Origin of the sequence: Janthinobacterium sp. BJB304 (assembly GCF_002735765.1) — a bacterium.
Taxonomy (GTDB): Bacteria; Pseudomonadota; Gammaproteobacteria; order Burkholderiales; family Burkholderiaceae_D; genus Janthinobacterium.
This window is the reverse complement of record NZ_PDZN01000014.1, coordinates 112,869-170,539: the sequence shown is the minus strand read 5'-3', so window position 1 is coordinate 170,539 and position 57,671 is coordinate 112,869. Positions and strand designations below refer to the sequence as shown.

The window sequence follows — 57,671 nt, the reverse complement described above, 5'->3', positions numbered from 1 at the left end:
GGTTGATGTTGGCGTAAAAATCGCGCGCGAACGAGGCGATGTCGTTGGCGCCCATGGCGCGCAGGTGCAGGTAGCCGATGCGCCCCTGCGAGACGGCCGCCACCTGCTCGGCGCGGCTCAATTCCCAGTCGCCATAACGCAGCGCCGTCTGTTTCGCCATGTTGACGGGCGTGACGATGACGGCCCGCGGCGCGCCCTTGCCATGACCGCGTTTGACCTGCAGCAGCACCTGCTTGTCGGCCTGATTCAGCAGCAGGTCGCTGATGTCGCGCGCGCCCAGGACGTCCTTGCCGTTGACGGCCATGATCACGTCGCCCTCCTTCACATCCACCTCGGGCCGCGACAGCGGAGCGCGCGCCGAGGGCAGTTCCGCCTCGCTGCGGTAGACATGCTCGACCCGGTAGCCCTCGCTGGTCCGCGCCAGCACGGCGCCCAGGCCCGCCGGCGCGCCTTCCTGCTCCGTGCGGCGCAATTCGCCGGGGCGTATCTGCGAATGCAGGGCGCCCACTTCGGCCACCATCATGCCCAGCACGTCATTGAGCTCGGCCCGGTCCGTGACGCGCTCGACCAGCGGCGCATATTTATCGCGCGCCGCCTTCCAGTCCACGCCGCGCATCTTCGCGTCGTACAGGAAATCGCGGTGCAGACGCCACGCGTCGTTGAACATCTGCTTCCATTCCAGGCGCGGGTTCGACACAAACGTCCAGTCGTCGACTTTTACTTTCGCCTTCGACAGGTCGGACGGCAGCTTGGCGCCCGCCTCGATCACCAGCATTTCGCCCGGTCCGGTGGCCGCTGCGCTGGTTGCTGTCCTGTAATACAAATGCTTTTTATCCTGTGCCAGGTCGAATTCGCGCACATTGGCCACCAGCAGTTCCGGCTTGGAGCCGGCATTGCCTATGGCCAGGGTTTTCAGGCTGAACTTGTTCTCGCCGCTGTCGCGCTCGAGGAAATACAGGCGCTTGTCATCGATGGCCAGCGCACTGTAATTGCCGGCCGCCAGCGGCACTTCATACAGGCGCTCGGCCAGCCCCTTGAAGACGACGTCCGGCAGGGCGGCCGGCGTTTTCTTCACGGCCGACTTGCCACCCGCCTTTTCCAATGCCTTTTCCGCCGCCGATTCGGCCGCCTTTTCATCATCCGTCTCGGCCGGTTTCACTCCCGGGCGGCTCAGCTCATCGTCGGGCTGGAACGGAAAACGGTTGCCCGGCTGCAGCGCCAGCGCATACACGCCGATGCGCTTGTCGAACACGGGGCCCATGTTGCGATCGCCCCAGGGCGAGCCATTGGCCAGCTGAAAATTGCGCGCCGACATGAAATACAGCCAGCGCCCGTCCGGCGAAAACACGGGCGAGCCGGAGGTATAGCGGTCGCTGGTGACGAACTGCAGCTGCTTCGATGCCAGGTTGTACAAGCCGATCTGCTCGCGCTGCTCGTTGCTGGCCACGCGCACGATGGCCAGGTTGCGGCTGTCGGGCGACCATTGCACTTCGTCGTGCTTGTCCACGCCCGCCTTGCCCGCATCGTCGATCAGCTGATTGCCCCTGGTCGCCAGGTCCAGCAGCCAGAAACGGCCCTTCTTGTCCGTGTGCGCCAGCCAACGCCCGTCCGGCGACGGATACAGCTTCCAGCGGTGATTATCTCCCTGCGTCGTCAGCTGCTCGCCCTTGCCCGAGCCGTCGGCCGCGTACTTCCAGATTTCGTTTTCTCCGCTCGTGTCGACGATGGCGAACACGGATTTCTCGTCGCTGGAAAAGACGGCATCGCGCGCCCGCGCCCCGTCGGGAATGGCGATGTCGACTCTGCGCAGGCGGCCCGTGCCGGCGATGCTGACCTTGCCGCGCGCCGTCAGGATGATGCGCTCGTCCTTGCCCGACAGCTGCACATTGCTCAAGGTGTCGAGCGGCGAGCGGATCTGGCGCGCGCGCTGCTGGTCGAAATCGGAGACAAGGCTGATCGGCAATGGCGATGAATCCGTCCCTGCGACCAGGTCCAGTACCTGCAGGTCTGCGCCCAATTGATACACAATCTTGCCGTCGCCCAGCTGCGCGTTGCGCACGTCCCACTGCGTGTGGCTGGTCAACGCGCGGCGGTCGGAGCCGTCGGGCAGCATGCTCCACAGGTTGTCGCTGCCGCCCTCGTCGCTGATGTAATACACGCGGCCCTGCCACCACATGGGGCGCTTGTTGTTGCCTGCCAACACAGCGGGCTCCGCGTGCATGCGTACGGCCTCGCCCTTGCCGTCGAGCTCATAGCGCCACAAGGTGGCATGCGCGCCGCCCCGGTAGTTGCGCACATTGTCATTCGTCATGGCCAGGCCGAAACGCGTGAAGAACAGGGTCTTGCCGGCGTCGTCGAGCACGGCGTCGTTGGCGTCGGCCACGGGAAACACGCGCCGCGTCTGTTTCACGGGATCGATGGCGGCGACGATGCGGCGCGAAGCGGGACCGTCCGTATTTTGCGTGCTGACCAGCACTTCGCCCTGCGCCGTCCAGCCCAGCACCAGCACGCCGCCATTGTCAAAGGAAATACGGCGCGGCAAGCCACCGGCCAGCGGCATCACATACGCTTCCTGCGCCCCCTCATAGGCGGCGGAAAACGCCAGCCACTGGCCGTCGCGAGAAATCGCCGCGTTCGTTTCATAGCCGGGATGCGTGGTCAGACGCTGGGCCGCGCCACCGCGCAGATTGCTTTTCCACAAATCGCCTTCGGCCGTGAAGACGACGGTATCGCCGCGCACGGCGGGAAAGCGGAAATAACTGCCGGCGGGCGCGGCAGCGGCGGCGTTGCCCAGCAAGCCGGCGGACAACAGGAGCAAGGAGAGATTGCGGGAAATTTTCATGTGGCATCCAGATAGCGGTCAGGTGGCATGGACATCATGTCGATACCGGACAGCAATTCTGGCATAACCGCGACCAAAGAAAACCTTCTTTATTGCCCACAAAAACGTAAAAAAACCCGCGCCACTTGCGTAGGGCGGGTTTTTTGACAAGAGCAGAAATGCGCTGAACGCCGAACAAAACCGTAGCGAGCGGCAGCGAGTTGCGGCCGAGAAGCGGAACTGTGCAAAGCACGGGGCCGCCGAGGCAGTGAGCATCGGAGGCCGCAAATCGCGACGCGCAGTAGGTTTGGTTCGGTGTTTTATTCCACTTCCACCGTTTCCGGTGCTGCCGTCGGTGCCGCGTCTGGCGGTTCCGGGAATTCCAGCAAGACCTGCTCCTTGTCGTCGAGGTCGACGGTGACCCGTCCGCCCGTGACCAGGCGGCCGAACAGCAGTTCGTCGGCCAGCGCCTTGCGGATCATGTCCTGGATCAAACGCGCCATCGGCCGCGCGCCCATCAGCGGATCGAAGCCCTTCTTGCCGAGGAAAGCACGCAGCTTCTCGGTAAATACGGCTTCGACCTTTTTCTCGTGCAACTGTTCTTCCAGTTGCATGAGGAACTTGTCGACCACGCGCAGGATGATGTCCTGGTCCAGCGCGCGGAAGCTGATGGTCGCGTCGATGCGGTTGCGGAACTCCGGCGTGAACATGCGCTTGATGTCGGCCATTTCGTCGCCCGCCTGCTTCGAATTCGTGAAGCCGATCGACGTCTTTTGCAAGCTTTCCGCGCCCGCATTCGTCGTCATGATGATGATCACGTTGCGGAAATCGGCTTTGCGGCCATTGTTGTCCGTCAAGGTGCCGTGATCCATGACTTGCAGCAGGATATTGAAAATGTCCGGATGGGCTTTTTCAATTTCATCGAGCAGCAAGACCGCATGCGGCTTCTTGGTGATCGCTTCCGTCAGCAAGCCGCCCTGGTCGAAACCAACGTAGCCCGGCGGCGCGCCGATCAGGCGGCTGACGGCGTGGCGTTCCATGTATTCCGACATGTCGAAACGGATCAGCTCGATGCCGAGGATGAAGGCCAATTGCTTGGCCACCTCGGTCTTGCCGACGCCGGTCGGACCGGAGAACAGGAAGGAGCCGATCGGCTTGTCCGTCTTGCCCAGGCCGGCACGGGCCATCTTGATGGCCGAGGCCAGCGCGTCGATGGCCGGATCTTGCCCGAACACGACATTGCGCAAGTCGCGGTCGATCGTCTGCAGCTTGCTGCGGTCGTCCTGGTTGACCGTTTGCGGCGGAATACGGGCGATCTTGGCGATGATGTCCTCGATCTCGGCCTTGCCGATGGTTTTCTTTTGCTTCGACTTCGGCAGGATGCGCTGCGCCGCGCCCGCTTCATCGATGACGTCGATCGCCTTGTCGGGCAGATGGCGGTCGTTGATGAAGCGCGCCGCCAGTTCGGCCGCCGTCGACAGGGCCGAGGCCGAGTATTTGACGCCATGGTGCTCTTCGAAGCGCGACTTGAGGCCGCGCAAGATCTGCACGGTTTGCTCGACGGTCGGCTCGTTGACGTCCACTTTCTGGAAGCGGCGGGAGAGCGCATGGTCTTTCTCGAACACGCCGCGGAATTCCGTGTACGTGGTCGCGCCGATGCATTTCAGCTGACCATTCGCCAGTGCCGGTTTCAGCAGGTTGGACGCGTCCAGCGTGCCGCCCGAGGCCGAGCCCGCACCGATGATGGTGTGGATCTCGTCGATGAACAGGATGCCGTTCGGATTGTCCTTCAACTGTTTCAGCACGGCTTTCAGGCGCTGCTCGAAGTCGCCGCGGTATTTGGTACCGGCCAGCAAGGCGCCCATGTCCAGCGAATACACGACGGCATTCTGCAGGATTTCCGGCACATCGCTTTGCGTGATGCGGTAAGCGAGGCCTTCGGCGATGGCCGTCTTGCCCACGCCCGCCTCGCCGACCAGCAGCGGATTGTTCTTGCGGCGGCGGCACAGGATCTGGATCACGCGGTCGACTTCTTCCTCGCGCCCGATCAGCGGGTCGATCTTGCCTTCGGCAGCGGCCTTGTTCAGGTTTTGCGTGAACTGGTCGAGCGGGCTTTCCTTCGGCTGGCCGTCGACGGGCGCTTCTTCCACGCCTTCGGAGGCTTTCGCGCTTTCCGTCGACTGGTCCTTGCGCACGCCGTGCGAAATGAAATTGACCACGTCCAGGCGCGTCACGCCCTGCTGGTGCAGGTAGTAGACCGCATGCGAATCCTTTTCGCCGAAGATGGCCACCAGCACATTGGCGCCCGTGACTTCCTTCTTGCCATTCGAGGCGGACTGCACGTGCATGATGGCGCGCTGAATCACGCGCTGGAAACCAAGCGTCGGCTGGGTGTCGACTTCGCCCGTGCCAGGCACGGTCGGCGTGTTATCGCCGATGAAATTGGTGAGGGTCTTGCGCAGGTCTTCTATATTGACCGCGCAGGCACGCAATACCTCGGCAGCGGAGGGATTGTCCAGCAGTGCCAGCAGTAAATGCTCAACCGTGATGAATTCGTGCCGTGCCTGCCGAGCTTCGACAAACGCCATGTGCAAACTTACTTCTAATTCCTGCGCAATCATACTTCCTCCATCACGCACTGCAGGGGGTGCCCCGCCTTGCGCGCATGCGTTAAAACGAACTCCACTTTGGTACACGCTATATCTTTAGAGAACACGCCGCACACTCCTTTGCCGTAGCGATGAACACTGAGCATGATTTGCGTCGCCGTTTCACGGTCCTTGTTGAAATACTCCTGAATGATGGCCACCACAAATTCCATCGGGGTGTAGTCGTCATTGAGCAAGGCTACCTGATAGAGCGGCGGCGGCTTCAGCACTTGCCGCTCCAGCAGGGTTTCTGAGTCGTGCTTGGTTGCCATACGCTTATTCTAATGCTTTCACAGTGGTTGTCATGCGCAATATCTACGCCTTTCCAATTGTTTTCAATCTTACGCGTTTTCTTAATAGTGCGCAGATGGCGACCTTGCTGTCAAAATCAAGAGTTGCTTTTTTGGTTGCCGTGAAGAATTTGGCAATATCGATGGAAAAGCGCTTGACTTCATTATTTATTCCGCCAACAATGCTGTATCGACTGTTGCAGTAATGTACAGCTTGATAAGAAGTGAGACGTCGAGGAGGGGGCAAGAAGCTTCTTGCTTTTATGGCTCGTGTGATTTGTTTTAATTTTGAAAGTTCTTTTTATGGCAACAGGTACAGTTAAGTGGTTCAATGATTCCAAAGGTTTTGGCTTCATCACTCCAGATGATGGCGGCGAAGATTTGTTTGCTCATTTCTCCGCAATCAACATGAACGGTTTCAAGACCCTCAAAGAAGGTCAAAAAGTTCAATTCGAAGTCACGCAAGGCCCTAAAGGCAAGCAAGCTTCCAACATCCAAGCAGCCTAAGCATCGCCGGCCCTCAGATGTGAAAAACCCCGTCTCCTGACGGGGTTTTTTTTCGCCCGCAGGGTGCGCAGCACCCCGCCCCCTGCTTATTACATGTGCTCGATCATCACGTCGCCGAAGCCGGAACACGACACTTGCGTCGCGCCTTCCATCAGGCGGGCGAAATCGTAGGTGACGCGCTTCGAGGCGATCGACTTTTGCATCGAAGAAATAATCAGGTCGGCCGCTTCCAGCCAGCCCATGTGGCGCAGCATCATTTCCGCCGACAGGATCAGGGAACCGGGGTTCACGTAATCCTTGCCCGCGTACTTCGGCGCCGTGCCGTGCGTCGCCTCGAACATGGCAACGGAATCGGACAGGTTGGCGCCTGGCGCGATGCCGATGCCGCCCACTTGCGCCGCCAGCGCGTCGGAAATGTAATCGCCGTTCAGATTCAGGGTCGCGATGACGCTGTATTCGGCTGGACGCAGCAAAATCTGTTGCAGGAACGCGTCAGCGATCGAATCCTTGACGATGATGTCGCGGCCCGTCTTCGGATTCTTGAACTTGCACCATGGGCCGCCATCGATCAGCTCGGCGCCGAATTCCTTTTGCGCCAGCGCATACGCCCAGTCGCGGAAACCGCCTTCCGTGTATTTCATGATGTTACCTTTGTGCACGATCGTCACGGAAGGCTTGTCATTGTCGATCGCGTACTGGATGGCCTTGCGCACGAGGCGCTCCGTGCCTTCGATGGACACGGGCTTGATGCCCAGGCCCGACGTGGCCGGGAAGCGGATTTTCGTCACGCCCATTTCATTGACGAGGAAATCCATCAGTTTCTTCGCTTCGGGCGAGCCCTGCTGGTATTCGATGCCGGCGTAGATATCTTCCGAGTTTTCGCGGAAAATCACCATGTCCGTCTTTTCCGGCTCTTTCACGGGCGATGGCACGCCCGTGAAGTAGCGCACGGGACGCAGGCAGACGTACAGGTCGAGCTGCTGGCGCAGGGCCACGTTCAGCGAGCGGATGCCGCCGCCGACGGGCGTCGTCAGCGGCCCCTTGATGGAGACCACGTAATCTTTCAGCACTTCCAGTGTTTCTTCCGGCAGCCACACATCGGGGCCGTACACATTCGTCGATTTCTCGCCCGCGTAGATTTCCATCCAGCTGATCTTGCGCGCGCCGCCGTAGGCCTTGGCCACGGCAGCGTCGATCACCTTGATCATGACCGGGCTGATATCGATGCCCGTGCCATCGCCTTCAATGAAGGGAACGATGGGATTATCTGGTACATTCAGCGAAAAATCAGCGTTGACGGTGATTTTTTGGCCGTCAGCAGGTACAGTGATATGTTGATACATCGTGATCTCCGAAGTGGGACACACCGCTGGCGGGTAACACTGGCCGGCGACGCGCTCTGCGGTTGCAGAGTTTACAAAAACAAGTCCGAACAGGGCGGCAATAACGCACTTTAGCAGGGAAAGAACAGCCGGGCCATCCGCAGCGCCAAAGAACCTCGTTGCCATATCGCCCATGTCTTCTATAAGACATAAGACTAACGTTTCACATTATGCACCAGTATCTTACAGGGCGCCACGCTTTTGCGGCGCCGACCAGCAGCCACCCTCGTTTGCATCAATTTATCCAGCATGCCACTCATTCTCTTCAATAAACCATTCCAGGTCCTGTGCCAGTTTTCGCCGCAGGAAGGCCGTACCACCCTGGCCGACCACCTCACCATTCCCGGCATCTACCCGGCCGGCCGGCTCGACGCCGACAGCGAAGGCTTGCTGCTGCTGACGGACGACGGCCGCCTGCAGCACGAGATCAGCCACCCGGACCGCAAGGAAGCGAAAACCTACCTGGTGCAGGTCGATGGCGTGCCCGACGCGGCCAGCCTGGCGCGCCTGCAGGCGCCGCTGGACTTGGGCGACTTCATCACCAAGCCGTGCAAGGCCGTGCGCATCGCCGAGCCCGACTGGCTGTGGCCGCGCAACCCGCCCATCCGCGCGCGCGCCGACAAGCCCACCTCTTGGCTGGCGATCACTTTAAAAGAAGGAAAAAACCGGCAAGTGCGGCGCATGACGGCGGCCGTCGGCCTGCCCACCCTGCGCCTGGTACGCAGCGCCATCGGCCCATTTTCTCTGGCCAGCCACCCGCTGATGCCCGGCGAATGGTGCGAAGTGCCGGCCGAGAACATTGGGAAAACGTGAACGGGACAAGAAAAAAGGTTTTCCTTGCTGAAATTTTTCCAATAAGCACTATTTATTTTTAGATAATGCATTAAAATCATCTTACCTTCACATGACGGAAAGGAAAGATGATGACAAAAGTAATATTCACGCTGGCCGCCTCCCTGCTTGCCGGCGCCGCACTGGCCCAGTCGGGCGCCCAGGTGCACGCTTCCGCCGCGACCGATGCCGTCAAGCCGCCACCCGCATCGGCAGCCAGCCAGGCTTCGGCCGCCACCGATGCCAGCAAGCCCGTGCCGCCGGCGTCGGCTTCCGTCAACGCCTCCGCCGCGACGGACGCGTCGCGCCTGATTCCCCAGGCGCGCAAGACGAAGCAGCCGGCCGCTGAAACAGGCAAGCCGGTGAAATAAAGGTCATTCCCGGGGTGACGGCAGCGACTATGTTGCTGTCACCCCACGCTTTTGGCGCGACCAGACCGCATGCTTGACCAGGCGGCCGCCAGCATGGCTTAATCGCCGCTTCGCAGCCACCCATCCCGTCCCATGAAAAATCCCCTTCTCCGTCTCTGCCTGCCCATCGCCCTGTTGTCTTGCGCCAGCATGGTCCAGGCGCAAACAAAAAGCGTGCAGCTGTCGGCCGGCATGCATTTGATCCAGGCGGAAGTGGCGGCGACAGAAGAGCAACGCGAACAGGGGTTGATGTACCGTGAAAAAATGCCGGCGAATGCGGGCATGCTGTTTGTCTTTGGCAATCCCTCGACGCAATGCATGTGGATGAAAAACACGCCGCTGCCCCTGTCGGTGGCCTTTATCGATGCCAGCGGCAAGATCGTCAACATCGAAGACATGCAGCCGCATACACTCGACAGCCATTGCTCCACGAAGACCGTGCCCGTGCGCTATGCGCTGGAAATGCACCTGGGCTGGTTCAAGCAAAAGAACATCAAGCCGGGCATGAGCATCGGCAACTTGCCAGCGCTGCGTTAGCCCGTGGCGGCCGGCAGCAAGGCGCTGCCGGAAAACGACTACCGCGGATGGCCGAAAAAGCATGCGCCACGCGAAAAAACCCGCCAGAATGAATCTGCGGGTTTTTGCTTTTCAACCAGTGCCAGCGTACCGGCACAGGCAAGGCCACCGTGGTGGCTTGCCTGCTGGCGAATATTAAGCGGACAGTGCTTTCAAAGCAGCTGCCAGACGGCTCTTATGGCGAGCTGCCTTGTTTTTGTGGATGATCTTCTTGTCAGCGATACGGTCGATGGTCGACACGGATGCTTGGAAGATTGCAGCAGCAGCTGCCTTGTCGCCGCCCTGGATCGCTTTGCGAGCAGCTTTGATAGCCGTGCGCAAGGTCGAACGTTGGGACGAATTGTGTGCGTTTTGCTTAACTGCTTGACGAGCGCGTTTGCGCGCTTGTGCGGTATTTGCCATGGAATTTCCTAAAACAGGGTCAAAGTGCGTTTGCAAACATTAGTGTTTGCCAACCGGTGCGTTCTGTGCGTCTGCCGAACCATGTGTGCCAAACCAGTGCCTGTCAAACATTAGTGTCTGCGTAACAGAATTCTGTACAGCCTTCGATTATAGCGATATTTTCAAGCGGGGGCAAATCAAAAAACCGTGTATCACGCCAAAAACACCTGAAAATGGGGCTGGCAAGGGCAAATGCGCAGCGAATCGGCAGCGTTTGTTACCATATTTTAAGCGTTTAACGGTACCGCGCCCGGCTATAATCTGCCCCCATGAACTTGCTTAAAACCCTCGCCGCCATTTCCAGCATGACCATGCTGTCCCGTGTAACCGGATTATTGCGCGAAAGCCTGTTCGCGCGCGCCTTTGGCGCCGGCGCCTACACGGACGCTTTCATTGTTGCCTTCCGCATCCCCAACCTGTTGCGCCGATTGTTTGCCGAGGGGGCGTTCTCGCAAGCCTTCGTGCCGATCTTGTCTGAATACAAGAACCAGCACGGCCAGGAAGCGAGCAAGCAATTGGCCGACCATGTGGCCACGACCCTCGTCTGGGCCACCCTGCTCGTGTCCGCCATCGGCATCGTCGGCGCACCGTGGTTCGTCTACGTGATCGCCACGGGCCTGTCCAAGGACCCGGGCGCCTTCGACGCGGCCGTGTGGATGACGCGGCTGATGTTCCCTTATATTACCTGCATGTCGTTCGTGGCCCTGGCCGGCGGCATCTTGAATACCTGGCGCGAATTCAAGATTCCCGCGTTCACGCCAGTGCTGCTGAACCTGTCCTTCATCGCCGCCTCGCTGTTCCTCGCGCCATACTTGAAACAGCCGATCTACGCCATGGCCATCGCCGTGTTCGCCGGCGGCCTGCTGCAGGTGGCCATCCAGATTCCCGCGCTGATCAAGATCGGCATGCTGCCGCGGCTGTCGATCAATCCCGCCATCGGCCTGTCCGACGGCGGCGTGCGCCGCGTGCTGAAAAAGATGGGACCGGCCGTGTTCGCCGTCTCGGCCGCCCAGATCAGCCTGATGATCAACACGAGCATCGCCTCGCGCCTGGCCGAAGGCAGCATTTCCTGGCTGTCGTATGCGGACCGCCTGATGGAGTTCCCGACCGCCATGCTGGGCGTGGCCCTGGGCACCATCTTGCTGCCCAGCCTGTCGAAAGCGAACGTGGATGGCGACAAGACGGAATACTCCGCCTTGCTGGACTGGGGCTTGCGTTTGACTTTCCTGCTGGCCCTGCCGGCCGCCGTCGGCATGGCGACCCTGGCCACGCCGCTGATCGCGACATTGTTTCACTACGGCAAGTTCACGGCCGAATCCGTGACCATGTCGACGCAGCCGCTGGTGGCCTACAGCCTGGGCCTGATCGGCATCATCCTGGTGAAAACCCTGGCGCCCGCCTTCTATGCGCGCCAGGACATCCGCACACCCGTGAAAATCGCCATCGGCGTGCTGATCGCCACGCAGCTGATGAATCTGCTGTTCGTGCCCTATATCGCCGTGGCCGGCCTGGCCCTGTCGATCGGCCTGGGCGCCTGCCTGAATGCCAGTTTCCTGTACTGGGGCTTGCGCAAGCGCGGCATCTACCAGCCGAAACCGGGCTGGGCCAAATTCTTCGCGCGCCTGCTGCCGGCACTCGTCGTGATGGGCGGCGTGGCGTATGCTGGCGCCATGCGCATCGACTGGATCGCCATGCAAGCCCATCCGCTGCTGCGGGCCGGTGCGCTGGCCCTGGTGGTGGCCGTGTGCGGCGTGGCGTACTTTGCCACCTTGTTCCTCGTTGGCTTCCGCTTCCGCGACTTCAAGCGCCACGCGTGACAAGCTGCGCAGGACGTTGTTGCCGGCGTCTCGCCGTACTAGCGTACTGTCTTCGACTTGGCGCCTAGTCCTGCGCAGCTTGCCCAGATTGCGCAGGACGTTGATGCTGGCGTCTCGCGTACTCGCGTACTGTCTTCGACTTGGCGCCTGGTCCTGCGCAGCTTGTCCAGATTGCGCAGGATGTTGTTGCCGGCGTCTCGCGCACTCGCGGTACTGTCTCCGACTTGGCGCCTGGTCCTGCGCAGCTTGTCCAGATTGCGCAGGATGTTGTTGCCGGCGTCTCGCGCACTCGCGGTACTGTCTCCGACTTGGCGCCTGGTCCTGCGCGGCTTGTCCAGATTGCGCAGGATGTTGATGCCGGCGTCTCGCCGTACTCGCGTACTGTCTTCGACTTGGCACCTGGGCCTGCGCAGCTTGTCCCGATTGCGCAGGATGTTGTTGCAGGCGTACTGCCTTGCACAAATGATCCAGACGAAAAAAAACCCGCCGGAGCGGGTTTTTTTCATTGCAGCGAAAGCTTAAGCAGCTTTCTTGGCGCGGCGGCGTGCCACGGCGCCAACCAATGCCAGGCCGCCCAGCAGCATGCCATAGGTTTCTGGTTCTGGTACTGGCAGGGCCGAAACCGTGCCTACGTACTGCACATTTTTCACCAGGGTCAGACCCGTGACTTGCACCGTGTAGGTGCCTGCAGCCAATTCGCCTGCCCAGCTCAGATTCTGGATACCGCTAGCCGTGCTCTTGGCCAGATCGCCATAGCCGACCAGGGTAGCTGCGAAATCCTTGATCGCGCCGTTAGCAACGGAAAACGTTTGCAGTGCACCGAACGAGGTCGACGATGGAGCCAGCAACTGGAAGGTCCACGAATCATTGATCTGCGAATTGATCGCGAACTTGGTCGTGAAAGCCGACAGGGTATCGGAACCGGTTGGGTCCAGAATGCCCAGGTCGTAGGTTGCTGCCGACGCGCTGAACGATGCTGCTGCCATGATGCCTGCAGCGATAAATTTCAATTTCATAGCTTATCCCTTAAAAAGTAATTTATGGCTGCAATGCGCAGGCCACCAATAGTTTATTAGTACCGGAAGTACTGAACAGAATGGTAACATAATTGCATTGAATTACTTATAAATTTTTTATCTAAGTTTCACCACTGATAACTATTTTCAAAATGAACTATTTGCCGGCATCTATGAATTTCCAAGGAAAAATAGTTACCGACACATACATTTATTTTTCGCATGTTTTAAGGTAAAAACATCTATTCGGCAGTGTTTTCAGGGGAATTTTGCGGCTCAAGCTGTTCATTTGGCTCTGGTGGCGTTTGTTCTTGCGGTGGGGTAACAGGGCGAAAAAACAACGGTGACGCGGGCAAGGCGGGCGCGATGCCGTCCTCATCACTCGCTGGCACAGCTGCCGGTCCCGCAGACGGCACGGATGACACCCGTGCATCGACCATGAAGCGCCATTCCGAGAAATGTGCCTTGCCTTCGAAGCCGGCAAACCGGGCCTCGAAGTTGCCAACCTTTAATGGCGCAGCCTGGGACAGGCTGTACACGCCGATGATGCCGTTGCTGCCCGGCTGATACAGCAAGCCCCACTCGGCGCGACCCGTGACGGGGTCGACAAACAACTTGCGCAGGTGCCGGCGCAGCTGGGGCGTACGGGGATCGCGCAGCAAGGCGGCCAGGGTCGGCGGCTGTTGCGGCTGGCCCGGCGGCGTGGCCGCCGCATAACTGTACAGGGCGTCTGAAAACTGCGCGCCGATATCGAGCAATTCCTGCTCGGCCGCCTGGCGCTGCAGCAAGGAGCCCATCTTCAGCCCGGCCGCCCCTACCAGGCCCAGAATAGCCACCAGAATGATCAGGCCCAGGTAGGTAAAACCGCGCTGGCGGCGCGCAGAACGGTACATGGCCGCTACCAGTCGGCGAACGGCGTGCCGCTGCGGTCCTTGCCGGGCGCGCCGCTTTTCACGTCATACACCTGGCCCGGCGTGTCGTCCGGTGGCGGCACGATCAGCCAGCTGCTGTCGCTCTCCGTGATGGGATCGATGGGCATGGCGCGCAGGTATTTCTTGTCCACCAGTTGCTCCAGCGAATCGGGGTAGCGCCCCGTATCGCCGTGGAACTGGTCGATGGTGGTGCGCAGGTTGCGCAAGTTATCCGCCAGCACGGTTTCCTTCGCCTTGTCGAGACTGGGAAAGTAGCGCGGCACGGCCAGGGTCAGCAGCAGCGCCACGATGCCGAGCACCACCAGCAATTCGATCAGGGTAAAGCCGCGCCTGCGGCGTGGGGTGTTTTCAGCGGGCATGGTTCACCATAGACGGTAAGGCACGTTGTTCAAGCCCGTCTTGCCGGACGTGCAATACACATCGTAGACATCGTCGCCCTCGCGCGGCTCGGCCGCTTCGCTGGCGTAGCTGCGCTTGCCCCACGTTTGCGCGTCGCTCAGACCAGCGTCGCCGTTGAACGGGTCGCGCGGCACGCGGCGCAGGAAAAACAGTTTGCTGCGCTTCGGGTTGCGCTGGTCCGGCACGCCTTCGACCAGCAGTTCCAGGCTTTTCGGATAACCGCTGGCGTCGGGAGCGCGCAGGATGCGGCCTTCGTCGCCAGCCCGTTTATAGGCGTCGAGCCCCTGGCGGATGTCGCGCAGCGCGCGCCGCAATTCCTGCTCCTGGCGCCGCTGCACCGTCACCTGCGTGACGGGGATCACCAGGGTGGCCAGCACGCCCAGGATGGCCAGGGTCACCAGCAGTTCGATCAGGGTGAAGCCGCCCTGCGCACGCGTCACGCTCATTTGGCGGGCGGCGGCACCACCGGCACCGGCTGGCTCGACGACAGGGGCAAGGGTGCCGCCTGCAGCGGTACGGGCTGGCCCGACGATATCGGCAAAGGCGACGCGGCCGGCTCGGGCGACGGCGCCACTTCCGGCGCCGCCACGCTCTGCGGCAAGGTCGATGGCACCTGGCCCGGCGTCATCATCGGCTGCGCCGGCGCCGGCTGCATGCCGACGGCCGACGGGCCGGAACGCACGATGACCGTGCCCGGCATCTGCGTGGGCGCGTTGGCCGCCATGTCGGGACGGCGGCGGAAGCTGCCTTCCGTGCCGGCCGAGAATTCCGATTCCTTCGCTTCCGGACGCTGCACGGTGCGCACCAGGTGCGGCGTGATCGACAGCACGATTTCCGTCTTCTGGCTGTCGTCCTTGCTGCTGCCGAACAGCCGTCCCAGCACGGGTATGTCGCCCAGGCCCGGCACCTTGTTGCCCGAGCTGCGCTCTTCATTGTTGATCAGGCCAGCCAGCACCTGGTTTTCGCCATCCTTCAGTTGCAGCATGGTCGAGGCCTGGCGCGTGCCGATCTGGTACAGGGTCGAGCCGCTGCGGGTGGTGGTGGCCGCCCCCAGGTTGCTCACTTCGAGCGAGATGCGGATGCCTACCTCATTGTTCAAATAGATGGTCGGCTCGGCGTTCACCGTCAGGCCCACGTCCAGGTAGCTGATCGACTCGGAAGCGAAGCCGCCCGTGCCCGGCGAAATCGTAGTGGTCACCACGGGCACCCTGTCGCCGATGACGAACTTCGCCTTTTCCCGGTTGCGCACGCGGATGCGCGGATTGGCCAGGATATTCGCGTCGCCATCCGTCTTCTTGGCATTCGCCGTCACGGACAGGTCACTCACGCCGATGGTGCGCTGGTTCAGGTTATTCAGGTCGTTGATGGTCAGCCCCACGCCGCCCGAGGTGGAAAGTGGCGTCAGGGTCAGGCTCGATGGCCAGGCCACGCCCAGTTCCATCAGGCGGCTGCGCTTGACTTCGAGGATTTCCAGTTCCAGCACCACTTCCGCCTCGGGCACGTCCTGCAGCGCGATCAGGCGCTCGGCCAGGCGGATCGCCTCGGGCGTGTCGCGCACGATGACGAGGTTGAGCTTTTCATCGGCCACCACGTCGCGCGTCTTCAAAATCGTCTTGAGCGTGTTGGCCACCTGCTTGGCATCCGCGTTCGCCAGGAAGAAGGTTTTCACCAGCACTTCCTGGTACTCCTTCAATTTTGCCGCCACGTTCGGGTAGATCAAAATCGTGTTCGCATCCATCACCTGCTGCTCCAGCTGGTTCGTCACCAGCAGGAAGTAGACGGCCGATTCCACCGTGCTGTTTTTCAGGAAGATCGAGGTTTTCGCGTCCGCCTTGACGTCCTTGTCGAAGACGAAATTGAGGCCTGAGCGGCGCGCGATCAGCTCGAACACCTGTTTTAACGGCGCGTCGCGGAACTCGATCGTGATCGGCTGCTTGTACGATTTGGCCAGGCCCGATTCGGCCACGGGCGGCGCCGTTTTTTCATCGACCTCGCGCAGCAGCGCGCGCGCGCCGGCGTGATTCGGCTGCTCCGTGAGGATGGCGTTCAGGCGCTGGCGCGCGGGGTCGTAGCGCTTGGCGTCGAGATCCTTCTGCGCTTCGGCCAGCAGCTTGCCCTGGCGCTGCTCGCGTTCGAGCGCGCGCAAGCCGCTGCTGGCGCGTTCGTTCTGCGCATCGATTTCCAGCACGCTCATGAAGGAGGTGCGCGCCAGGTCGCCTTGTCCCGCCTGCGCCTGGCGCTCGGCCTGCTGCAAGCGGCTGCTGGTCGCCCGTTCGCGCGCCTGCAGATACGCGCTGCGGTATTGCGCGTTGCCGGGGTCCTGCTGCAGCGCCTCCTGCAGTTTTTGCAGGCCGGCCGGGATCTGATCTTGCGCAATCAGCTCGCGCCCGTCGCGGTAAGCTTGCTGCCCCGCGCAGCCGGACAGCAGCACCAGCAACGCCAGCAAAGGCGCCGGTGAAAAGGAACGAGACATCACTCGAGTACTCCAATGTTGAGCTGCTGAACCTGGTTCAACGGCAGATAGGTGAGCGTCATGACGGGCGGCGCGATCGTCACGACCTTGTAGGCGCCATCGATGACGGTATTGGCGCGCACGATATACGTCTTGTCGGCGCGCGACAAAAACACTTCCCAGGCGCCGTCGGCGGCCGCCTTGCCCAGGTAGACGAAGGGCAGCGGCGGCGCCGTCGGCGGCGGTGGCGGCGGCGCAGCCGTCACCGCCATTTTCGGCGGCGGCGGATTCCAGTTCTGGCTCTGGAAGACAGCGCCGGCGCCGCCAAAGGTGTCGCCATCCTCGCCCGCCACTTCGCTGCGCGGCAGCAGGGCCAGGATGGCCGGCTGCGCTGCCTCCGCTTTGCCGGCCGGCTTACGCGCGGGCGCGACGGCCCGCTCCACCGCCTCGGCCACGTCGGCCACGGGCTGGCGCTCGCCGAACAGCAGCAAGGCGCCCGCGCCCAGCACGCCGGCCAGCATGAGCCAATGGCGCGGGGTCATGGTGTTTCTCCCGCAACGCCAGGCGTATCGCTCAGATAGAAGGTCAGGCGCAGGCGCGCCTCGAGTTGCGTATCGGCGATCTGCTCGCGGCGAAAACTCAGTTCGTCGAGCGAGGCAAAGGGGACGGCGCGCAGCGCCTGCAGCGCGAACTGCCACACGGCCGCGTAACTGCCCTTCAGCGGCAAGGTCACCTGCCAGGTGGCGACACGGCTGGCCTTGTCGTAACCGCTCTTGTATTCGCCCTGCGTCAGCAGCAAGCCGTTTTTCGCGGCCAGGTCGAACAGCTGCTTGACCTGCTGCTCCGCGTGGCGCTGCTGCCCCAGGGCGGCATAAAAACGGGCCAGGTTCTCGCTGGCCGTCGCCGGCGGCGCCAGGGCCGCCACGGCCAGCGCTGGCTGCGGCAAGGGCCGCGCTTCCAGCCGCGCCGCCACGGCGCGCTGCTGCCAGGCCCATGCCCAGGCGGCAATCCCCAGTGCGAGCAGAAGCACGGCCAGGCAGGCGGGCACGCCCAGGCGACGCAGCAGCAGTTGCGCGCGCAGGCGCAAGATATTGATATCGATGGCCATCATGGCGTACCCCACTGCGCTTGAAGCTGGAAGCGCAAGGGTTTGTTCGGATCGAGCGCGTTGATTTCATGGCGCAGCAGCTGCACGCGGGAGCCGAACAGCTCCTGCTGCTTCAATTGCGCGATGTAGGCCACCATGGCGTCGCTGCCGGTGGTTTCGGCCGTGATCTTCAGCACGCGCTTGCGCGCGTCCGGCTCCAGCGCCAGCAGCGCGATGGCGGGCGGCGTGGCGCTGGCCAGCGCATCCTGCAGGTCGCGCCACGGCAGGTTCAATTGCAGGATGGCCGCATTCACGGCCGCCGCCTGCGCCGGTGCGATGGCCATTTGCGGCGCAGGCGCCGGGCCCAGCGTGGCGGCCAGCACGCGTTGCTGCGCGCGCTGCAACTGCCCCTCGCGCAGCTGCTGGCGCTGCAGCGCAGCGCTGCCGCTGTACGCCGCCGTGACGACCAGCACCATGCCCAGCGCCCCCGTGCCCCATGCCCAGACGGGCACGCGGTGCAGGCTGCGGCGCCAATTCGGCGGCGCGAAATCGATATCGAGACGCGTCATGCCACGCCTCCGCTGCAGGCCAGCCGACCGGCCGGCGACAAGGCGCCTTCCCCGTCCGGCGTGGAAAAAACCTGGCAGTGGAACTCTTTTGTCGGTGTCAGCCATGCGGGCGGCGGCGCGCCGCACAGCTGCAGCAGCGCCGGCGCGGTCACGCCTTGCAGCAGCGCCTCGCGCGCCAGCGTCTGCACCAGCCAGTCCCTGCCGGCACCAGCCGGCACGGGCAGCGCACGCACGGCGCACAGGCGGCCATCGTGCCGCACGCCCAGGGTCAAGGCGTTTTCCTGCAACTGGCCGAACCAGGCGCCCGGTTTCAATGCGCCGTGCCAGCGGTTCCAGTGGCGCGCGAATTGCGGCGTAATAAAAATCAGAGCCAGCTTGCGGTCGGCCGCCACGCGCGTCAGCTGCGCCAGCAACGCACGGGGCACGGCGCAGAAAAACGGCACGCGCGCATCCCAGGCACTGCTGCTGTGCCACAGGCCGGGCGCATCGCCATACAGCGACTGGAAGCGCAGCGCGGCGGCCGCCTCGATGTCGGCCAGACGCGCGGCGCCCTGCGGCAGGTCCACCTGCCACAGGCGCGCCAAAGCGTCGTCGAGCACCACGGACAGGGGCCAGCCCGCGTATTGGTCCGTCGGCAGCAGCCGCTCCAGCAACTGCGCCAGCGCCTGGCCCAGGGCGGAAAAATCGCCATGCAGGCCATGAGTGACGTCCGACACATACGCGGTTTCGCCCAACGGCGTCCAGGCGGGCGCGCGCCAGCGGCTGCCGCGCCACAAGCTCAAGCCATCCGCCGCCACGCCCAGGCGCAATGCCTGTCCAAATCTTCCAAATCTCAACTTCGCAAAACCGCTACGCATGCAGGGTGACCCTCTTGATTTCCGTGATGGTGGTGGCGCCCCGCTTGACCAGTTCCAGCGCCGCCAGGCGCAAGCTGCGCGTGCCGTTCGCATACGCGGCCGCCTTGATCTGGCGGATCGGTTTTTTATCGACGATCAGTTCGCGGATTTCATCGGTCAGCACGAGAATCTCGGCGATCGAGCGGCGTCCCTTGTAGCCCGTTCCGCGGCAGTCGCCGCAGCCCTTGCCCTGCTTGAATTCATAGCCTGCCACGTCGGCGCGCGCCAGGCCCACGCTGGCCAGCTCCGCGTCGTCGGGCGTGTACTCCGCCGCGCAATGGGGGCAGTTGGTGCGGATCAGGCGCTGTGCCCAGATGCCGTTCAAGGCCGAGACGAAGGCATACGGATCGATGCCCATGTGCGTAAAGCGGCCAAACACGTCGAACACATTATTCGCATGCACGGTGGTGAGCACCAGATGGCCCGTGAGGGCCGATTGCACGGCGATTTCCGCCGTCTCGCGGTCGCGGATCTCGCCCACCATGATTTTATCGGGGTCGTGGCGCAGGATCGAGCGCAAGCCCTTGGCGAAAGTCAGCCCCTTCTTTTCATTCACGGGGATTTGCAGGATGCCGGGCAGCTGGTATTCGACGGGGTCCTCGATGGTGATGATCTTTTCGCGCCCGTTATGGATTTCCGTCAGCGCCGCATACAGGGTCGTCGTCTTGCCCGAGCCCGTGGGACCGGTGACGAGCAGCATGCCATAGGCTTCCTGGGCCAGCGCGCGCAGGGCTTCGAGCGAGGGCGCGTCAAAGCCCAGCGCTTCCAGGGTCAGCGCGCCGTAGGCCTCGATCATGGCGCGCTTGTCGAGGATGCGGATGACGGCGTCCTCGCCATGGATGCTGGGCATGATGGAGACGCGCAAATCGATTTCGCGCCGGCCCGCCTCGACGCGGAAGCTGCCATCCTGCGGCACGCGGCGCTCGGCGATATCGAGTTCGGCCAGCACTTTCAGGCGCGAGATGATGTGCTCGGCCACTTCGATGCCGTTGACGGACGTGGCGTGATCAAGCACGCCGTCGACGCGGTACTTGACGGCCAGGCCGCCGGCCGTGCTTTCCAGGTGGATGTCGGAAGCGCCCGCCTTCAGGGCGTCATATAAAGTCGAGTTGACCAGCTTGACGGCGGGGCTGGCCGCTTCCGACACGCTGGCGAAGGACAGCACGGCCGCCGTCTTGCCGTCGCGCCGCGCATCGTTCGCCGCGCCGGGCAGCAGGCTGTCGACGGCGCGCGCCGATTCTTCCTGCTTCGACAGGTAGGCGCCGATGTCGGCCTGCAGCGCCAGGCGCACGTCCAACACGCCCTGCCCCGCGCGCGCGCCGAGCCAGGTTTGCAGGTCGAGGTCGAACGGGTCGGCGATCACGCCCAGCAGCTGACCGTCGGCGGCGCGCAGCAGCACGCTGTGGCGCGCCAGTGCCTGCGACAGGGGCAGCACATCGAAGGCGGGAGACAAGGCAAGCATGTCGGCCGTTTCCAGCACGTCCAGGCCGAACGGGCGCGCCAGTGCGCGCACCACGGCACGCGCCTCGATGCCGCTCAGTTCCTGCAATTCCTCGACCAGGCTGCGCTTCGATTGCCGGCTCAGCATGCGCGCGCGCTGCAGCAGCGCAGGGTCGATGGCCGCGATGGCCGCGGTGGATTCGGCTGCGCTCTGCATCATGAAATATCGCCGGCAAGGTCAAAGATGGGCATGTACAGCAGGATCACGATGGCGCCCACGACGAGGCCGATGGCGGCCATCAGCAAGGGTTCGAAGGTGCGCGTAAAACGGTCGATCCAGCGGCTGATTTCGCCGTCGTAAAAGGCGGCCGACTGCGTCAGCATGGGCCCCATGTCGCCCGTGCGCTCGCCCACGCGCAGCATGCGCAGGGAAATCGGCGTCGTCAATTGATGCTGCTCGAAGGCGGACGACAGCGGCTGGCCCGCCTCGATGGCGCCGCGCGCGCCTTGCAAGGAGGCCTGCATGCCCGGCGAGACCATCGCTTGCACGGTGGCAATCGCCTGCACGATGGTAATGCCCCCTTCGGCCAGCATGCCCAGGGTCAGGTACAGGCGCGACAGTTCATAGATGCGCACGCGCTCGCCGATGCCGGGCAGTTTCGCCAGCAGGCGCGCCACGCCGCCATGGCGCAGCGCGCGCCGCACGGCAGTGAACACGCCGCTGCCCGTGATCAGCAGTCCGAGCAACAGCAGCACGCCATGCTGCGTGACGAACTGGCCCCAGCTAAGCATCACTTGCGACATCCACGGCAGATTGCGCCCGGCGCCCTGGTAGACCTCGGCGAAACGGGGCACCACATAGCTGATCAGAAAGGCGCTGACGCCGCCGCCCACGGCCAGCAAAATAGTCGGATAGATGGCGGCGCTGACGATCTTGCCACGCACCGTATCGATGCGCTGCTGGTAGTCGATGTAGCGCGACAGCGCGCGCGGCAAGTCGCTCGTGCCCTCGGCCGCCTTGACGATGCCGATATACAAGGGGGGAAACAGTTCGGCCTGCTCTGCCAGCACGGCGGAAAAGCGCTTGCCTTCGCGCAAGCCTTCCAGCAGACGCGTGAGCACGCTGCGCGTGGCCGGCGACGCTTCCTTTTCCAGCAAGGCTTCCAGCGCTTCGACGATGCCCAGGCCGGCTTGCAGCAGCGCCAGCAATTCCTGACTGAACAGCAGCAGGGGCAAGGCCCGCGCGCGCTGGCGCCCGGCCGCGCTGAACGGCGTGGCCCGCACGGGGCGGATGGCGCTGACGAACAGGCCGCGCGCCTCTGCCTGGCGGCGCGCGTCCGCCTCGTCGCGGCCGTCGATCACGCACGTATGCAAGGTAGCTACGGCCTGGTCCGTGGAAAGCGCGCGTACTTCAAACTGCATGATGGCTTGTCCGTAGGAAAAAGAATGGCGCTGGCGTTATTGCGAGCTGATGTCGGCGTTTTCGCCGCTGCCGCCGGGCTGGCCATCCTTGCCCATCGAGACGATGTCATATTCGCCCTTGCTGCCCGGTGCGCGGTATTGATACGCATGGCCCCACGGGTCGAGCGGCACGGCTTTTTTCAGGTAGGGGCCATTCCAGCGCGTGCCGGCGGCGGGCGGCGCGGCCAGCAGCGCGGCCAGGCCCTCTTCCGTGGTCGGATAGCGTCCCACGTCGAGGCGGTAGGTGTCGAGCGATTTTTCAAACGCCTCGATCTGCGCCTTGGCCACCGTCACTTCGGATTTGCCCAGCTGGGCGAAATACTTGGGGCCGACATACGCGGCCAGCAAGCCGATGATCACGATGACCACCAGCAGTTCGAGCAAGGTAAAGCCGCGCGCATGGCGCGTTGCCGCAAGGTTCTGCCTGTGTGCTGCATGCATCCGGTAACTCCTTATTGCCTACCTTCAATACATTGCGTCGCTGTGCGCGGCGGATGACCACGCACGGGCGACACGCGCTTGCCTGATGCTTATCAGCCTACCATGCCGGTTATGGTTAATACAATCTTTTCTTTGCTCTGTGAACAACAAATTCCTGCGGAAACCATCCAGTGTGTACGAAAGGGCCACGGCGCCGCGCACGCCTGACTGGCTAGTCAATTATTCAACTATTTTCAATGCAGAAACTATCTACTTTTGGTTGTCAAACCATAGTAAATGATGAATTTTATTCATTCATTATTTGTAACTTTCAAATTAAATTTGAAAGAATATCAAACAATGCAATTGCCTCTTTTGCTATAGTAAAAATCAATTTTCTACGCATGGGTCCGCATTGGTCCTATCCGCCGGCCGCGCAGGAGAGAGCATCCAAGACAGCATCCAAGACGCAAAACATATTGCATCCGACATAATCACCAAGGGAAAATTCATGACTCGTATTGTGCATTCGAAGGCAACTGCCGCAGCAAGTCCTTTCTCGGCCAAGCAGTGGACTGGCGCCGCCATCCTGGCCCTGTCCGCCGCCTGGGCTCCCGCCGCCGTCGCGGACGTGATCAACTTCGATAATCTCGACAGCCAGTTCGTCGGCCACGGCGACTCGCTGGAATTCAAAAATTTCCTGCTGACGGGCGCCTCGAATGTGCAGGGCGCCAATTATGGCGACCTGGTCGGCGCCGTGTTCGACGGCACGGACCCGGCCGCCTGCGGCATGGCGTGCCCGACCAACAATACGAGCAATTACTATGCGGCCCTCAACGACGGCATCGTCTACCTGGACCCGCTGAAGACGGGCGGCAGCGTCAGCCTGCAAGGTTTCGATGCCAGCTTCATCGGCTATGCGCAGGGCGTCACCTATCCGGCCGTGGCCGGCCTGCTGCGCGTGCAAGGCTTCTATGCGGACGGCTCTTACATGTATGAAACGTACCAGCTGGGCGGCCCGCTCGGCGGCAACTTCCAGTTCCAGCGCTACAACACCAGCGCCAACTTCGGCAGCCAGCAGTTCGCCTCGCTGGCCTTCTTCGGTTTCACTTGCAACACGGCCGGCAGTTGCAACGCCTTCAGCAGCAACAAGGGCCAGTTTGCGCTCGACAACATCGTCGCCTCGGTACCGGAGCCATCGACCTACGCGATGATGCTGCTGGGCCTGGCAGGCATCGGTTTCGTGGCGCGCCGCCGCCAGCAAGCCTGATTTATCCCTTTCGATTCCCGCTACCGTCACCAGGAACCCCGACATGACATTCCGTCCCGCCTTGCGTCCCATTTCGCTCGCCGTGCTGAGCCTGTTTGCCAGCCTCAGCTTCCAGGCCCACGCCGACGAGCTGCGCCGCCCCTACATCGTGCAACTGACCGACAAACCGATCGCCTCCTACACCGGCTCGGTGGAAGGCCTGAGCGCCACCCAGCCTGCCGCCGGCGGCCGCCTCGACCTGGCCAGCGCGCAAGTGCAGCTGTATGGCGACTACCTTGAGCAGAAACAGGCCCGGGTACAAGCCCTCGTCGCCGCCGCGCCCGTGCAATACCAGTACAAGATCGTCCTCAACGGCTTTTCCGCGCTGCTGACGGACGCCGAAGTGCGCCAGCTGCAAGCGAGCGGCGAAGTGGCCAGCATCGCCCCCGACGAGCCGCGCGCCCTGCAGACGAACTACACGCCCACCTTCCTGGGCCTGGACCAGCCGGGCGGCCTGTGGAGCCAGCTGGGCGGCAAGCAGCATGCGGGCGAAGACATCATCATCGGCATCGTCGATGGCGGCGTGTGGCCGGAAAACCTGTCGTATGCGGACAAGGTCGACGCCAACGGCGCACCGACCTTCGATCCGAACGCCACACTGGCCTACGGCGCTCCGCCGGCCGCCTGGAAAGGCAGCTGCCAGACGGGCGAAGGCTTTACGCAAGACCATTGCAACAACAAGCTGCTCGGCGCGCAGTATTTCAACGCCGTGCGCCTGACCGAGACGGACAAGATCCAGCACTGGAGCGAATACACCTCGCCGCGCGATTCCATCGGCGACCCGAATGGCGAAGGCGGCCACGGCACGCATACCTCATCCACCGCGGGCGGCAATGCGGGCGTGCCCGTCACCGTCGGCGGTTCGCCGCTGGGCGCCATTTCCGGCGTGGCGCCGCGCGCCCGCCTGTCCGTCTACAAGGTGTGCTGGTCGTACAACCTGGCCACCCAGCCGACCGGCGCGAAAAACGGCTGCTACGGCGGCGACAGCGTGGCGGCGATCGAAAAAGCCGTACAGGACGGCGTACACGTGATCAATTACTCGATCAGCGGCGGCGGCACCGTCAACGACCCGGTCGAGCAAGCGTTCCTGCACGCGTCGAACGCGGGCGTCTTCGTTGCCGCGTCCGCCGGCAATGCGGGGCCAGCCAATACCGTGGCCCACGTCAGCCCATGGATCACCACCGTGGCCGCTTCGACGCACAACCGCGCCAACCAGGCCAAAGTGACTCTCAGCAACGGCGCCAGCTACACGGGCGCCTCGCTCAACTACAACCCGCTGCCGGCCACCACCCTGATCCGCGCCCAGGATGCGGGCTTGCCCGGCGCCGATGCGCAAAAACTGGCCCTGTGCTACCGCGCCGGCGACAACGGCGGCGTGGCCCTGCTGGACCCGGCCAAGGTGGCCGGCAAGGTCGTCAGCTGCCTGCGCGGCACCACGGCGCGTACTGACAAGGGCGTCGCCGTGCTCGAAGCGGGCGGCGCCGGCATGGTGCTGGTCGACACGGGCATCGGTCTGGTGTCCGACCCGCATGTGCTGCCGGCCGTGCACGTGAGCGCCGCCGATGGCGCGCTGATCAATGCCCAGGCGCAAACGGGCACGGCCACGGCCGCCATCTCGCGTTTCGTCACCAACGGCAACGGCCCCGCCGCCCCCGTGGTGGCCGACTTCTCGTCACGCGGCCCGAACCTGTACGACGCCAACCTGCTCAAGCCGGACGTCACGGCCCCTGGCGTGGACATCCTGGCCGGCGGCACGCCTGCCCTGTCGCGCGCCCAGCGCGACGCCGTGCAGGATGGCAGCCTGGTGCCGCCGCAAGCCTACATCTTCCTGCAAGGCACCTCGATGGCCAGCCCGCACGTGGCCGGCCTGGCTGCCCTGCTGCGCCAGCAGCATCCGGACTGGAGCCCGGCCGCCATCAAATCGGCCCTGATGACGACCGGCAGCACCACCCTGCCGGACATCCAGGCGGGCGACGCGCGCGGCATCCTGCCTTGGGGCCAGGGCGCCGGCCACGTGACGCCGAACAAGGCGACCGATCCCGGCCTCGTGTATGACGCCAGCCTGGCCGACTACAAGAAATACATGTGCGGCGTCGGCATGACGGCCGAATGCGCGGGCGGCACCCTGGCCGGCTACAACCTGAACATGCCGTCGATCACCATCGGCAACGTGCTGGGCACGCAGACGGTGACGCGCCGCGTCACCAACGTGGGCAGCAGCAGCGCCACCTACACGGCCAGCGCCTCGGTCAGCGGCTACAGCGTGGCGGTTTCGCCTGCCACCCTGGCGCTCGCGCCGGGCGAAACCAAGTCCTTCACCGTGACCCTGACGCGCACCACGGCGCCGGACAATGCCTGGCAGTACGGCGCGCTCGTGTGGAGCGACGGCGTGCACACGGTGCGCAGCCCCGTCACGGCCCGCTCGGGCCGCGCGGTACAGTCGCCGGCATTGCTGCAGGCCGACAAGGTCAGCGGCCTGCGTTCGCTGACCCTGTCCACCGGCTTTGCCGGCAAGGTGGGCGCGGCGACGGGCGGCCTGAAGGAAGTGGCGCGCAGCGAGCAAACCATCAGCCAGGCCGCGCCGGGCAGCGTCGACACGCTGGAGCAGATGGCTGCCGCGTGCAAGGCGGGCGGCAGCGGCGTGCGCGCGGTCAATGTCAGCATTCCCGCCAGCACCGTCGTGGCGCGCTTCGAAATTTTCGACCGCGACACCACGGAAGGCGCCGGCAATGACCTCGACCTGCTGCTGCTCAACAGTGCCGGCGCGACCGTCGCCACCTCGGCAACGGCCGGTTCGAACGAGTCTATTACCTTGACCACCCCGGCGGCAGGCAGCTACAAGGTGTGCGTGATCGGCTACGAAGTGGCAAATGGCGTGTCGACCGGCTTCGGCCTGTCGTCGGCCGTCGTCACGACAGCCGACAAGGGCGGCAACCTGAAAGCCACCCTGCCCAGCAAGGTGTACGTGGGCGGCAGCGCCACGGCCGGCGTCAGCTGGTCGGGCCTGGAAACGGGCAAGCGCTACCTGGGCGGCGTAGTCTTCCTTGATGGCAACAACGCGGCCGCGTCCACCACCGTGCTGTCGGTGGAGACCAACAACCCGCTGCCGCTGGCCGTCCCCAGCCAGCGCAACGTGAGAGCGGACGCCAAGCTGTAACGGTATCGCTCCAGGCCATTCCAGGCAGTAACACGGCGCGCCCTGCGGGGCGCGTTTTTTATGCGCGACGCGCGTACAATCGACGCATGGGCGCCATGCGCCAAGGGAGCTGGCATGTCCGCATTTCGCATCAGCATTGCCATCCTGGCCGGCATGGCCAGCATCCATGCGCTGCCAGTCGCGGCGCAGGCTGCCGCAGCGCGCGTATCGTATCTGGTGCAATTGCGCGCCCCGCCGCTGGCCTCGCAGGCGGACGGCGTGCATGGGCTCGATACGAACAGCGACGCCGCGCGGCGCTACACGGCCCAGCTGGAAACGCAGCAGCGCTCGGTGCTGGCGCTGGTGCCGGACGCCCAGGTGCAATACCGCTACACGGTGGCTTTCAACGGCTTTGCCGCCATGCTGACGGCGGACGAAGTGGCGCGCCTGCAAGCGAGCCCCGACGTGGCGCGGGTGTCGCCCGGCAGCGTCGAACACACGCAGGATGGCGGCGGCAATGGCAAGAATACAATACAGGATCAGCGCTAATGGCTGAGCAGGCGCAGCGCGATGCCGCGCGAGACGGCTTGCGTGCGGTTGCTCACGCCCAATAATTTATAGATGCGCTGCAAATGGCTTTTCACGGTGGTGCCGCTGATGCCGAGAATTTGCCCCACCTCGTCATTGCTCTTCCCCTCGCGCACCCAATGCAGCACTTCCAGCTCGCGCGCACTGGCCGCGCGCGTGGCGCCCGGACCGGCCGGGGGCGCCCGCCGGCTGGCCGGCAGCGCCAGCCAGTGCAGGTGCAGGTAGGGCAGCAGCAATTCCAGCGCGTAGGCCTGGCGCGCCGCGTCCACGGTTCCCATGGCGAACAGGGCAAAAAAGCTGCCGCCCTCCTCGCCCACGCTGCCGTGCACCAGCACGCCGTCGATGACGCCCGCCCTTTGGCCGCCCGCGCGCCAGGCCAGCGCCAGGCGTGCCAGCTGGCCCTGGCGCTCGCGCAGCTGCGCGTGATCAGGCACGATGCTGTGCCAGGCTTCGCTGCGCAGCACGGCCCCGTCGGCGCCCAGCTGCGCGCACATTAATAAGTCGTGCGGCAACAACGTTTGCAGCGGCCCCTGGCTCCACAGAAAGAAATCGCCGGACTCGGCGATGCCATGCGCGCCGAGTATCGCGTGCAGCAGGTATTCCTGCTCCCGCCCCGTCAGCAGCATCATGCGCACACGGCGGCATCAAACGCCAGATAGCGGTAGCCGCTGCCGCGCACGGTTTCGATGCGGTGGCCGCAGCCGCCCGGCTGCAGCGCGTGGCGCAAGCGTCCCACGTGGGCGTCGACCGTGCGCTCGTCGAGGTAGGCCGCATGGCCCCACACCTGGTCCAGCAGTTGCGCGCGGCTATGCACGCGCCCGGGATGGTCCATGAGGAAATGCAGCAGCTTGAATTCCACGCGGCCCAGGCTGACGGGCACGCTACCGGCCGTCACGCGCAGCGTATGCGGGTCGAGCCGCAAGACGGTGGCGCCGGCCGTGTTTGCGCCTGGGCGCCAGGCCGATGGCGTGCGCCGGCGCAGCAGCGCGTGCACGCGGGCCAGCATTTCACGGGGACCGAAAGGCTTGCACAGATAGTCGTCGGCGCCGCTTTCCAGCGCCAGCACCTTGTCCTGTTCGCTGTCGCGCGCGCTGGCCATGATGATGGGCAAGTCGCACAGCTGGCCATCCTGGCGCAACTGGCGCAGCAAGGTAATACCCGAGGCGTCCGGCAACTCCCATTCCAGCAGCAGCAAGTCGGGCGCATCCACGGCCATCAGCGCCTGCGCGCCGCGCGCGTCCGGGGCGCAGCTGACCCGGTAGCCGGCGCCCGCGAGGTTATGCGCCAGCAGCGCCTGCATGGCAGGCGCAGGGTCCAACACCAGGATATGGCCAGGCATCGATGCATCCTTCCAAAAAAGTGGCGGCCGTCCATGAAAATACTAGACTGCCCGACAAGTTTTTTACTATGCATCAAGCGTAAAACGGTGACCAATACAATTTAGTTTCCTGATTTATAGCTATTGCGACTAAATAGGCGAAGCACAGCGGCCCGCAGGCGCGCTGTGTTCCGACTGGAAAAACTAGGCGCGCGTGACAGGCTGGCGGCGGCGCAAGGCAAAACCGATCAGTGCCAGGCCGCCCGTCAGCATCATCCATTCCGACGCTTCCGGCACGGCCGAGATCGACGCGATGCTGGCATACGTGCTGCCGCCGATGCTCGCCGGAATGCCCCCATTGAGCGGCGTCAATTCGAATTGCACGAGGTTGCCGTTCACATTGCCCAGGTAGGACGTGCCGGTGTAGTCGAGCAAGCCCACGCCAAACGTCGTGCCCGCGTTGCCGGCCGTGTTCAGGAAGTCGCCGCCGAAAACGACGTTGAAACCGAATTTGCCGCCCAGGGTCACGTTGTGAAACCAGTCGTTGTAGGCGCCACTATTGCCGAAGGTCAAGGTGCCGGGCACGCTGCCGCTGACGTTGCCTTCCTGCGATGCCAGCGCGCCGAACGCACCCGAGAAGTTGCTGAGGGTGGCCGTCGCGCCCGGCGCCGGGCTGTTGCCGGCGATAAAGGCGAAGTCGAGGAAACCGGCGCCCGAGAACTGGCTCGTGTCGATTTCCACGCGGTAGGCTAGCGGGTCCGCCAGCGCCAGGCTGCTGCTGCCAGCGAGCAAGGTGGCCAGCACGGCATGGCGCAGGGTGAGATTGAATTTTGCTGTCAACATGGTCTAGTCCTTAGAAGTTGCCGGCAAAAATGCTGGCGGAGTAATTGATCGTCACTTTAGACGGATTGGTGAAACTGACGGCAAACGAGGCCGTCGCACCGGGCGCCAGGCTGGCCGCGTTGACGGTGACATAGGCGGCGCCCGCATGGCTGCCCGTGGCATTGGCCAGGGTCACGCCGGCCGGCAAGCCGCCGAACACCACCTGGAACGGGCCGCTGATGGCCGCCGCGCCCGTGTTGGTGAACGAGAACGTGCCCGTGTACTTTTGCGTCGCGCGGTTGAACGTCAGTCCCGAGCTGGCCTGCGCCACGCCGGCCGTGATGTCGCGGTAGGCGGGCTGCAAGTCCAGGCTGATGACGACGGGGTCGTGGTCCGAGGCGCGGTAGGGCAAGGCGTTGTACAGGTCTTGCGGCTTGGCAGAGTCGATGTTGTAGTCGATCACTTCGGGCTCGTCGGCATTCACATGCCACTCGGCAACACCGGCCACTTGCGGGCTCAGCGAGGCGCTGGCCAGGGCATGGTCGAGGTAGCCGCTCTGGCCGCCGAACACGTAGGAATACGGCATTTCGGACGGCCGCACGAAACGCTCGAGTTCATTGACGAATCCGGCGCCCGTGATGACCTGGATCGGGTCTTCCGCGCCATACGAATTCAAGTCGCCAATGACCAGCACGTCCGCGTCGCCGGCGGCGGCCGCCACTTGCGGCACGAAACTGCCCACCAGACGCTGGGCTTGCTGCACGCGGGTGGCATTCCAGCAGCTCTGGCTATCGTTCTGGTCCGCGTCCAGCCCGCCCGATGGACAGCTGCCCTTCGACTTCAGGTGGTTGACGACCAGCGAGAATTTCTCGCCGTTGGCGGCCTTGAACGTTTGCGCCATCGGCGGACGGTTGTTGATGGCGTTGGCGTCCGACAGGGCGCCGCCCACCAGACCCAGCTTGCCTGGCTTGTAGATCATGGCCACGCGGATGGCGTCCGTACCCGTGGCGGCCGGCTTCGGCACCACGGCGTAGGTGACGCCGCCGATGGCCGCGTTCAGCTGCTCGACCAGGTAAGTGACGGCCGTTTCGCCATTGTTCTGGATTTCCATCAAGCCCACCACGTCCGCATCGATGGCTTTCAGTTCGGCCACGATCTTGTCGCGCTGGCGCACGAACTCGGCCAGGCTGTCGGCGCCGCGGCAGTTCGACTTGGTGGTCGACGCACCCACGGTGCAGCCCTGCCCCGTCTGGCCAAACACGTTATTGCCATTGGTAAAGGTCGTAAAGAAATTCAGCACATTGGCGCTGGCCACCTTGACGTTGCCGGATGGCAGCTCCGGGCTGCCCATGCGCGGGTTGTCGCGCGAGAATTGCGGCGTCTGCGTCGGCTGTAATTTGTAGGCGGCGCCGCCACCGCCGATGGCACCGAAATCCACCACGCCCGTCAGGTCGGCCACCGTGTCGCCGCTGCGCACGGTGTTGTCCTGGCCGATGTACGGTATCGTCGGCGGCGTGACGAAAATGCCATCATCGAGCACGATCAGGTTGTTCGCATTGGCGGCGATCAAGGCTTGCGCTTCGTTTGATCCAGCCGGATAGCGGTTGGTCGGCACTTCGCGCCGTCCCGCCGACAGGCTCAGTTCGCCGCGCGCGCCCAGGTAGGCGTTTTGCGAGACGGTCAACGGCTGCGTGAAGCGCACCAGCATGCCTTCCACGGCGGCCAGGTTGTCGTTCGGCAAGGTCACATTCGCCGGCACGATGCCGTGGCCCGCGCTTTGCGTGAGGATGGCCGTCACGTCCTTGAATTCCGTGTAGGAATTTTTCGCGCCCGACGGCGTGTATTCGAACACCGTGCCCGTCACGCGTACCAGCTCGCCCGGCTGCACGGTGGTGACGGCCGCGCCCGTGTACACAAAGATGCCGTCCGAGGTCGACGGGTCGCCATCGCCGGCCGCGTCCTGCATGAAGAAACCCGTGCCCACCTTCAGGGTGACGACGCCCTCGGTCGTCTGCACGGAATTGGCGTAGGGGCTGCTTGCACCGCTGCCCTGGATTTGCGGGATCGTGTGGCTGATGGCGGCCAGGCCTTGCACGGCGACATCGACCTTGCAGCTGGCGCTTTGCTGCTGGTCGTTGCTGAACTGGACGATGACAGGATAATTGCCCACCGGCACGCCAGCGGCCACCAGCAGGCTCACGCTGGCGCTCTCGCCCGCCACGCCGGCCGCGCTGAAATTGGCCAGGCTGATGCCGGCCACGGCCGGCGAGCTCAAGATAGCAGCATTCACGAGGCCATCGACGTCGGACGCGCGCAGCACGGCGCTGCCGCCACTGCCCAGCGCCAGCGCCAGGCTGGCCGGGCAGCTGGTGATGATCTGGTGCACGACGGGGCCGCCGCAGACGTGGCGCTCGGAAGCCGTATTGCGCGGCGTCACGCTGCCGGCGACGAAGTCCACGCTGTTATCATCCGTGTCGCCGCAGCCGCCATCGGCGCGCGCGATCGACAGGGTATTCGATGGCGCGGGCGCGACGGCGCCCTCAAAACCGTTGGCCGTGCCGAAACCGACGAGGTCGACGACGGCGGCGCCCGTGGGGCTGGTGCCCGTCTGGGCCGTCTTGTTATTACTCAGCAACACCTTGCCCGCCGTACCGGACATGGCCAGGCTGCCCGAGGCATCCGGCGCGGGCAAGTCCTGGGTGCCGCCCGTCCCCTTGGCTTGCTGGACCAGCAAATACTGGCCCGGTTGCAAATCGATAGCCGGCAAGGCCGTCACGGCCCAGCTCGAACCGGCGGCCGACGCGTATTGCACGCTCCAGTTGCTCAGGTTCACGGGGCTGGCGCCACGGTTGAACAGTTCGATGAAATCGTTGCGATACAGCGCGCCATTGTTGCCGCCACCGCCATACACCTGGCTGATGACGATATCGGAAGCCGCCAGGGCCGGCACGGACAGGCTGGCCAGCAGGGTAGCCATGACGGTCAGGCGCAGCGGCGTGCGCAAGGGGGAAAACGAGGTGTGCATGAGGATCCCGGTCGGTAAATAAGTGACGCCGGTCCCGCATGATGGGCCGGCGCGCCACAATTAACAAAAGTATTTCAGACTTGTTATTTGCATATTAAAGGCCGGGGATGACGACTTGATGACATTTGATTAAGCCGAATGGAGTAAGATGGCGTCCATTAAAGTGGCGACCAAGCAACAAATATAATTCTGCAGGACATCAGCTCAGCAGCCACAAGCAAAATATGATATATTTCCTACAAATAAGTTTAATTACTTGCAACGATTAAGTGTTGTCAGCCCATACTTCAGGTGCCAGCAATACAGTCGGAAACGTATCGGGCCCAATCCATGCCTGTTTTTCAGCTATGCACAGCAACGGCGATGTGCGGCATTGGCCCAACGAAGACAGCACACGCTGTCAGCAATAACTCCGCGAGATCAAACATGACCACACCGATCAGTTTCAAATTTTCACTCTTGCTCGTCACGCTGCTGTCCCTGACACACGCGACAGTTAACGCGCAAAACGCGCGCGCGCAAACAGCGGCGGAACAACAGAAACGGTGCGAGGCTGCCGGCGGCAATAGCGCCGGCGGCAAGGCGAACAAAAATGATGATATGGATAGCACATATAGTTCATGCCGTCTGATCGACGGCTATATCGGCATTGATGTCCGCAGCAACGACGGCGTCGGCGAGACAAAGCAATATGGCAGCGATGAAGCAGTCCCCGACCTGAGCAAACCAGCACAGTCCGGACGCACGCACTCGCTTGGCCTGCTCGACGATACCGGGTTGAGCGGCATGAATGGCGGCCAGGGTGGCAAAGGCTTAAAGAACCGCAACTCTGTCAGCAATATCGACCAGTTTACTTCCGTAGCGGCTGCGGACGAGTTTCCCAGCTGGGATGGCTACCACGCGCCAGGCCTCGTGCGTCAGAACATGCCGGAAGACGTTCCGCAATTGCTGAGCTCGGCCTCAAGCAGCGGTAACAGCTTCCCAGCGGGCAGCGGCGTGGGTGGCGGTGGCAGCGGCGGTGGTATCGATACGGGCCGCAATACAGTACCCGCACCATTGGTCCCCACCATTCCTGCCGTTCCTGAGCCACAAACATGGGCCATGCTGATGGCTGGGCTGGCCTTGCTGGGCTTTGCCGCACGCCGCAAGGCATAATAAAAAAGCTCGCAAGAGCCTCTTTCCTCTATCAGCACCATCTCATCGCCGGAAGGCGGCATACGGCGCCGCCAGTGGATCACCGATGAATAATCCCTGCGCCGGCCACGCCACGCTGCCCCAGTAAGCTTCCAACGCCGTCATGCCTGTCAGGTAGCGACGTAGCAGCACTGTCGGATTGGGAAATTTTTGCCAGTAATTGCACGGCTCGCTGACGGTACCGTAGCTGGCCGTCGCGCCCGCCTCCAGCCAGCGCTGGCTGCTCATTTGCGCCGCCCCCTGCAAATCGCCACCAAACGAAGTCAGGTGATCTGCGAGGGCACCAGGCAGGAAGCGCAAGGTGTCGAGCTTGGCGACCTTGGCCATGCCCGTCTGATACACCATGATGTCCTGTGCGCCATCGAGTACATCGACCTTCAGGTTCTTGACGGTCAGCTTGCGCTGGCGCACGATCCCGGCAGGCGGGAAAAAAGCGGCACGGCTGTTGCGCGCATTTTCGCTGGTGGTCAGATAATACGCGCTGGCGGCGGGCACGGAAAAACCGCTGACCGTCCCGCGGTCCACCACGGCCTTGGCCTCTTCCACATAGTCGACGGGCAGCAGCATGGACAGGCGCATGCCCATCTGCGTGAATGGTTGCGGCACATTGCTGTTGAAATAAGTACTGGGCTTGCCGGCGTCACACGTCTTCGCGCATTGCGCCGCATCGTAGCCCAGGGTATAGGCGGAAGTGATGGAATTGCATTCGACCGCGTAGGGCGCGCTCCACACCATCAGCACGGCCTGGATATGGGGTGTCAATTGCGCGTCGATACGTTCCTTCAGCTGCGCAAACTGAGCCACGCTGAGCTTGCGCGGGCGGTTCGGGATATTCACGTGCACAACATTTGCAGGAGGAATACCATGCGCCTGGCGATAATATTCGCCCACCGCGATGCTGTTCGGTTCCGCATCATTGATCACGACAGCCAATTGGAGCGCATTCAATCCTGGCGGCATGGATGGCGCATCGGCATGGGCAATGCCGGCAGCCAATGCCAGCAAAAGGAAGAGAGAGTTATGCAAGGTCAATTTCGTCATTGAAGAAAATCGAAGCAGCCATGCCGCAGCCACCCACTGTGCGTGACGATTATAGCCCCACGTCGGCCGGCGGCAAAAAAAAACGGAGGCCGCAGCCTCCGCTTCATGTACAGAATTTTTTATCTTCAGGCTTGCAGCTTGCGGCGGCGTGCCATGAAGCCGACGAAACCCAGGCCCGCCAGCAGCATGCCGTAGGTTTCCGGTTCCGGCACCGGCGTGACGGCCAGGATGCCGCTGTAGCTGCCGCCAGTTGGCGAGGCAACATAACCGTCAATTTGCAGGAAGTAATTGCCTGCAGCCAAAGGCGCGGAACCGGACTGCAGCGACCATGCCTGGTCTTGCGCCGTGAAATTGATCAAGTCTAGCGCGCCATGAAACAGAATGCCGCTGGCATTGCCCAGGCTGAAGCCGGTCAGCGTGAGGCCGGAGTTGGCGCTCGGCTTGAGCGAGGTCGCCAGTGCGCTCAGGTCGTTAAAACCCGTCACGCTGAACGTGAATTTGTCGCTGAAAAAGTTATTGCCCGCGCCGGCCAACTGGCCTGGGGCCAGCGAAAACGAGCCCAGCAACTCGCTGCTGGAATAATCGAGCAAATCTTGCGTCAGATCCACCGTCGCGTGGCTGATGTCAACCGGCGCCGCATGGGCTGCCAGGCTGCTGCCGGCAAACATGGCGGCCACGAACAGGGATTTCAGGAATTTTTTCATACTTTTCACCAAGATGACTGCAACTGGCTCATGCCAGTTGCGGGATGGAAACGCAAACGAGGATACCAATCAGACAGAGCCGGCTCAGGCCGCCTTCTGACGACGGCGTGCCATGAAGCCCAGCAAGCCCAGGCCCGCCAGCAACATCGCATACGTACCAGGTTCCGGCACGGCCGATACCAGGCTGCCGTTCGCGCTGAAGGCCGCGCCCGTGTTCGACACCACGTTGCCGCTGATTTTCAGATAGTAGGACCCGGCAGCCAGATTGGCATACGACAGGCTCCATTTGTCATCGATGCCGGTCAACAACTGATTGCCGCCCAGCAGTAAGGTATTGCCGACACTGCTGTACAAGCCGAAACCCGTCAGGTTCAAGCCATTCGTCGCGCTGCTGCTGCGCGAGTTCAGTACCACGCTCAGGTCGCTAGTCTTGCTCACGTTAAATGCGAACAGGTCATTGAAAAAATTGCTTTTTTGATTGTTTTTAAACTTGTCGCCAAAGGTCAACGAACCGCCCGCGGCCAGATTGACGGCGCCAGGCGTGGAACTGATGTCGACGGGCGCGGCACAGGCTGCCTGCGCGAATAAAGCTGAACCGGCAAAAGCGAGCGCGGCCAGCACTGAATACGTATTTTTCTTCATGCGATTCCACTCAACGTGAATGCGGACGCGATAATGCGTCCGCATGAGTTATCTGATCAAACCAGGCAGAATCATAGCATAAAGTAATTCTATGTGTTAACTATTGTTTAATGAAAAGTTACTTTATAGCATCATTCTTAAAGCCAATAGTTTCACTGAGCTGATATCATGAAGCCGCACATCAGGCGCGTTGATAAACATCCTCCAGCCGCACGATATCGTCCTCGCCAAGATAGCTGCCCGACTGCACTTCGATCAGATGCAAGGGCAACTTGCCCGGGTTTTCCAGCCGGTGCGTCATGCCGATGGGAATATAGGTCGATTCATTTTCCGTCAGCAAAGTCACCTTCTCACCGCAGGTGACGCTGGCCGTGCCGCTGACCACCACCCAATGCTCGGCCCGGTGATGATGCATCTGCAGCGACAGCTTGCCGCCCGGATTGACGGTGATGCGCTTGACCTGGAAGCGCTCGCCGATATCGATGCCTTCATAACTGCCCCACGGGCGGTACACCTTGCGGTGCTGCACGTGTTCACTACGTCCCGCCTGCTTCAGGTGGTCGACCACCTGTTTCACGCGCTGCACCTGGTCCTTGTGCGCCACCAGGATGGCGTCGTCCGTTTCCACCACGATCAAGTCCTGCACGCCCAGCACGGCCACCATGCGGCGCTCGGCGCGCACCAAGCAATTGCTCACGCCATCGAGATACACGTCGCCGCGCACGACGTTGCCGTTGGCATCGCCCTGCTGCACGTCCCACAAGGCCGACCAGGAACCGACGTCGCTCCAGCCGATGGCGGCCGGCAGCACCACCGCATGCGACGTATGCTCCATGACGGCATAGTCGATCGAATCGGACGGGCTGGCGGCGAAGGCCTTCTCTTCCAGGCGGCAGAAATCAAGATCGCGGTAGCCGTCGCGCACGGCCGCCTCGCAGGCGGCCAGCATGGCGGGCTGGAATGCCGCCAATTCGCCCAGATAGCGTTCCGCGCGAAACATGAACATGCCGCTATTCCAGAAATAATTACCAGCGGCAAGGAATGACTGCGCCGTGGCCAAATCGGGCTTTTCCACAAAACGCTCGACCTGGCAACCCGCGGCACCAGGGCTCACGGGCGCGCCGCTGCGAATGTAGCCATAGCCCGTCTCCGGCGCCGTCGGCACAATGCCGAAGGTGGCCAGCGCGCCACCGGCCGCCAGCAGGGCCGCTTCGGCGATAGACTGGTGAAACGCAGCCACGTCGGTGATGACGTGGTCAGCCGGCAAGACCAGCATCAGCGCCTGCGGGTCGATGGCCAGCAGGTATTGCGCCGCCACCGCCACGGCCGGCGCCGTGTTGCGCCCCACAGGTTCGAGCAAAATACCCAGCGGCGACAGGCCGATCTCGCGCAACTGCTCGGCCACCATGAAACGGTGCTCATTGCCACACACCACCAGCGGCGGCATGACTTCGAATTCGGCCAGCGCACTGTCGCCGGCGCGGCGGTTAGGCAGGCTCTGCACGCGCAGCGCCGTTTCCTGCAACATGGTCTTGTCCGTTACCAACGGCAACAATTGCTTGGGCAGCACGGCGCGCGACAGCGGCCACAGGCGAGTACCCGAACCGCCGGACAGGATGACTGGATAAATTTTCATGGTTTCACTTCGCAAACAGTTTATTGAGGAGCATGCACGCTCGACACTATGAGCGTTCAGGCGATCAGCACGCCGCGTGCGGCGCTTTTGTCCGGCGCTATCAGCGGCCGTCCTTGCTCAAGGTCACCGGAGCGGCGGGCACGGCGGCGGGAAACAGGCGCGCATACGCGGCCAGCAGCTTGGGCGCTTCATATTCCCACTCCAGCTCGTTGATCACGCGATGGCGGCCAAACGCGCCCATCTGCTCGCGGCGGGCCGGGTCGTCCAGCAATTCGACGATCTTGCGTGCCATATCGATGGGATCATTCTTCAAGGCATACAGCGACGCCTGCTGTGCGGAAACCTTGCCCTCGACCAAGTCGAACTGCACGATCGGCTTGCCCAGGGCCATGTATTCCATGATCTTGTTCATGGTCGACTTGTCGTTCATGTCGTTGGCCACGTCCGGATTCACGCACACATCAGCTGTATTGAGCATTTCCAGCAATTGCTGGTCCGGCACGCGTCCGGTAAACGTCACGTAGTCGGTGATGCCCATGTCCTGCGCCATCTGCTTCATCTGTTCGAGCGAGGTACCGCCACCGACCAGGCCAAACTGCACGTCCTCGCGCTTCAAGGTTTGCACGATGTATTGCGCCGCCTGCAGCAGCAGGTCGATGCCTTCCTGCGCGCCCATCACGCCCACGTAACCGACCAGGTAGGTGCGGCCCTTCTTGAGTTCCGGCACGGGCGGCAGCACGCGCAGGCGGTCCAGCTTGGGCCCGCTGCGCACCACGTAGACATCCTCGGGCTTCATGCCGCCCCGCTCGATGGCGATCTTTTTGTACGACTCGTTGGTGGCGATCGACACGTCCGCGCTCTGGAACGACCAGCGCTCGAACAGCACCATCAGTTTATAAAAGAAATCGCGGCGGCCGAACTTGGCTTCGTACAGCTCCGGATTGATGTCGTGATGGTCGAACAGGAAGCGCTTGCCCATCGTCAACTTGAAGAAGCCGCCGATGAGGAACAGCAGATCGGGCGGATTGCAGGCGTGGATGACGTCGAAACCGCGCGCGAAATGCACTTTCCACGCCAGGCGGAAGGTGTGGAACAGCGCCAGCGAATATTCCACCAGGTAACCCTTGGCCCCTTCCGCTTCCAGCGGCAGGTTGTAGCGGTAGATATGGATGCCGTCGATGGCTTCGTAGCGCGATTCGTAACCTTTGCCCGTCGGGCAGATGATCGACACTTCGTAGCCATTCGCATGCAGGGTGGTCGCTTCCTGCCACACGCGCCGGTCGAACGGCGACGGCAGGTTTTCCACCAGGATCAGCACACGGCGCGGCTGCCCTGCTACCTTGTTACCAGCAGATGCCGTCATATTGCTCTCCACTTTGTTCTTGGCTGATGCGCACCAGGTCGACGATGTGCTGGTGCGGCTGCAGGCTGGCGGGCACGGTCTTGAATTCAGCCGCACCATTGCCGATGACGATGGTGTCGGCAAAATCGAGTACGTCCTGCATGTTCGTCACCATCAGCTTGGAAATGTGCGGGATGTGATTGAGGATGTAATCCTGGTTCGCGCCCGTCAAGGCGGCCAGGTTGACGTTCTTGTCGTACAGTTTCAGCTCGTAGCCCTTGCCCAGCAGATACTCGATCACATCGACCAGCGGCGACTCGCGCAAGTCGTCCGTGCCGGCCTTGAACGAAAAGCCCAGGATGCCCACCTTGCGCGCACCTTTGTCGACGATCATCTTGATGCCCTTTTCCACTTGCCGCTGGTTCGACGGCAGGATGGAGTTAAGCAAGGGCAAATCGAGGTCCAGGCTGCGCGCCTTGTAGGTCAGCGCGCGCACGTCTTTCGGCAGGCACGAGCCGCCGAAGGCAAAGCCCGGCTTCATGTAGTAGGGCGACAGGTTCAGCTTGGTATCCTGGCAGAAGATTTCCATCACCTTGTGGCCATCGATGCCGACGGCCTTGCAGATATTGCCAATTTCATTGGCGAACGCCACTTTCACGGCGTGCCAGGTGTTGTCCGTGTACTTGACCATCTCGGCCGTCTCGACGTCCGTGCGCACCAGCGGCGCGTCCATCTTTTCATACAGCTGCACCAGCAGCGCGCCCGCCTTTTCATCGGATTCGCCGATGACCGTCTTCGGTGGATGGTAGTAATCGTAGACGGCCGTGCCTTCGCGCAGGAATTCCGGGTTGTTGCACACGCCGAAATCGACACCGGCCACCTTGCCCGATGCCGCTTCCAGAGTCGGAATGACAAGCGCGCGCATGGAACCCGGCAGCATGGTCGAGCGCGCCACGACGACGTGGAAGCTGTCCTTCTCGGCGATGGCGGCGCCGATTTCCTGGCATACCTTGCGCACGTGGCTCAAGTCCAGGTTGCCATTGAGCTGCGATGGCGTGCCTACACAGATGAGCGACATGTCGGAGCCGAAGACGGCGTCGCGCACGTCCGCCGTGGCGCGCAAATGGCCGCTTTTCACGGTGGCGGCGATCATCTCGCCGATGTCTTTTTCGATGATGGGCGTGGTGCCCTGGTTGATCAGATCGACCTTGGTCTTGTTCGGATCGACGCCGATCACTTCATGCCCATCCGTTGCCAGGCAACCGGCCGATACGGCACCCACATAACCCAAACCAAATATGCTAATTTTCATGTTTTCCTCGTATTTTCTGACAGATCAGGGGTAGCTAAACTCAAGCGTAACTCGGTGCGCAAGGCGGTCGTGCCTTGCACCTGTGCGCGCCAGACCAGGGTCGGCGCGGCTTGTTTTTCATCAAAATGATGCGATATCCATCCCAGCGGCGGATTGTCGCTGCCGTGCACCAGTTGCAGGGAGGCATCTGGCAACGATGGCAAATGCATTTCCAGCGAGAAGGCATCGCCGGCCACGCGCAGCACCTGGCCATCCAGCTGCACGCGGCAGCGGGGATCGACGTGCCAGAACAGCTCCACTGCATGCGCGCCCTCGCATTCGAGCACGTCGTCAACCACGATCAGTGCTGCGCCGGGCGCCACGCGCACGTCGCGCCGATGTAGCACAGCATCTTTCAAGCCCAGGTAGCCGTCATGGCTGGCGCTCCAGAATTGCCCCTCAACATCGTCCCGCCAGGCCAGACATCGCGCGCGGGCCTTGCGCAGCCACAAGAAGTTGCCGCCCGACTCGGACTGGTCACGGCCATCGATGCGCACGGTGTTGTGCGCGCTGGTGCCGCGGAAATAATCGCGCCACCGCTTTTGCGTGTGGTACGCATAGGTGCCCGGGTCGACCAGCACCATCTGCCCCGCCACCGACAAGGTCAGCGCCAGCGCATCGGCGTGGCCGTGCGCGGCGATGCCCAGGTAACCCAGCGGACCTGCGTCGGCGGTCAAGCGCACTTCGGACGGCGTATCGAAGCGCGCGCCCATCAGGTAATAGCCGCCATCGGGGAAGGCACGCGGCAAGGTATCCGGCACAGCGTCCGGCAAGGCATCAAATGCCTGGCGCCCCGTCTCGCCCAGCAGCCAGGCGCTTTTCTCGTCGAAGATACGCGCCTTGGCCTTGAAGTCGGCGCGGCCAAACAGGGCCGCACCGCTGGCCAGCAGCGAGGTATAGGGATTCGCGCCGGGCGCCTTGTCCCAGTGCGCCAGCAATGCGTCATCGGCGTCGCCGATCATCGGCAGCTCGCCCGCCACGGTCGTCATGGCGGCGATAAAGACCAGTATGGCTTCCAGGCGCTGTAAAAAGGCAGCCGAGCGGGGCCGGCCGTTGGCCCGGCCTGCCAGCACGCACAGCAGCATTTCGTCGGCCACCGTGTGCTGGTAATAAATGGCTTGCTCGCGGTTCACACCGTCCGGACCGTTCTGTTTCAACGCTTCCGCTTCCAGCTCGCGCTCCGTCTGCGACAGCCAGCCTGCACTTTCCGGCCAGCACGGCCATGTGAGCGCGGCGATGTGCAAGCCCGTCAACTCGCCAAACAGGTGGTTGTTGGCCGACGAGTGGCGCGAAAAATGTCCGGCGATGAAGTGGCAATGCTGGTAGATGCTGTCGAGCCAGCGCTGCAGGAACGCCTGCCCTTGCGCCCCCTCAAACAGGGGACTATTCATGCCGCCGAGCAAGTGCCACGCGTGCGACCAGCTGACCAGACGCAAGGCCAGTTCCAGCGCGCTGCTCCAGTTCGGCCCCAGCGGATACGGGCACTGCTGCCACCACGATTCCAGCAGCGCTTGCGCGCCGTGCGCATGGCGCAGCTCGCCGCCCAGCCGGTATGCCATCGCGAGGTCGGCCACGGCCAGGTGGCGGTTCGGTTCCCACAGGCATTTGATGTCGCCCACCACCGCTTCATCGCGGTAATTGAGCGTCTTGCCAAAGCCCAGCGGCACCACGGTGCCCGTCTTCGGATCGCGGTTCCATTGGGGCGGGAAACCCAAGTCCGCATCGCGCAGGGCGAAAACATCGAAGCGGCCCGCCAGGATGCGTTCGGCCGCCGCCAGGTGCGGCGCCGCGTCGACGGGTAGTCCCAGCCATGGCGCGCCGAAACGCTGGCGCGCGGCCTCTGGCGGCACCAGGGCCAGGCCATAGCCGCGTGCCTGCAGACGTTGCCTCACGGCATCGTGCACGCGGTGTGCCACCTCGGGCGCGCCCATGGCGCGCAGGCGGTTCAGTTTCCAGGACAGATTGCTCAGCATGCGCATGTCACAGATACTGGCGGTGCCAGATTTCCAGGGTGAGCAAGCTCCACAGCAGCTTCTCGTGGTTTTGCCGCCCGGCCACGTGCTCGGCCAGCACCTGCTGCAGGGCTTGCGCATGGTAGTAGTGACGCGTGCGCGAATCGGCGCCCGTCAAGTGTTCATACAAATAATCCTTCATGGGGCCGCGGAACCATTCGTTGACGGGCACGCGAAAGCCCACCTTCGGCCGTTCCAGGATGGCTTGCGGCAGCAGCTGTTTCATGGCTTCGCGCAAGATCCACTTGGTGGTACGGCCGCGCACGCGGTACTCGTCCGGCAGGCTCGACACATATGCGGCCAGCTCGTGGTCCATGAAAGGCATGCGCGCCTCGAGCGAGGCAGCCATGGTCATGCGGTCACCCCGCTCGAGCAGATTGTCGGGCAGCCAGCTCAGCTGATCGAAGCACAGGATGCGGCGCAAGGCGCTGTTGCCGGCGCTGCCGCAGCCCAGTGAAGGATCGCGCTGGCGCGCCGGCGCCGGCATGGCCACCAGACGCGCGCGCTCCTGGTCGGACATCATGCCGAACCAGCGCGGCATGCGCTCGTCGAACGCTTCCAGGCCCAGGTTCACGATGGCCGTCTTGGCGCGGCGGAAACGATACGGCAAGGCGCCGATGGCCGGTTCGATCAGGCCGCGGCGCAGCAGGCCCGGCAGCATCTGGTAGTTGCCCGCATAGCGCTCGTACACGTGCTTCGGGTAGCCGCCGAGGATTTCATCGGAGCCTTCGCCCGTCAAGACCATCTTCACGGTCTTGCGCGATTCTTTTGCCAGCAGATAAATAGGGATGTCGGACGGCTCGGCCACCGGGGCGTCGCGGAAACGCACAAGATCGGGCAGCAGCGCGATGACCTGGTCAACCGATACTTCCAGTTCATGGTGATCGGTCTTGAACTGGCGGGCGATATCGGCCGCATATGCCAGTTCGCTGAAGCCGCCCTCCTTGAAGCCAACGGAAAAGGTCTTGACCGGCAATTCCGTATGGCGCGACATCAGCGCCACCACGGCCGACGAATCGATGCCGCCGGACAGGAAAGCACCGAAAGGCACGTCGGAAATCATGCGGATGCGCACCGATTCATCGAGCTTGTCGAGGAAGGTGGCGACAGGGTCGGCGGGCAACGGGGCCGCCACGCGCGACCGGCTGTCGGCAGGCGTGAAATACACCTGTTCGCGCAGTGCGCCGTTTTCCCATGTCAGGGTGGAACCAGGCGCCAGTTTGCGAATACCCTGGAACAGGGTTGCCGGGCCCGGCACGTAGCGGTAGGCGAAATAATCCCAAATGGCGGACTCGTCAGCTTGCGCGGCGACACCAGGAACGGCCAGCAAGGCCTTGATTTCCGAGGCAAACAGCAGGCCGCCCGCGTGTTCGCACAGAAACAGCGGTTTCTTGCCGAACGGATCGCGCGCGATAAACAGACGGTCGTGGCGCGCATCCCATATGGCGAAGGCAAACATGCCGCGGAAATGCCGCACGCACTCTTCGCCCCACTGCACATACGCGTGCACGATGGTTTCCGTATCGGACGCGGTTTTGAAGATATGCCCCAAGGCAATTAACTCTTCCCGCAGTGACTGGAAATTGTAGATTTCGCCGTTAAAAATCACTTGCACCGAGCCGTCGGCATTGCCCAGCGGCTGGTGGCCGGTGGCCAGATCGATGATCGACAGGCGCCGGTGCACCAGGCCCACGCGATACTGCGCGTCGCTGCTGACGACATCGAGGATGCCGGTATCGTCAGGACCCCGATGGGCAATTGCCGCCCCCATCGCGGTCATGATGTCACGCTGTCCAGGAACAGATACGGGGAGAATGAAGCCAGCAATACCACACATGAATAACAGCCTCTTGAAAAGTAATCTTATCGACGCAGTGCGCCATAGGTATCGCGAAAATCCTGTGCCAGGCGCTCCAGCGAATACTGGCTTTCGATACGCAAGCGGCAGGCCTGGCCCATGCTTTGCAGCAAGGCACGGTCCCCATCGAGCCGTAAAATAGCCTGCGCCAGTGCCTGTGGATCGCGCAATGCCACGAAAAATCCGTGCACGCCATCCTGCATCACATCGGGAATGGCGCCCACCGGACACACCAGCGCCGGCGTACGGGCCGCCATACTCTCCAACAAGGCATAGGGCAGGCCCTCATGATGCGTTGGAAACCCAAATACATCCGCACATTTCCACAACTGGTCTTTCTCCTTGCCAAACACCGGCCCGAGGAAGCTCACGGCGTCCTGCAAGCCCAATTCGACGACTTTCGCCCGCAAGGAGACCTCGGCTGGGCCACTACCGGCGATCTTCAACGTCGCGGTGACGCCGGCAGAGCGAACCATAGCCAGAGCCGAAAGCAATTCGAATAGGCCCTTGCTTTCCGCCAGCCTTCCCACATAGACCAGCAGCAAGGGACGGACATGCATTCGTTTGTCCTGCGGATCATCGGCGATATCGATGGCATTCGGTATCACCGCCAACGGCAGTGCGTCATCAAAATGTTGATAGGCGCGCAATTCCGTTTGTGCCAGCAACACAACCTTGTCAACAGAACGCAGCACCTTGCGCAACAGGCCTGTAAGCAACGGCCGGTTGCCAAAAAAATTCTCTGGCAGCGCGCCGCCATGGACCTGATAGACGACTTGTTTGCCCATCAGTTTGGCGATAAATACATACACGATATCGCGCCAGTAACTCTTTTGCTCCATCGACGTGTTTACATGGACAATGTCGGGACGTTTCCGCAACAACGATACGGCAAATTGAAACGGGCTGATCACAAGACGCAGCAATTTTCCTGGTGCCGACTCCCCGCGCCCTTCGCTGCCCACCTGGAAATGTACAAGATGAAAATCTCGCGACAAGCTGGAACGGTACATTTGATTCAGATGGGTACTGACCCCACTGACCGCATCAAGGGACGGTCCAAGCAACATCACAGTAATCATTTTCATATTATAAATTATTTTTTTGCAATCTAGTTAATCATGTAACCAGTGTGCGCGCGATATCACTTTGCGCAGCGAGAAAAACTGGCGCAAGCATAAAAACTTGCTTTTCAGATATGATTCTCAATCGCGTATGCCGGCGGCATGGAGAAAAGCCTCAAAGGATGCGAACTGCGCCTTGTGATTCGCCACATACCGCGGATAGGCCCGGTCCAGTTGGCGTTTCACCGGCACGCGGTCGTCCAGTTGGTGGCCATCCATGAACAACGGAAATTCTTCCCAGAAATCTTCCACCACAGGGCGCCGCCCCAGACGCTCCTGGATGCTGCGCGCATACTCAAAGGCTTCAGCCACACATTTGACTTTGCGCTTTTCATAATATTGCTCGATATTTCCGACAATCCGCGCCGGATTGCCCGCTACGATCGCGCCAGACGGTACGTCCTTGGTGACGACAGCGCCATAGCCGATCACGCAGTTATCGCCGATGGTCACCCCCTTGAGTACAGTGCAGTTGCGGGCAAAATACACGTTTCGGCCGATCACCACCTTACCCGAAGAATTAACGAAGTCGCCATGCAAATCCAGGAACAGGTTGGTGACGAAATCATGCGTCAGAATCTCCGTGCCAGAATTGATCGTCGTTCCCGCGCCAATTTCCAGCAAGGTTGGGCGCGTGACATCGATACTGATGGTCTTCAAATTTCCCCAACGAATGTTTTCACCAAGCGCAACGCCGCGCCCGCGAAGCATCTGCTCAAAACGACGTACCCGCCGCGCAGCAAGAATTTTTTTTATGGAAGCAAGCATACCGATTATCCCAAGTCATTAATAACAGAACTATCCACAAGGTGCGGGACAGTCGTGCAACTTACAAAATATAGCGCCAGCGTCGCGCCAACAGCATCAGCGGCAGGCTGGCAAGCAGCGACAGGAACAGTCCTGCCAAGGTCAGGCTTCCCCAGTCTTGCCATCCCCAATAGACCCCCAAGGCCAGGCAAGCAGGATGAATAAAGTAGACTGCGGATGACATTCTGGAGGCCAGCATGCTGCCGTGCGGGGGGGCATGCAGTGCTGCCATGAAGCATGCTGGTGCTGCCAGGGCCAGCGCAAACACCATGTCGAAACCTTTCTTGGTCGCGCCTTGCAAGAGATAGTTCGCATGCGCCTCCAGCAGAACAAGAAGCAATGCTGCAGCGGCAACGCTCACCATCGCCGCCCGGCTTCGCGGACGCCAGGCATGTCTGGCGATCAAGAAGCCCGCACACAGGAAAGGGAAGCCAAAAAACAAAAAATTACGGGACATCCAGTTCAGCGCCACGATATTTTGCAGCAGAGAGGATGAGAAATTGTGATAAACACGACAATATTGCAGACAGACCCCCATCACAAACAAGATGGCGGCCATGGCAGCAAGACGGGCGCTTGCCTGCTTACGCAGGCAATATAGCAAGATACCGGCACAGATCAGGCCCGACATATACCAGAGGTGGTGATACCCCATCACCACCGTGGCAAACAGCATGGCCCAGGCAGTCATACCGGAGAGTGCCTGCGGATGCAGGTAGCATGGCAAATACAGCACCATCCAGAATGCGTAAATACCGGCAGCTTTTTTCAACCAGGAAAGAAAAGTGGCTCTGCTCGTACATGCCTTGCTGAAATAATAGCCATTCATAATGAAAAAGACGGGTACCGCTATGCGGAAGAGGCCATTGACCGTCAAATAGGCCCCTTCGCCAACCGCCTCGCTTCCGGCATGCAAAGCCAGTACCATGACGGCCAGCACCACGCGAAATCCATCGAGCACCCCGTCACGCGGGGGGGCACTATTTGCTGGTGACAAAGTTCCCATCCATTGATCTCCTTTGCCTTCGGTACTTGGCAAAAGCCTAGGCGGCTGCGATATGGCGATATTGCTGAGCAACTTGCTCAGCAATGATGGCATAGCTGCGCGCGCTGGCAATATACGCCGGCCCATGGCTGGCGCGCAAACGGGCGCGTTCCGGGTTGGCCAGCACCTCGTCCATGGCGCTGGCCATGGCGGCCGGCATGCTAACCGTCAGCCAGCCGGCCTGACTGGCCTCCAGCACCTGCACCTGGTCGGGGCTGTCATTGCCGACGGCGGGCATTGCCAGGGCCAGGTATTCCAGTAATTTGGTAGGAGAACTGACATCGTAGCGGACTCCGCGTGGAATATAGGACAGCGCCAGATCGGCGCCCAACAGCAATTCCCAGGCCTGCGCCGAAGGCAGCCACCCGGTAATGCGGACAGCGTCGGACAGGCCGGCACGCTCCGCGTACTGCAGCAAGTCCTGCTCGTCCTGTACATAGGGAGAACCGCCGATCAATAACAGACAGGCACGCGGAACCGTTACGCGCAACAACTGGAGCGCCTCGATCAGGCGTTCGACATTACGCGATTTGTCCAGGGTCCCAAGATAGGCGAGCAGCGGTACGTCCTGCCAGCCTTCCGGACGCCTGCTCGATCGGGGGGCGCCTTCCATGAGTTCCATGTCCACGCCCATCGGCACGGCACTCAGGCGCTCGGCAGGAATTCCTTTTGCGATCATATAGTCACGCATGGCATCGCTTTGCACGAAAATGTGCTTGGCACCCGGCAAGACGAGCCGGTATAGAAGTTGCGCCTCCAACAATCCTTTGACCAGTACCAGCCGCTGACGCAGACTGGGCTGGCGAGCCAGCTGATGGCGCGCGTTTTCTATGCGGCCTTCGCACATCAGGTAGGAGACCCAATAGGTAAATGGAATTTTCTTGAAGCGGGCAATACACATTGCAAGCAGGCCGATCGACACCATGTCGCGTACCTGGATAATATGGCAGTCGCCACGCCGGGCTGACAGCAGACTACGAAGGCTCAGCTTGATGAACGACCATTCGCGCCGCAAGCGGCTGGAGTGATAAAGGGGACGCTGCGCCGAGGCAAAGTTCTGTTCCTGGAATGGCGCACTGTCCGCCGTCCCCACCAGATCACATACGACTTGATGGCGGGGCAAATATTTACCGAACAGGACAGCCACATCCGGACGAAAGGTCGGCAATGCCTCAGGCACGAGCTGTAGTATTTTGAGAAACATGTATGAAGAGTCGCAGAGGCAAGGTGAATCAATCGTCGAGGACGAAAAATATTATCATAAATGGCATAGAATTATTATAATTGTACCATCCATGCCTGCGAACAATGTCAGTTACACCATATCTTCGGCAGAATGACTCGTACTGCCAGAATAAAGTGTACAGGGCAACAGGCCATACATCCGATATTTCATTGCAATGTCACCAGCTATCCGGTTACGCTGCCGTCTGCCGTCTGCCGTCGCCACGCCGCCGTACATACACCGCCAACTTGAAAAGGCCGCGCTCCCCATGCTAAAAATATTTCGCCTGTCTGCCTGGCTACACCGCCATCGCATCCCGTTCCTGCCAAGAATTCTCTACGTGCTCAACCGCATGCTCTTTGCCGTGGTGTTGCCGCCAGGCGTAACAATGGGCAAGGACGTATTGCTGGCATATAGCGGGCTGGGTACCGTTGTGCATGCACGTGCCGTCATTGGCGACCGCGTCAAGATATCGCAGAACGTCACCATCGGTGGGCGCGCTGGATTGCTGAAGGTTCCGGTGATCGAAGATGATGTGGAAATTGGTGCGGGCGCCTGTGTCCTGGGGCCCATTACGATAGGCCGCAGCGCAAAGATAGGCGCCAATGCGGTAGTGCTGCATGACGTGCCAGCCGGTGCCACCGCGGTCGGCATCCCGGCGCGCCCCGTTTTTTAGAACCGCAAGCGAGCTTGCAACACTGCCGGCATGGCGCCGGCAGTGTCATCAAGTTTGCATCAAGGCAAGACGATAGACTGCGTGCCCACGGTGAGTTGTCGTCCTGTCGACGTTTTCGTCAGCTGCGATTTGATTCCCTTGCAACCCACATCGAGCACCACCAGAAACTCGCCTTTCAATGCCGCAGCCGGTTTGACGAAGGCCGCGTGGTCTTCTATCGTACCGACCTTCGGTGGCGGACTCAAACGCTTGGCCAGCGCCGTACCGTCAGTCGATAACGATTGCAGACACAGGCTGCGATCAACGTTGACGATCTTTGCCGCATTGGCAGTGGTAAAGGTAATGGGCGCGGCAGCATGCAGGTTCCATTCGAAAATACGCGGTGTCGCCGAAGCGAGCGTATCAAGCACAACTACCATATCCTGACCGCGCAAATACCAGACCTTGCGTAATGCCGTCGTCAACAATCCGTTGTAAGCGGGCAAGGCATCGCCTTCGGCATAGTCCAGCGTCGGCGACGTGTGGAAGGCAGTAATGCGCCCCTTGCGATCCAGCAACTCCAGCGTGCCGGCGACTGGCTGGCCCAGCCCGCCATCGACCGTCACAGCATTGTGCGCCTTGGTGGTGCGATACCAGCTCATCGCTTGCGGCGATGCAAAATAATCCTGATAACCCGCCTCCGTCAGCAGTTTGCGGCCACCGCTGTTGATCACGATGCTATTTTGGTCACCATGACTATGGTTATAGGAGCCATACGGACTGGACTTGAAGAAAACGGAAGTGCGCGCCCGGTCGGCCATACTGCTATGCATGGCCACCCAGCCGATACTTGGAAACAGCATCGCATTCGGCGGCGGCGCCGGGGCGGTCACTGTTGCCACTGGCAGGGGATACGGCGCCTGCAGCAACGTAATCGGATTTTCCTCTCCCACCGTGTTGTTGACAAACCACGCCGCAGCGGGCGTTTTCTGGCGCGAGATGAACGCTTTCATCAATGCCTGATCAGGCACGCCTTCATGTACGTCGCCAAACACATGGCTAGGGGTGCCAGGCGGAGTGAATTGCATGAAGAAACTGGCAAAGCCCGCTGCCCATGGTTTTTCAAACAGGTTGATGCCGGTTGCCTGGGCCAGTGGCTGCCACACTTGCATCTGCATGTCGATCGTGTACTGCGCATACGCCGTGCCATTGGAATAGCCCCCTTCGGCGCCACTCCAGACATGGATCAAGTGCGCATATGAGCGCACTGCAAAATCGAGCCAGACCTTCGCTTCAGGTGATTCGCCCAGTGCCAGGACAGAAATCAGGCTTAGGTAGCCAAGTGCCTCGATACCGTGCGAGTCCAGCGGTGTCTGGTCAAGCCGGCCATTGCCCACCGCCAGATTATCGTAGATTGGGCGCGCGCGCAGAATCGCCATGTCCATCCAGACCTTGCGCCGTGGCGTATCCAGCTCATTCCAGAGCAAGTCGGCCCCCTTGGCCAGCACCAGCGACATCATGCGCGCCACCTGGTCTTGCGCCGTAAAGCTGGTTGCGCCCTCGGGATCGAGCGAAGCGATCTGGTCGCCTCGCGCAATGGCTTCCTGCAGATACTTCTTGTCGAGGGTGAGTCGATACATGAGCGCCGCAGCTTCCATCTGCCGTATCACGCTCCCCATCGTATTCGACACCAGCACATATTGGGCGGAAATTGCCGCGGCGCCTGCCGTCGATGACAAGGGGGGGAAGTTCGCATTAGATACCGGCGCCAGTGAAATCATACGCGTATTCACTTCGGTAGTGAGCTTGGCAAGGGCACCGCCGCGATCTGCGCGCATTGCAGCGGACCAGTTGCTTGCCAACTGGAAGTTGGTCGCCAGTTGCCGCGGACGTGGGTGAGCAAGTATCGCCGTACCAATATTATTATTCTCGGGCACGACAAATTGTTTGGATGTCGCATCAATCATGAAACCACGCCAATCCGACCATTCGATAACCGAACTCAGAGGGCGCACCCGCCACGCATACTGGCCAGCCTCAAGGGGCTGCGCTAGCAGGATGAAATTGCGGCTGACCGTATAGGAGGTAGTCGTCCCGCCCTTACGTTGGATTTCAACCACATATTGCGCCGGATAAGTCCGATGACGCGCCCATGTGATGGAAGGGGGATTTTGCGGCTGAGTCTGTAATTGATCTGGCGCAGGGCGTACGATGCCTGGCGTGGCCGACATGACCCAGTCTGCACGGCTGGGCAAACAAGTCACCAGCAGGCTGGCCAGCAACAAGCCCGAACTGGTCATTATTCTTGTAGGCATTTGATATCTCCTGATATAGAGGTGAAGGGCATGATAAGCGCCTCCCAGACTGCAGTCAGGCTTGCCGGTGTCAACTCACCAGTGAACATATCGGACTCAAGGGGGAACTTCTTCAATTAAAACAACGGCAACAGGGAAAAACGGCAGCGCCAGAAACACCTGATTAATGTTGCATTCAGCCGCCACTATACACCAAGGAATTGTAAATAACTGTCGCTTAGAGACAACCACCCCACAAAAATCACATATGCGCAAAGCCGCTCAGAATGCGACCTAAGCAACCATTTACGAAAATGAAATGTGAAATATGGATAAATATAGCGCTTTAAGCATGACTAACCAACAAGCGAATAGATATCAAAATATTAATTCCAGTTTCCCGGAAAAGGATTGAAGGAAATCTGCCATTTACGGCGAATAGCAAATTTTGCCAAGGCACGGGATAGCAGCCGCTGCAGGCGCCCATCGGCCCAGGAACCATGTAATCCATAGTGATGTACGCCATAGGTTTCCGCCGTAACGTCCGCATACATGAATTGCCGGGGATTGCGCGCGATATCGGGATCATACGGATTAAACGGATAAAACGACTTGGGCGCCAGAATCCTGCTATGGTCCTCGCCTGCCAAGGCGACCGCGCGTTTGAGGATATGCGGTGAAGTGGCAAACATCTGGCGCCTGCTTAGCTCATCAGCAATAAGACTGCGCGCATGCTGCATCGTCAAATCACCAGCCTGACAGGCGATAAATGCGGTGGCGATAGAACGCTTGCTTTCGCGTGCCAGCAGGCAGTCCACGCCAATTAGTAACTCATCAATCGGACGGATCAATTCGAGATCGGTATCCAGATAAATGCCGCCATGCGCCACCAGTGCGTCAAAACGAACCCAATCGGCGACAAATGCCCATTTTTTTTGCCTGATCGCCGCGCGACAATAGGCATTATCCAAATTGGAATTACTCTCATTCCATAGCTTGATTTCATAATCGGGACAGTATTTTCTCCATGATGCCACGCACCGCTCGTGCAAGCCATTCATCTGTCCATCGCCAAACCAGCAATAATGTATTAGCTTAGGTATCATATTTATTGAGGCATCAAACGCCGTAGTAAGAATATTTTTAATATGGCCACAAGAGAAACATGCACGAGGAATGCGCTGACACTGCCAAGCAGGCCGTAGTGCGAAGTCAGCAGCCATAACATCATCAGGTAAAAGACATTCGACCCTATCGCGATAATAGTCGTCTGCCGCAACTTGCCAAGCGACCAATATAGGGCATGGGTCGTTACAAAGGTTCCCGCCAGCATGGCGCTGGCCAGCACCACGGCAAACTCCCATGGATAACTCTGCAGGCCAGAAAATATCAACGGCATCCATAATTTTTGGCTGGCAAAGCACAGCGCTCCGGCGACCAGCGAAACGCCTGAAAGCACGCGCAGCGTTTTCAGCCAAAGCGTAAAAGCACCGCGCACGTCGCCCGCGTTGACGCGTGAAGCAAATTCGGGAATGGAGGCTGAATAGAACGGGGCACTGGCCATATTCACCAAGGCATAAATCCGCTTCAGGATACTAAATACGCCGAGGTACTCTCCCGACAGCGAAAAACCCAGTATCACGCGGTCCAGCTGAGCCACAGGCAAGTCACAGATCGCCTGGAAAGTACTCCAGCGCCCAGCTCTGACTATGCGCCTCTGATCCACGGTGCTGGCCTCGAGGCTGCCATCGAGTCCCTTCCTGGCTAGGTGAATATATAAGAAGAGGCCCGCACAGCGCAGTGCTTCCGGCACAAAATAGGCCAGCACCAGCATAAATGCGCTTGGCGAAAAATGCGCTGCCAAAAATAGTGACAGCAGGCGTAACAGACTGCTCAGCAAACCAGCCAGCATCAACACCTGATATTTGTTAATCAGGCGAAAATAAGCCGTGGGGGTACCCACAATAGGAAAGATGGCTGCCAAGGCCAGCAATATCAGCTGAGACAAAGAAAAGGTACTTAGCTGGCTTAGCTGAAACAGCTTAAGTATCAGCATCACGGCCATGACCCCGCACACCGCGAGCAGCTCGAAACGCGCACTTTTCCAGACAGCCGCACTGAGTGCCTGCGGCAACAAGCGGCGGCCGGGCAACTCAATCAGCAATCCCTGCCAATACTGAAAATTGCACACGGTGAATACGGCCAGCGCAATTGACTGCACCAACACGAGGTGACCGAATGCGGCGATACCGATGATCTTCAGGCTGAGTGGAATGGCAAGTACGCTGACGCCTGCTGAAGCTATGTTCAGCAGAAACATCATCGAACTGTTTTTAAGCAAATTATTAAAACTGCTGCGCGAATGGCTCATCGTCCCGGCAGTGCCCCGGCACGCGCTGTGCGCGGCTTCTGAAGCGGCTGAACAGCTGCCGCATCCGCATGACGGTAACGGCAGAAATGCACAATGCAGCCCAGGCTGAAAAACATCAGCAATTGCAAGGTGGATTCATCAAGCAAGGCACGGTTGTAGATCACTGTCGTACTGAGCATGATCATTGTGACCGTACTGACATCCACTATCGCCAGCCGTTCCGGATCGGCCCCCGAGAATTTCACGTAACGCAGACCCGCCACGATACCCGTCAGCGGGATGGCAAGGAAGGCCAGCAAGCCGAGGACGCCGACATCCCATAGCAACGCGGAAATGGCCGTGGCGTTGATGGCCAGGCGACGATAACGCACCGCGACAATACCTTGTCCCGTACCTGCATTCGTGGCGCTTGCGCCCGGCCCGTAGCCGACCAGGCGCTCCACCAGGGTCGGCATGGGGTCGCGATACCAAAGATACATGGAGGCGCCGCGCCCCACCTCGCCGGTGGTGTAGTTGACACTGCGCGGATCAAAGAAATATCCGCCCGTCCGGTCGAGCTTTTCTTCCACCGTCTTGCCGCCACCGATCACGTCACCCCAGTACAGTGCCTTGTAGGCACCATATGTGCCCCCCATAAACAGGCCAATAAACAGGCCAAAGGTAACAAAGGCAAAGATGTTTTTCAGCACGCGCTGGCGCAGGATCAAAAAGAGGGCCAAAGGCAGCCAGACAAAAACTGCTTTAACTTCACCCAGGATACTGATTGCCAGAACCACCGCCAGCATGCCAGCCGGCAGCAAAGGCCCGCTCAGGCCGCGCACCCAGCGCGCCACCACATACAGCAGGCCGCTCGTGCTGAACAAGACCAACGTAGCGCTCATGCCCAGTCCGAAAGAGCCAACGACCCCATCCCAACCCAGGCTGCTCATCATGAAGAAATGCTGGTAAATTACAATTGGCAATTGGATCACTGTGATGATGGCGATCAGTTTCCAAAGCGTCTGGAGTCGGTTCAACGGCCATTCAAACCAGTACAGCGCAAACAACACGCCGAACATGGGTACGCAAAAGCGAAAGGCGGAAATCATCTTGGGCAAACTCAGGTGCCCAATGGCCATGCCGAAGAAAAAGAAGGACAAGTAGAGGAATGAGGCAACGATGACGGCGCTGGCGCCGAAAGCGGGCTTCGGCGCCAGTTCACGGCGTCCATTGAAGGAACTCAGCTCAAGAACGGCTCGGGCGAAAAACAGGGCGCCGAGGCCACTGCCTAGCCACGCCGCCAAACGCAGGTTGAACGCATACTGCGCCATGCCCTGCACCAGGAAAGTAAACACAAACAGGACCGGCAGCAAATTTTTCGTGTTGACCACCGCGACTACCGGCACGATCAGCATGATACCGGCAAGAATGAGGGTCAATTGATTCGAACCGAGCGCCACCACAGCACCGAGCAGCAGCGCCAGGAAAGCCACGCCTAGCGCAATCAATACGGTAGAGGCGCCCGGCATGCGCAAGCCCGCGTTTTTGCGGCGGGAGGAATTCGTTTGCGGCACACCTGCCGGGCTCAACTTAGCTCGAAAAAAACTCATCTTGATTCCAATTTGGGTGCAAGCTCGCACCACAATGATAGTTTGGGCTGCAAACCAGGCAACCTCGCCAGGCAAGCGTTAGCTGCCCTGGCCCGAGAAATGACGACGATGCGCCGGTGTCATGGAAGACAGCATCTGATTGACAAAATCCTGGGCTAAAGTAAAGCCATGCTCATTATCCTGCGTAATCGTCGATACGCGCATCAGAGTAGCGTCAGGAATGCGGCCATCCAGCGCATAGGCCAGCTTGACCTTTTTCATCTGCCAGATGTCGTTAACAGCCTTCTCGCCAACCACGACCCAATAAATGATCGGCTCATTGCGATTATTTAAAGCCGCTACCAGACGCGAGGCTGGAATGCTGCCTGCTACCGTATCCAGTGGTTCATGCGTGGTGGGGCCGACCGCGAAGCCCTGACCACCATAACAGCCTTCGGGGAAGTGAATCGACAAATTGTCGCTCTGATCAGTTCCATAGGCAATCGATAGCATGATGCGTTCGCCTTCACGATTGACATAGGTGCGCGTCAGGGTCTGGTTATAAATTTTGTTGATTTCCTCAAGCGCCGTTGGATTGACAACGGCGGAAATCTGCGCACGGTCTTCCTGCCAGTCGCCGAATGCAGCAGGAATCGCCGTTTCCAGCATAATTTTCGGCCGGCTGTCGGCGATGCGGATCGTGGGGGTAGCTCGCTGCCCGAGCCATAATGCGAACAACATGCACAGGCCCAGTATCACGCCGCTGATCCAGGCCTTGCTCCCTTGTGTATGCGTATTCATGGCTGGCCTTCCTGGCTGCGTTTGTTATTGCCGCGGCGCACTATCCATTGCAACAAGGTGTCTAGACTAATAATCAATATCAATGCGCTGATGAAGAGCACCATGCCGGCAAAACCATGCAGGAAACCTTGACCTGCAGCATCACCAAAATAATATGTAATGAGCGTGAGCGTCATGACGCGTATCACATTGGCGGTAAAGGAAATCGGAATGATCAGCGTCGCCAGGACAATATTACGGAACGGCGAAGTATGGCGCACCAGATTCAGGTAGAACAGGCCCAGTGCCTCAAGCGTCAACAATGTCTGCAAACCGGCACAGGCATCGGCAACCAGCAATTGATATTGTCCGATCTGCAGAATCACGCCACTGCGTGCAATGGGATAGCCAGCCCAGAACAACAGGTGTTCCGTGACATAGGAAACGGCGATTTTCATTGGCAGCGTCAATGCCGAGACGATAGCGCTAGGCAATGGGATCATGAAAAACATGAAGAAAAACGGGAACCACACGGCGCGCAGCGACGCCGCGCCAAACTTGAAGCAGACAATCGACATCGTAACGACGACAAAGGAGCCTATCTCAAACGCCAGGATCTGTTGCGAGACGCCGACGACATACAGCAGCAGGCCAAAGATGAACATGAACGAACCCAGCACAGGAGAGCCGCGGGGATCGGCACGTTCCAGAAGCTTGGCACGCTGGTGATACAGCAGCCACACGGACAGCGCCAAAATGATCGGCCCATGCGCCTGGTCTTCTGTCGCCCAAATGCCATGGAAAAGCGAGTAAAAAGATGGCAGGTACAGCGCCAGGAAGCCAATAATGATCGGCAACCATTCCAGAATGATCGCGCGCGACGGCAACTTGTCACGCACCGATGCAGGATGGCTAAGCGCACTCATCAAAAATCTACCAGCACGGAACCAACGACTTCGACGCCACTTTGTACCATTTGCTCCGTCATCGCATGGATATCATGCAATAGCGTGTAATTCTTGCGCGCCACCAGCAGCACGCCTCCAGCCCGGGTTGCCGTGATCAAGGCATCGGAACCAACGGAAAAAGCGGAGGTATCGTAAAGCACGACATCATAGCGGGACTCCAGCTGCGCATTGAGTCCGCTAAACGGCGAACGACTCAGCATCTCCTGCGGGTTTGGAGGAAGCGTGCCGGCTCCCAGTACGGACAGATCGACAAAAGAGTCGATTTTAGTAACGGCCCCCTGATCAGCGCGTCCGGCCAGCATGTCCGACAGCCCCTGCCGGCCTTTCAAATCAAAGATCTCATGCTGACGCGGAGTACGCAGGTTGGCATCCACCAGCAAGGTATGCTCCCCAAGTTGTGAAAATACCACGGCCAGGTTAGCGGCGAACAGGCTCGCACCTTCACCTGGGTTAACCGACAT

At 61.1% G+C, this 57,671-nt stretch carries 51 protein-coding genes (2 of these 51 cut by a window edge); 11 read left to right on the top strand and 40 right to left on the bottom strand.

Going from position 1 to position 57,671, the window contains the following annotated elements:
* The 3 genes from CSQ95_RS17790 to clpS form a co-directional block, all read right to left on the bottom strand.
* Positions 1-2,842 carry the 5' portion of a S41 family peptidase gene (locus tag CSQ95_RS17790; protein ID WP_099410467.1) on the bottom strand. 518 nt of this gene lie to the left of the window's left edge, so the window shows 2,842 of its 3,360 coding nt (coding positions 1-2,842); it begins with the start codon at positions 2,840-2,842; the stop codon falls past the left edge of the window.
* A gap of 299 nt (positions 2,843-3,141) precedes the next feature.
* A complete protein-coding gene (clpA, locus tag CSQ95_RS17785; protein WP_070312116.1) occupies positions 3,142-5,442 on the bottom strand; it encodes an ATP-dependent Clp protease ATP-binding subunit ClpA in 2,301 nt (766 codons plus the stop codon).
* The gene (clpS, locus tag CSQ95_RS17780; protein ID WP_070221390.1) at positions 5,439-5,741 is read right to left on the bottom strand and encodes an ATP-dependent Clp protease adapter ClpS; all 303 of its coding nucleotides are present in this window, start codon (positions 5,739-5,741) and stop codon (positions 5,439-5,441) included. The genes clpA and clpS overlap by 4 nt, the downstream gene beginning before the upstream one ends.
* Before the next feature lie 321 nt (positions 5,742-6,062).
* Between clpS and CSQ95_RS17775 the strand changes: the two genes are divergently transcribed.
* Entirely contained in the window at positions 6,063-6,266 is a 204-nt protein-coding gene (locus CSQ95_RS17775; protein ID WP_010395943.1) for a cold-shock protein, read from the top strand.
* 89 nt (positions 6,267-6,355) lie between these two features.
* Here the strand turns inward: CSQ95_RS17775 and icd are convergent, their stop codons facing one another.
* Positions 6,356-7,609 carry an NADP-dependent isocitrate dehydrogenase gene (gene icd, locus CSQ95_RS17770; RefSeq protein ID WP_070303844.1) on the bottom strand — a complete coding sequence of 418 codons (1,254 nt, stop codon included), beginning with the start codon at positions 7,607-7,609 and terminating at the stop codon, positions 6,356-6,358.
* A 288-nt stretch (positions 7,610-7,897) separates the two neighbouring features.
* Between icd and CSQ95_RS17765 the strand changes: the two genes are divergently transcribed.
* From CSQ95_RS17765 to CSQ95_RS17755, 3 genes are all read left to right on the top strand, one after another.
* Complete coding sequence (locus CSQ95_RS17765; RefSeq protein WP_099410466.1) at positions 7,898-8,461, top strand: pseudouridine synthase; 564 nt, start codon at positions 7,898-7,900, stop codon at positions 8,459-8,461.
* 107 nt (positions 8,462-8,568) lie between these two features.
* Positions 8,569-8,850, top strand: coding sequence for a hypothetical protein (locus CSQ95_RS17760; RefSeq protein WP_139143060.1), 282 nt, complete (start codon positions 8,569-8,571; stop codon positions 8,848-8,850).
* A 132-nt stretch (positions 8,851-8,982) separates the two neighbouring features.
* Positions 8,983-9,426, top strand: a complete 444-nt coding sequence (locus CSQ95_RS17755; protein ID WP_099410465.1) for a DUF192 domain-containing protein — start codon at positions 8,983-8,985, stop codon at positions 9,424-9,426.
* Positions 9,427-9,600: 174 nt separating this feature from the next.
* Here CSQ95_RS17755 and rpsT read toward each other — a convergent pair whose 3' ends face one another.
* Positions 9,601-9,867 carry a 30S ribosomal protein S20 gene (gene rpsT / locus CSQ95_RS17750; protein WP_010395935.1) on the bottom strand — a complete coding sequence of 89 codons (267 nt, stop codon included), beginning with the start codon at positions 9,865-9,867 and terminating at the stop codon, positions 9,601-9,603.
* A gap of 308 nt (positions 9,868-10,175) precedes the next feature.
* Between rpsT and murJ the strand changes: the two genes are divergently transcribed.
* Positions 10,176-11,723 carry a murein biosynthesis integral membrane protein MurJ gene (murJ, locus tag CSQ95_RS17745; RefSeq protein WP_099410464.1) on the top strand — a complete coding sequence of 516 codons (1,548 nt, stop codon included), beginning with the start codon at positions 10,176-10,178 and terminating at the stop codon, positions 11,721-11,723.
* A gap of 518 nt (positions 11,724-12,241) precedes the next feature.
* Here the strand turns inward: murJ and CSQ95_RS17735 are convergent.
* From CSQ95_RS17735 to gspG, 12 genes are all read right to left on the bottom strand, one after another.
* Positions 12,242-12,739, bottom strand: coding sequence for an FxDxF family PEP-CTERM protein (locus tag CSQ95_RS17735; protein ID WP_099410462.1), 498 nt, complete (start codon positions 12,737-12,739; stop codon positions 12,242-12,244).
* Between the two features lie 242 nt (positions 12,740-12,981).
* Positions 12,982-13,632, bottom strand: coding sequence for a type II secretion system protein (locus CSQ95_RS17730; protein ID WP_099410461.1), 651 nt, complete (start codon positions 13,630-13,632; stop codon positions 12,982-12,984).
* Positions 13,633-13,637: 5 nt separating this feature from the next.
* Positions 13,638-14,030 carry a type II secretion system protein gene (locus tag CSQ95_RS17725; protein ID WP_099410460.1) on the bottom strand — a complete coding sequence of 131 codons (393 nt, stop codon included), beginning with the start codon at positions 14,028-14,030 and terminating at the stop codon, positions 13,638-13,640.
* A 3-nt stretch (positions 14,031-14,033) separates the two neighbouring features.
* Positions 14,034-14,516: a type II secretion system protein gene (locus CSQ95_RS17720; RefSeq protein ID WP_099410459.1), complete on the bottom strand. Its 483-nt coding sequence runs from the start codon at positions 14,514-14,516 to the stop codon at positions 14,034-14,036.
* Entirely contained in the window at positions 14,513-16,543 is a 2,031-nt protein-coding gene (locus CSQ95_RS17715; RefSeq protein WP_099410458.1) for a secretin N-terminal domain-containing protein, read from the bottom strand. The genes CSQ95_RS17720 and CSQ95_RS17715 overlap by 4 nt, the downstream gene beginning before the upstream one ends.
* Positions 16,543-17,064: a hypothetical protein gene (locus CSQ95_RS17710; RefSeq protein ID WP_070308447.1), complete on the bottom strand. Its 522-nt coding sequence runs from the start codon at positions 17,062-17,064 to the stop codon at positions 16,543-16,545. Before CSQ95_RS17710 ends, CSQ95_RS17715 begins: the two co-directional genes overlap by 1 nt.
* The gene (locus tag CSQ95_RS17705; RefSeq protein WP_099410457.1) at positions 17,061-17,633 is read right to left on the bottom strand and encodes a hypothetical protein; all 573 of its coding nucleotides are present in this window, start codon (positions 17,631-17,633) and stop codon (positions 17,061-17,063) included. The genes CSQ95_RS17710 and CSQ95_RS17705 overlap by 4 nt, the downstream gene beginning before the upstream one ends.
* A complete protein-coding gene (locus tag CSQ95_RS17700; protein WP_099410456.1) occupies positions 17,630-18,178 on the bottom strand; it encodes a hypothetical protein in 549 nt (182 codons plus the stop codon). The genes CSQ95_RS17705 and CSQ95_RS17700 overlap by 4 nt, the downstream gene beginning before the upstream one ends.
* The gene (locus tag CSQ95_RS17695; protein ID WP_143449997.1) at positions 18,175-18,960 is read right to left on the bottom strand and encodes a hypothetical protein; all 786 of its coding nucleotides are present in this window, start codon (positions 18,958-18,960) and stop codon (positions 18,175-18,177) included. The genes CSQ95_RS17700 and CSQ95_RS17695 overlap by 4 nt, the downstream gene beginning before the upstream one ends.
* Before the next feature lie 67 nt (positions 18,961-19,027).
* Complete coding sequence (locus CSQ95_RS17690; protein WP_099410454.1) at positions 19,028-20,734, bottom strand: GspE/PulE family protein; 1,707 nt, start codon at positions 20,732-20,734, stop codon at positions 19,028-19,030.
* On the bottom strand, positions 20,731-21,936 hold the full coding sequence (locus CSQ95_RS17685) for a type II secretion system F family protein (protein WP_070224740.1): 1,206 nt from the start codon (positions 21,934-21,936) through the stop codon (positions 20,731-20,733). Before CSQ95_RS17685 ends, CSQ95_RS17690 begins: the two co-directional genes overlap by 4 nt.
* Before the next feature lie 36 nt (positions 21,937-21,972).
* Complete coding sequence (gspG, locus tag CSQ95_RS17680) at positions 21,973-22,416, bottom strand: type II secretion system major pseudopilin GspG (RefSeq protein ID WP_034782166.1); 444 nt, start codon at positions 22,414-22,416, stop codon at positions 21,973-21,975.
* Between the two features lie 490 nt (positions 22,417-22,906).
* On the opposite strand from gspG, the gene CSQ95_RS17675 reads away from it, so the two are divergent.
* The 3 genes from CSQ95_RS17675 to CSQ95_RS17665 all read left to right on the top strand — a co-directional run bounded on the left by CSQ95_RS17675 (position 22,907) and on the right by CSQ95_RS17665 (position 27,389).
* Positions 22,907-23,665 (top strand): NF038120 family PEP-CTERM protein, encoded by a 759-nt coding sequence (locus CSQ95_RS17675; protein ID WP_099410453.1) that lies wholly within the window; start codon positions 22,907-22,909, stop codon positions 23,663-23,665.
* A gap of 43 nt (positions 23,666-23,708) precedes the next feature.
* Positions 23,709-26,861, top strand: coding sequence for a S8 family peptidase (locus tag CSQ95_RS17670; RefSeq protein ID WP_099410452.1), 3,153 nt, complete (start codon positions 23,709-23,711; stop codon positions 26,859-26,861).
* 114 nt (positions 26,862-26,975) lie between these two features.
* Positions 26,976-27,389, top strand: coding sequence for a protease inhibitor I9 family protein (locus CSQ95_RS17665; protein WP_180279090.1), 414 nt, complete (start codon positions 26,976-26,978; stop codon positions 27,387-27,389).
* On the opposite strand, the gene CSQ95_RS17660 is transcribed toward CSQ95_RS17665, so the two are convergent.
* The 4 genes from CSQ95_RS17660 to CSQ95_RS17645 all read right to left on the bottom strand — a co-directional run bounded on the left by CSQ95_RS17660 (position 27,386) and on the right by CSQ95_RS17645 (position 32,593).
* Complete coding sequence (locus CSQ95_RS17660; RefSeq protein ID WP_099410450.1) at positions 27,386-28,057, bottom strand: LuxR C-terminal-related transcriptional regulator; 672 nt, start codon at positions 28,055-28,057, stop codon at positions 27,386-27,388. The two genes, CSQ95_RS17665 and CSQ95_RS17660, sit on opposite strands and share 4 nt — an antisense overlap.
* Complete coding sequence (locus CSQ95_RS17655) at positions 28,054-28,767, bottom strand: winged helix-turn-helix domain-containing protein (protein WP_099410449.1); 714 nt, start codon at positions 28,765-28,767, stop codon at positions 28,054-28,056. The genes CSQ95_RS17660 and CSQ95_RS17655 overlap by 4 nt, the downstream gene beginning before the upstream one ends.
* Positions 28,768-28,950: 183 nt before the next feature.
* Positions 28,951-29,589: an NF038129 family PEP-CTERM protein gene (locus CSQ95_RS17650; RefSeq protein ID WP_099410448.1), complete on the bottom strand. Its 639-nt coding sequence runs from the start codon at positions 29,587-29,589 to the stop codon at positions 28,951-28,953.
* A gap of 10 nt (positions 29,590-29,599) precedes the next feature.
* Positions 29,600-32,593, bottom strand: coding sequence for an ExeM/NucH family extracellular endonuclease (locus CSQ95_RS17645; protein ID WP_099410447.1), 2,994 nt, complete (start codon positions 32,591-32,593; stop codon positions 29,600-29,602).
* A gap of 426 nt (positions 32,594-33,019) precedes the next feature.
* Between CSQ95_RS17645 and CSQ95_RS17640 the strand changes: the two genes are divergently transcribed.
* Positions 33,020-33,748: a PEPxxWA-CTERM sorting domain-containing protein gene (locus CSQ95_RS17640; protein WP_257218095.1), complete on the top strand. Its 729-nt coding sequence runs from the start codon at positions 33,020-33,022 to the stop codon at positions 33,746-33,748.
* Positions 33,749-33,790: 42 nt separating this feature from the next.
* Here the strand turns inward: CSQ95_RS17640 and CSQ95_RS17635 are convergent, their stop codons facing one another.
* On the bottom strand, positions 33,791-34,735 hold the full coding sequence (locus CSQ95_RS17635) for a TIGR03790 family protein (protein WP_257218097.1): 945 nt from the start codon (positions 34,733-34,735) through the stop codon (positions 33,791-33,793).
* On the opposite strand from CSQ95_RS17635, the gene CSQ95_RS30105 reads away from it, so the two are divergent.
* Complete coding sequence (locus CSQ95_RS30105; RefSeq protein ID WP_257218099.1) at positions 34,652-34,831, top strand: hypothetical protein; 180 nt, start codon at positions 34,652-34,654, stop codon at positions 34,829-34,831. The two genes, CSQ95_RS17635 and CSQ95_RS30105, sit on opposite strands and share 84 nt — an antisense overlap.
* Positions 34,832-34,953: 122 nt before the next feature.
* Here CSQ95_RS30105 and CSQ95_RS17630 read toward each other — a convergent pair whose 3' ends face one another.
* From CSQ95_RS17630 to CSQ95_RS17580, 11 genes are all read right to left on the bottom strand, one after another.
* Positions 34,954-35,532 (bottom strand): FxDxF family PEP-CTERM protein, encoded by a 579-nt coding sequence (locus CSQ95_RS17630; protein ID WP_099410446.1) that lies wholly within the window; start codon positions 35,530-35,532, stop codon positions 34,954-34,956.
* 84 nt (positions 35,533-35,616) lie between these two features.
* Positions 35,617-36,174 (bottom strand): FxDxF family PEP-CTERM protein, encoded by a 558-nt coding sequence (locus tag CSQ95_RS17625; protein ID WP_099410445.1) that lies wholly within the window; start codon positions 36,172-36,174, stop codon positions 35,617-35,619.
* 181 nt (positions 36,175-36,355) lie between these two features.
* Positions 36,356-37,810 carry a mannose-1-phosphate guanylyltransferase/mannose-6-phosphate isomerase gene (locus CSQ95_RS17620; RefSeq protein ID WP_099410444.1) on the bottom strand — a complete coding sequence of 485 codons (1,455 nt, stop codon included), beginning with the start codon at positions 37,808-37,810 and terminating at the stop codon, positions 36,356-36,358.
* 100 nt (positions 37,811-37,910) lie between these two features.
* Positions 37,911-39,173: a glycosyltransferase family 4 protein gene (locus tag CSQ95_RS17615; RefSeq protein ID WP_099410443.1), complete on the bottom strand. Its 1,263-nt coding sequence runs from the start codon at positions 39,171-39,173 to the stop codon at positions 37,911-37,913.
* Complete coding sequence (locus CSQ95_RS17610) at positions 39,154-40,464, bottom strand: nucleotide sugar dehydrogenase (protein WP_099410442.1); 1,311 nt, start codon at positions 40,462-40,464, stop codon at positions 39,154-39,156. The genes CSQ95_RS17615 and CSQ95_RS17610 overlap by 20 nt, the downstream gene beginning before the upstream one ends.
* Entirely contained in the window at positions 40,461-42,476 is a 2,016-nt protein-coding gene (locus tag CSQ95_RS17605; protein ID WP_257218094.1) for an alginate lyase family protein, read from the bottom strand. Before CSQ95_RS17605 ends, CSQ95_RS17610 begins: the two co-directional genes overlap by 4 nt.
* Before the next feature lie 7 nt (positions 42,477-42,483).
* Positions 42,484-44,352: an asparagine synthase (glutamine-hydrolyzing) gene (gene asnB, locus CSQ95_RS17600; RefSeq protein WP_099410441.1), complete on the bottom strand. Its 1,869-nt coding sequence runs from the start codon at positions 44,350-44,352 to the stop codon at positions 42,484-42,486.
* A 26-nt stretch (positions 44,353-44,378) separates the two neighbouring features.
* Positions 44,379-45,461, bottom strand: a complete 1,083-nt coding sequence (locus CSQ95_RS17595) for a glycosyltransferase family 4 protein (RefSeq protein WP_099410440.1) — start codon at positions 45,459-45,461, stop codon at positions 44,379-44,381.
* A gap of 117 nt (positions 45,462-45,578) precedes the next feature.
* Positions 45,579-46,265, bottom strand: coding sequence for an acyltransferase (locus CSQ95_RS30300; RefSeq protein WP_099410439.1), 687 nt, complete (start codon positions 46,263-46,265; stop codon positions 45,579-45,581).
* A 61-nt stretch (positions 46,266-46,326) separates the two neighbouring features.
* Entirely contained in the window at positions 46,327-47,310 is a 984-nt protein-coding gene (locus CSQ95_RS17585; RefSeq protein ID WP_180279088.1) for an acyltransferase family protein, read from the bottom strand.
* 37 nt (positions 47,311-47,347) lie between these two features.
* Positions 47,348-48,553: a glycosyltransferase family 4 protein gene (locus CSQ95_RS17580; protein WP_099410437.1), complete on the bottom strand. Its 1,206-nt coding sequence runs from the start codon at positions 48,551-48,553 to the stop codon at positions 47,348-47,350.
* 289 nt (positions 48,554-48,842) lie between these two features.
* On the opposite strand from CSQ95_RS17580, the gene CSQ95_RS17575 reads away from it, so the two are divergent.
* Complete coding sequence (locus CSQ95_RS17575; RefSeq protein ID WP_099410436.1) at positions 48,843-49,250, top strand: serine O-acetyltransferase; 408 nt, start codon at positions 48,843-48,845, stop codon at positions 49,248-49,250.
* 59 nt (positions 49,251-49,309) lie between these two features.
* Here the strand turns inward: CSQ95_RS17575 and CSQ95_RS17570 are convergent, their stop codons facing one another.
* From CSQ95_RS17570 to epsG, 7 genes are all read right to left on the bottom strand, one after another.
* Entirely contained in the window at positions 49,310-51,529 is a 2,220-nt protein-coding gene (locus tag CSQ95_RS17570) for a heparinase II/III family protein (protein ID WP_257218093.1), read from the bottom strand.
* Between the two features lie 380 nt (positions 51,530-51,909).
* The gene (locus CSQ95_RS17565) at positions 51,910-52,584 is read right to left on the bottom strand and encodes a glycosyltransferase family 32 protein (protein ID WP_218963616.1); all 675 of its coding nucleotides are present in this window, start codon (positions 52,582-52,584) and stop codon (positions 51,910-51,912) included.
* 47 nt (positions 52,585-52,631) lie between these two features.
* Positions 52,632-53,894: a lipopolysaccharide biosynthesis protein gene (locus tag CSQ95_RS17560; protein ID WP_099410434.1), complete on the bottom strand. Its 1,263-nt coding sequence runs from the start codon at positions 53,892-53,894 to the stop codon at positions 52,632-52,634.
* The gene (locus CSQ95_RS17555; protein ID WP_143449996.1) at positions 53,891-55,483 is read right to left on the bottom strand and encodes a hypothetical protein; all 1,593 of its coding nucleotides are present in this window, start codon (positions 55,481-55,483) and stop codon (positions 53,891-53,893) included. Before CSQ95_RS17555 ends, CSQ95_RS17560 begins: the two co-directional genes overlap by 4 nt.
* 78 nt (positions 55,484-55,561) lie before the next feature.
* Positions 55,562-56,263: an exosortase-associated protein EpsI, B-type gene (epsI, locus tag CSQ95_RS17550; RefSeq protein WP_099410432.1), complete on the bottom strand. Its 702-nt coding sequence runs from the start codon at positions 56,261-56,263 to the stop codon at positions 55,562-55,564.
* The gene (gene xrtB / locus CSQ95_RS17545; protein WP_099410431.1) at positions 56,260-57,168 is read right to left on the bottom strand and encodes an exosortase B; all 909 of its coding nucleotides are present in this window, start codon (positions 57,166-57,168) and stop codon (positions 56,260-56,262) included. The genes epsI and xrtB overlap by 4 nt, the downstream gene beginning before the upstream one ends.
* On the bottom strand, positions 57,168-57,671 hold the 3' portion of the coding sequence (gene epsG / locus CSQ95_RS17540; protein WP_099410430.1) for a chain length determinant protein tyrosine kinase EpsG. It continues 375 nt past the right edge of the window; only the last 504 of its 879 coding nucleotides appear in the window; its start codon lies off the right edge, out of view; it ends in the stop codon at positions 57,168-57,170. The genes xrtB and epsG overlap by 1 nt, the downstream gene beginning before the upstream one ends.

Coding starts and splice junctions, on each gene's coding strand:
- epsI (WP_099410432.1), bottom strand. CDS start 56,263: ATGAATACGCATACACAAGGGAGCAAGGCCTGGATCAGCGGCGTGATA.
- rpsT (WP_010395935.1), bottom strand. CDS start 9,867: ATGGCAAATACCGCACAAGCGCGCAAACGCGCTCGTCAAGCAGTTAAG.
- murJ (WP_099410464.1), top strand. CDS start 10,176: ATGAACTTGCTTAAAACCCTCGCCGCCATTTCCAGCATGACCATGCTG.
- asnB (WP_099410441.1), bottom strand. CDS start 44,352: ATGTGTGGTATTGCTGGCTTCATTCTCCCCGTATCTGTTCCTGGACAG.
- gspG (WP_034782166.1), bottom strand. CDS start 22,416: ATGCATGCAGCACACAGGCAGAACCTTGCGGCAACGCGCCATGCGCGC.
- CSQ95_RS17625 (WP_099410445.1), bottom strand. CDS start 36,174: ATGAAGAAAAATACGTATTCAGTGCTGGCCGCGCTCGCTTTTGCCGGT.
- CSQ95_RS17760 (WP_139143060.1), top strand. CDS start 8,569: ATGATGACAAAAGTAATATTCACGCTGGCCGCCTCCCTGCTTGCCGGC.
- CSQ95_RS17730 (WP_099410461.1), bottom strand. CDS start 13,632: ATGTACCGTTCTGCGCGCCGCCAGCGCGGTTTTACCTACCTGGGCCTG.
- CSQ95_RS17645 (WP_099410447.1), bottom strand. CDS start 32,593: ATGCACACCTCGTTTTCCCCCTTGCGCACGCCGCTGCGCCTGACCGTC.
- CSQ95_RS17650 (WP_099410448.1), bottom strand. CDS start 29,589: ATGTTGACAGCAAAATTCAATCTCACCCTGCGCCATGCCGTGCTGGCC.
- CSQ95_RS17555 (WP_143449996.1), bottom strand. CDS start 55,483: ATGAGTTTTTTTCGAGCTAAGTTGAGCCCGGCAGGTGTGCCGCAAACG.
- CSQ95_RS17630 (WP_099410446.1), bottom strand. CDS start 35,532: ATGAAAAAATTCCTGAAATCCCTGTTCGTGGCCGCCATGTTTGCCGGC.
- CSQ95_RS17710 (WP_070308447.1), bottom strand. CDS start 17,064: ATGACCCCGCGCCATTGGCTCATGCTGGCCGGCGTGCTGGGCGCGGGC.
- CSQ95_RS17570 (WP_257218093.1), bottom strand. CDS start 51,529: ATGACCAGTTCGGGCTTGTTGCTGGCCAGCCTGCTGGTGACTTGTTTG.
- CSQ95_RS17725 (WP_099410460.1), bottom strand. CDS start 14,030: ATGCCCGCTGAAAACACCCCACGCCGCAGGCGCGGCTTTACCCTGATC.
- clpS (WP_070221390.1), bottom strand. CDS start 5,741: ATGGCAACCAAGCACGACTCAGAAACCCTGCTGGAGCGGCAAGTGCTG.
- CSQ95_RS17580 (WP_099410437.1), bottom strand. CDS start 48,553: ATGTTTCTCAAAATACTACAGCTCGTGCCTGAGGCATTGCCGACCTTT.
- CSQ95_RS17775 (WP_010395943.1), top strand. CDS start 6,063: ATGGCAACAGGTACAGTTAAGTGGTTCAATGATTCCAAAGGTTTTGGC.
- CSQ95_RS17735 (WP_099410462.1), bottom strand. CDS start 12,739: ATGAAATTGAAATTTATCGCTGCAGGCATCATGGCAGCAGCATCGTTC.
- CSQ95_RS17565 (WP_218963616.1), bottom strand. CDS start 52,584: ATGAATGGCTTGCACGAGCGGTGCGTGGCATCATGGAGAAAATACTGT.
- CSQ95_RS17700 (WP_099410456.1), bottom strand. CDS start 18,178: ATGACGCGTCTCGATATCGATTTCGCGCCGCCGAATTGGCGCCGCAGC.
- CSQ95_RS17575 (WP_099410436.1), top strand. CDS start 48,843: ATGCTAAAAATATTTCGCCTGTCTGCCTGGCTACACCGCCATCGCATC.
- CSQ95_RS17685 (WP_070224740.1), bottom strand. CDS start 21,936: ATGCAGTTTGAAGTACGCGCGCTTTCCACGGACCAGGCCGTAGCTACC.
- icd (WP_070303844.1), bottom strand. CDS start 7,609: ATGTATCAACATATCACTGTACCTGCTGACGGCCAAAAAATCACCGTC.
- CSQ95_RS17705 (WP_099410457.1), bottom strand. CDS start 17,633: ATGATGGCCATCGATATCAATATCTTGCGCCTGCGCGCGCAACTGCTG.
- CSQ95_RS17715 (WP_099410458.1), bottom strand. CDS start 16,543: ATGTCTCGTTCCTTTTCACCGGCGCCTTTGCTGGCGTTGCTGGTGCTG.
- CSQ95_RS30105 (WP_257218099.1), top strand. CDS start 34,652: ATGCGCCTGGCGATAATATTCGCCCACCGCGATGCTGTTCGGTTCCGC.
- CSQ95_RS17755 (WP_099410465.1), top strand. CDS start 8,983: ATGAAAAATCCCCTTCTCCGTCTCTGCCTGCCCATCGCCCTGTTGTCT.
- CSQ95_RS17615 (WP_099410443.1), bottom strand. CDS start 39,173: ATGACGGCATCTGCTGGTAACAAGGTAGCAGGGCAGCCGCGCCGTGTG.
- CSQ95_RS17675 (WP_099410453.1), top strand. CDS start 22,907: ATGACTCGTATTGTGCATTCGAAGGCAACTGCCGCAGCAAGTCCTTTC.
- CSQ95_RS17690 (WP_099410454.1), bottom strand. CDS start 20,734: ATGATGCAGAGCGCAGCCGAATCCACCGCGGCCATCGCGGCCATCGAC.
- CSQ95_RS17560 (WP_099410434.1), bottom strand. CDS start 53,894: ATGAGCCATTCGCGCAGCAGTTTTAATAATTTGCTTAAAAACAGTTCG.
- CSQ95_RS17720 (WP_099410459.1), bottom strand. CDS start 14,516: ATGAGCGTGACGCGTGCGCAGGGCGGCTTCACCCTGATCGAACTGCTG.
- CSQ95_RS17585 (WP_180279088.1), bottom strand. CDS start 47,310: ATGGGAACTTTGTCACCAGCAAATAGTGCCCCCCCGCGTGACGGGGTG.
- CSQ95_RS17655 (WP_099410449.1), bottom strand. CDS start 28,767: ATGCCTGGCCATATCCTGGTGTTGGACCCTGCGCCTGCCATGCAGGCG.
- xrtB (WP_099410431.1), bottom strand. CDS start 57,168: ATGAGTGCGCTTAGCCATCCTGCATCGGTGCGTGACAAGTTGCCGTCG.
- CSQ95_RS17765 (WP_099410466.1), top strand. CDS start 7,898: ATGCCACTCATTCTCTTCAATAAACCATTCCAGGTCCTGTGCCAGTTT.
- CSQ95_RS17620 (WP_099410444.1), bottom strand. CDS start 37,810: ATGAAAATTTATCCAGTCATCCTGTCCGGCGGTTCGGGTACTCGCCTG.
- CSQ95_RS17605 (WP_257218094.1), bottom strand. CDS start 42,476: ATGCTGAGCAATCTGTCCTGGAAACTGAACCGCCTGCGCGCCATGGGC.
- CSQ95_RS17660 (WP_099410450.1), bottom strand. CDS start 28,057: ATGATGCTGCTGACGGGGCGGGAGCAGGAATACCTGCTGCACGCGATA.
- clpA (WP_070312116.1), bottom strand. CDS start 5,442: ATGATTGCGCAGGAATTAGAAGTAAGTTTGCACATGGCGTTTGTCGAA.
- CSQ95_RS17595 (WP_099410440.1), bottom strand. CDS start 45,461: ATGAAAATGATTACTGTGATGTTGCTTGGACCGTCCCTTGATGCGGTC.
- CSQ95_RS17610 (WP_099410442.1), bottom strand. CDS start 40,464: ATGAAAATTAGCATATTTGGTTTGGGTTATGTGGGTGCCGTATCGGCC.
- CSQ95_RS17665 (WP_180279090.1), top strand. CDS start 26,976: ATGTCCGCATTTCGCATCAGCATTGCCATCCTGGCCGGCATGGCCAGC.
- CSQ95_RS30300 (WP_099410439.1), bottom strand. CDS start 46,265: ATGCTTGCTTCCATAAAAAAAATTCTTGCTGCGCGGCGGGTACGTCGT.
- CSQ95_RS17670 (WP_099410452.1), top strand. CDS start 23,709: ATGACATTCCGTCCCGCCTTGCGTCCCATTTCGCTCGCCGTGCTGAGC.
- CSQ95_RS17640 (WP_257218095.1), top strand. CDS start 33,020: ATGACCACACCGATCAGTTTCAAATTTTCACTCTTGCTCGTCACGCTG.